56 protein-coding genes, 1 rRNA gene, 2 pseudogenes and 1 other annotated feature (1 of these 60 only partly in view) are annotated in these 57,671 nt (G+C 30.7%); of the genes and pseudogenes, 47 read left to right on the forward strand and 12 right to left on the reverse strand.

Features of this window, described 5'->3' with window-relative positions; translation table 11 throughout:
- From rlmN to ACWJJT_RS01170, 6 genes are all read left to right on the forward strand, one after another.
- A protein-coding gene (gene rlmN / locus ACWJJT_RS01145; RefSeq protein ID WP_462955740.1) for a dual-specificity RNA methyltransferase RlmN crosses the window boundary here: on the forward strand, positions 1-958 show its 3' portion. Its footprint begins 89 nt before the window's first position; only the last 958 of its 1,047 coding nucleotides appear in the window; its start codon lies off the left edge, out of view; it ends in the stop codon at positions 956-958.
- Positions 959-960: 2 nt separating this feature from the next.
- The gene (locus tag ACWJJT_RS01150; RefSeq protein ID WP_462955741.1) at positions 961-1,713 is read left to right on the forward strand and encodes a Stp1/IreP family PP2C-type Ser/Thr phosphatase; all 753 of its coding nucleotides are present in this window, start codon (positions 961-963) and stop codon (positions 1,711-1,713) included.
- Positions 1,688-3,682, forward strand: a complete 1,995-nt coding sequence (gene pknB / locus ACWJJT_RS01155) for a Stk1 family PASTA domain-containing Ser/Thr kinase (protein WP_462955742.1) — start codon at positions 1,688-1,690, stop codon at positions 3,680-3,682. Before ACWJJT_RS01150 ends, pknB begins: the two co-directional genes overlap by 26 nt.
- Before the next feature lie 70 nt (positions 3,683-3,752).
- A complete protein-coding gene (rsgA, locus tag ACWJJT_RS01160) occupies positions 3,753-4,622 on the forward strand; it encodes a ribosome small subunit-dependent GTPase A (protein WP_462955743.1) in 870 nt (289 codons plus the stop codon).
- Positions 4,619-5,269, forward strand: a complete 651-nt coding sequence (gene rpe, locus ACWJJT_RS01165) for a ribulose-phosphate 3-epimerase (RefSeq protein ID WP_462955744.1) — start codon at positions 4,619-4,621, stop codon at positions 5,267-5,269. Before rsgA ends, rpe begins: the two co-directional genes overlap by 4 nt.
- Before the next feature lies 1 nt (position 5,270).
- Complete coding sequence (locus ACWJJT_RS01170) at positions 5,271-5,906, forward strand: thiamine diphosphokinase (protein WP_462955745.1); 636 nt, start codon at positions 5,271-5,273, stop codon at positions 5,904-5,906.
- 731 nt (positions 5,907-6,637) lie between these two features.
- On the opposite strand, the gene rpmB is transcribed toward ACWJJT_RS01170, so the two are convergent.
- Positions 6,638-6,829 (reverse strand): 50S ribosomal protein L28, encoded by a 192-nt coding sequence (gene rpmB, locus ACWJJT_RS01175; RefSeq protein ID WP_165413696.1) that lies wholly within the window; start codon positions 6,827-6,829, stop codon positions 6,638-6,640.
- Positions 6,830-7,023: 194 nt separating this feature from the next.
- Here rpmB and ACWJJT_RS01180 point away from each other — a divergent pair, with 194 nt between their 5' ends.
- The 6 genes from ACWJJT_RS01180 (at position 7,024) to ACWJJT_RS01205 (ending at position 13,089) form a co-directional block, all read left to right on the forward strand.
- Positions 7,024-7,374: an Asp23/Gls24 family envelope stress response protein gene (locus ACWJJT_RS01180; RefSeq protein ID WP_462955746.1), complete on the forward strand. Its 351-nt coding sequence runs from the start codon at positions 7,024-7,026 to the stop codon at positions 7,372-7,374.
- A gap of 10 nt (positions 7,375-7,384) precedes the next feature.
- The gene (locus ACWJJT_RS01185) at positions 7,385-9,028 is read left to right on the forward strand and encodes a DAK2 domain-containing protein (RefSeq protein ID WP_462955747.1); all 1,644 of its coding nucleotides are present in this window, start codon (positions 7,385-7,387) and stop codon (positions 9,026-9,028) included.
- A 286-nt stretch (positions 9,029-9,314) separates the two neighbouring features.
- The gene (recG, locus tag ACWJJT_RS01190; RefSeq protein ID WP_462955748.1) at positions 9,315-11,351 is read left to right on the forward strand and encodes an ATP-dependent DNA helicase RecG; all 2,037 of its coding nucleotides are present in this window, start codon (positions 9,315-9,317) and stop codon (positions 11,349-11,351) included.
- A 75-nt stretch (positions 11,352-11,426) separates the two neighbouring features.
- Entirely contained in the window at positions 11,427-11,978 is a 552-nt protein-coding gene (rsmD, locus tag ACWJJT_RS01195; RefSeq protein WP_462955749.1) for a 16S rRNA (guanine(966)-N(2))-methyltransferase RsmD, read from the forward strand.
- Between the two features lie 94 nt (positions 11,979-12,072).
- Positions 12,073-12,555 carry a pantetheine-phosphate adenylyltransferase gene (coaD, locus tag ACWJJT_RS01200; protein WP_462955750.1) on the forward strand — a complete coding sequence of 161 codons (483 nt, stop codon included), beginning with the start codon at positions 12,073-12,075 and terminating at the stop codon, positions 12,553-12,555.
- Positions 12,556-12,564: 9 nt separating this feature from the next.
- Positions 12,565-13,089 (forward strand): ATPase, encoded by a 525-nt coding sequence (locus ACWJJT_RS01205; protein WP_462955751.1) that lies wholly within the window; start codon positions 12,565-12,567, stop codon positions 13,087-13,089.
- Here the strand turns inward: ACWJJT_RS01205 and ylbJ are convergent.
- Both ylbJ and ACWJJT_RS01215 read right to left on the reverse strand, forming a co-directional pair.
- On the reverse strand, positions 13,072-14,250 hold the full coding sequence (gene ylbJ, locus ACWJJT_RS01210) for a sporulation integral membrane protein YlbJ (RefSeq protein ID WP_462955752.1): 1,179 nt from the start codon (positions 14,248-14,250) through the stop codon (positions 13,072-13,074). The two genes, ACWJJT_RS01205 and ylbJ, sit on opposite strands and share 18 nt — an antisense overlap.
- 125 nt (positions 14,251-14,375) lie before the next feature.
- Complete coding sequence (locus tag ACWJJT_RS01215; RefSeq protein WP_462955753.1) at positions 14,376-15,599, reverse strand: nucleotidyltransferase; 1,224 nt, start codon at positions 15,597-15,599, stop codon at positions 14,376-14,378.
- Positions 15,600-15,900: 301 nt separating this feature from the next.
- Between ACWJJT_RS01215 and pta the strand changes: the two genes are divergently transcribed.
- The 20 genes from pta to ACWJJT_RS01315 all read left to right on the forward strand — a co-directional run bounded on the left by pta (position 15,901) and on the right by ACWJJT_RS01315 (position 33,993).
- Positions 15,901-16,911: a phosphate acetyltransferase gene (gene pta, locus ACWJJT_RS01220; RefSeq protein ID WP_462955754.1), complete on the forward strand. Its 1,011-nt coding sequence runs from the start codon at positions 15,901-15,903 to the stop codon at positions 16,909-16,911.
- A gap of 40 nt (positions 16,912-16,951) precedes the next feature.
- Positions 16,952-18,145, forward strand: a complete 1,194-nt coding sequence (locus ACWJJT_RS01225; RefSeq protein WP_462955755.1) for an acetate/propionate family kinase — start codon at positions 16,952-16,954, stop codon at positions 18,143-18,145.
- Between the two features lie 205 nt (positions 18,146-18,350).
- Positions 18,351-18,851: a YceD family protein gene (locus ACWJJT_RS01230; protein WP_462955756.1), complete on the forward strand. Its 501-nt coding sequence runs from the start codon at positions 18,351-18,353 to the stop codon at positions 18,849-18,851.
- A 12-nt stretch (positions 18,852-18,863) separates the two neighbouring features.
- Positions 18,864-19,049 carry a 50S ribosomal protein L32 gene (gene rpmF / locus ACWJJT_RS01235; protein ID WP_165414022.1) on the forward strand — a complete coding sequence of 62 codons (186 nt, stop codon included), beginning with the start codon at positions 18,864-18,866 and terminating at the stop codon, positions 19,047-19,049.
- Between the two features lie 183 nt (positions 19,050-19,232).
- The gene (gene plsX, locus ACWJJT_RS01240; RefSeq protein WP_462955757.1) at positions 19,233-20,255 is read left to right on the forward strand and encodes a phosphate acyltransferase PlsX; all 1,023 of its coding nucleotides are present in this window, start codon (positions 19,233-19,235) and stop codon (positions 20,253-20,255) included.
- Between the two features lie 39 nt (positions 20,256-20,294).
- Entirely contained in the window at positions 20,295-20,528 is a 234-nt protein-coding gene (acpP, locus tag ACWJJT_RS01245) for an acyl carrier protein (protein ID WP_462956719.1), read from the forward strand.
- 196 nt (positions 20,529-20,724) lie between these two features.
- Positions 20,725-21,426: a ribonuclease III gene (gene rnc, locus ACWJJT_RS01250; protein WP_462955758.1), complete on the forward strand. Its 702-nt coding sequence runs from the start codon at positions 20,725-20,727 to the stop codon at positions 21,424-21,426.
- Positions 21,419-22,510: an elongator complex protein 3 gene (locus ACWJJT_RS01255; RefSeq protein ID WP_462955759.1), complete on the forward strand. Its 1,092-nt coding sequence runs from the start codon at positions 21,419-21,421 to the stop codon at positions 22,508-22,510. Before rnc ends, ACWJJT_RS01255 begins: the two co-directional genes overlap by 8 nt.
- 230 nt (positions 22,511-22,740) lie before the next feature.
- Complete coding sequence (gene smc, locus ACWJJT_RS01260) at positions 22,741-26,295, forward strand: chromosome segregation protein SMC (RefSeq protein ID WP_462955760.1); 3,555 nt, start codon at positions 22,741-22,743, stop codon at positions 26,293-26,295.
- 53 nt (positions 26,296-26,348) lie between these two features.
- Positions 26,349-27,260, forward strand: a complete 912-nt coding sequence (ftsY, locus tag ACWJJT_RS01265; protein ID WP_462955761.1) for a signal recognition particle-docking protein FtsY — start codon at positions 26,349-26,351, stop codon at positions 27,258-27,260.
- Between the two features lie 110 nt (positions 27,261-27,370).
- Positions 27,371-27,718: a putative DNA-binding protein gene (locus tag ACWJJT_RS01270; RefSeq protein ID WP_462955762.1), complete on the forward strand. Its 348-nt coding sequence runs from the start codon at positions 27,371-27,373 to the stop codon at positions 27,716-27,718.
- Between the two features lie 10 nt (positions 27,719-27,728).
- Positions 27,729-29,078: a signal recognition particle protein gene (gene ffh, locus ACWJJT_RS01275; RefSeq protein WP_462955763.1), complete on the forward strand. Its 1,350-nt coding sequence runs from the start codon at positions 27,729-27,731 to the stop codon at positions 29,076-29,078.
- A gap of 50 nt (positions 29,079-29,128) precedes the next feature.
- Positions 29,129-29,371: a 30S ribosomal protein S16 gene (gene rpsP / locus ACWJJT_RS01280; protein WP_165414012.1), complete on the forward strand. Its 243-nt coding sequence runs from the start codon at positions 29,129-29,131 to the stop codon at positions 29,369-29,371.
- Between the two features lie 34 nt (positions 29,372-29,405).
- Positions 29,406-29,633: a KH domain-containing protein gene (locus ACWJJT_RS01285; protein ID WP_462955764.1), complete on the forward strand. Its 228-nt coding sequence runs from the start codon at positions 29,406-29,408 to the stop codon at positions 29,631-29,633.
- An 84-nt stretch (positions 29,634-29,717) separates the two neighbouring features.
- Positions 29,718-30,209 (forward strand): ribosome maturation factor RimM, encoded by a 492-nt coding sequence (gene rimM / locus ACWJJT_RS01290; protein ID WP_165414010.1) that lies wholly within the window; start codon positions 29,718-29,720, stop codon positions 30,207-30,209.
- Positions 30,206-30,931: a tRNA (guanosine(37)-N1)-methyltransferase TrmD gene (gene trmD, locus ACWJJT_RS01295; protein WP_462955765.1), complete on the forward strand. Its 726-nt coding sequence runs from the start codon at positions 30,206-30,208 to the stop codon at positions 30,929-30,931. Before rimM ends, trmD begins: the two co-directional genes overlap by 4 nt.
- Before the next feature lie 224 nt (positions 30,932-31,155).
- Positions 31,156-31,506: a 50S ribosomal protein L19 gene (gene rplS / locus ACWJJT_RS01300; RefSeq protein ID WP_462955766.1), complete on the forward strand. Its 351-nt coding sequence runs from the start codon at positions 31,156-31,158 to the stop codon at positions 31,504-31,506.
- Between the two features lie 132 nt (positions 31,507-31,638).
- Positions 31,639-32,151: a signal peptidase I gene (lepB, locus tag ACWJJT_RS01305; RefSeq protein ID WP_462955767.1), complete on the forward strand. Its 513-nt coding sequence runs from the start codon at positions 31,639-31,641 to the stop codon at positions 32,149-32,151.
- A 7-nt stretch (positions 32,152-32,158) separates the two neighbouring features.
- On the forward strand, positions 32,159-33,010 hold the full coding sequence (gene ylqF, locus ACWJJT_RS01310) for a ribosome biogenesis GTPase YlqF (RefSeq protein ID WP_462956720.1): 852 nt from the start codon (positions 32,159-32,161) through the stop codon (positions 33,008-33,010).
- 152 nt (positions 33,011-33,162) lie between these two features.
- On the forward strand, positions 33,163-33,993 hold the full coding sequence (locus ACWJJT_RS01315; protein WP_462955768.1) for a ribonuclease HII: 831 nt from the start codon (positions 33,163-33,165) through the stop codon (positions 33,991-33,993).
- A gap of 33 nt (positions 33,994-34,026) precedes the next feature.
- Here the strand turns inward: ACWJJT_RS01315 and ACWJJT_RS01320 are convergent, their stop codons facing one another.
- Together ACWJJT_RS01320 and ACWJJT_RS01325 are read right to left on the reverse strand one after the other, a co-directional pair.
- Positions 34,027-34,395: a YraN family protein gene (locus ACWJJT_RS01320; RefSeq protein WP_462955769.1), complete on the reverse strand. Its 369-nt coding sequence runs from the start codon at positions 34,393-34,395 to the stop codon at positions 34,027-34,029.
- 137 nt (positions 34,396-34,532) lie between these two features.
- Positions 34,533-35,594: an IS30 family transposase gene (locus tag ACWJJT_RS01325; protein WP_462954875.1), complete on the reverse strand. Its 1,062-nt coding sequence runs from the start codon at positions 35,592-35,594 to the stop codon at positions 34,533-34,535.
- A gap of 286 nt (positions 35,595-35,880) precedes the next feature.
- Between ACWJJT_RS01325 and ACWJJT_RS01330 the strand changes: the two genes are divergently transcribed.
- Positions 35,881-36,273, forward strand: coding sequence for a DUF1523 family protein (locus ACWJJT_RS01330; protein ID WP_462955770.1), 393 nt, complete (start codon positions 35,881-35,883; stop codon positions 36,271-36,273).
- Here the strand turns inward: ACWJJT_RS01330 and ACWJJT_RS01335 are convergent.
- Positions 36,256-36,489 carry a hypothetical protein gene (locus tag ACWJJT_RS01335; protein ID WP_462955771.1) on the reverse strand — a complete coding sequence of 78 codons (234 nt, stop codon included), beginning with the start codon at positions 36,487-36,489 and terminating at the stop codon, positions 36,256-36,258. The two genes, ACWJJT_RS01330 and ACWJJT_RS01335, sit on opposite strands and share 18 nt — an antisense overlap.
- A gap of 176 nt (positions 36,490-36,665) precedes the next feature.
- On the opposite strand from ACWJJT_RS01335, the gene ACWJJT_RS01340 reads away from it, so the two are divergent.
- From ACWJJT_RS01340 to ACWJJT_RS01365, 6 genes are all read left to right on the forward strand, one after another.
- A complete protein-coding gene (locus tag ACWJJT_RS01340; RefSeq protein ID WP_462955772.1) occupies positions 36,666-37,028 on the forward strand; it encodes a phage holin family protein in 363 nt (120 codons plus the stop codon).
- A 386-nt stretch (positions 37,029-37,414) separates the two neighbouring features.
- Complete coding sequence (locus ACWJJT_RS01345) at positions 37,415-38,965, forward strand: FAD-dependent oxidoreductase (protein WP_462955773.1); 1,551 nt, start codon at positions 37,415-37,417, stop codon at positions 38,963-38,965.
- Positions 38,966-39,213: 248 nt separating this feature from the next.
- Positions 39,214-40,137 carry a DUF2935 domain-containing protein gene (locus ACWJJT_RS01350; protein WP_462955774.1) on the forward strand — a complete coding sequence of 308 codons (924 nt, stop codon included), beginning with the start codon at positions 39,214-39,216 and terminating at the stop codon, positions 40,135-40,137.
- Between the two features lie 274 nt (positions 40,138-40,411).
- Complete coding sequence (locus tag ACWJJT_RS01355; RefSeq protein ID WP_462955775.1) at positions 40,412-40,642, forward strand: glutaredoxin family protein; 231 nt, start codon at positions 40,412-40,414, stop codon at positions 40,640-40,642.
- 418 nt (positions 40,643-41,060) lie between these two features.
- Positions 41,061-42,587, forward strand: a 16S ribosomal RNA gene (locus ACWJJT_RS01360).
- A 661-nt stretch (positions 42,588-43,248) separates the two neighbouring features.
- Entirely contained in the window at positions 43,249-43,389 is a 141-nt protein-coding gene (locus tag ACWJJT_RS01365; RefSeq protein ID WP_216304289.1) for a hypothetical protein, read from the forward strand.
- Between the two features lie 112 nt (positions 43,390-43,501).
- Here the strand turns inward: ACWJJT_RS01365 and ACWJJT_RS01370 are convergent, their stop codons facing one another.
- From ACWJJT_RS01370 to ACWJJT_RS01395, 6 genes are all read right to left on the reverse strand, one after another.
- Positions 43,502-44,014, reverse strand: a complete 513-nt coding sequence (locus ACWJJT_RS01370) for a tryptophan transporter (protein WP_462955776.1) — start codon at positions 44,012-44,014, stop codon at positions 43,502-43,504.
- Between the two features lie 279 nt (positions 44,015-44,293).
- Positions 44,294-44,544, reverse strand: a binding site (T-box leader).
- Positions 44,545-44,706: 162 nt separating this feature from the next.
- Entirely contained in the window at positions 44,707-45,669 is a 963-nt protein-coding gene (uvsE, locus tag ACWJJT_RS01375; protein ID WP_462955777.1) for a UV DNA damage repair endonuclease UvsE, read from the reverse strand.
- A 919-nt stretch (positions 45,670-46,588) separates the two neighbouring features.
- Positions 46,589-48,070, reverse strand: coding sequence for a sensor histidine kinase (locus ACWJJT_RS01380; RefSeq protein WP_462955778.1), 1,482 nt, complete (start codon positions 48,068-48,070; stop codon positions 46,589-46,591).
- Positions 48,063-48,746 carry a response regulator transcription factor gene (locus ACWJJT_RS01385; RefSeq protein ID WP_462955779.1) on the reverse strand — a complete coding sequence of 228 codons (684 nt, stop codon included), beginning with the start codon at positions 48,744-48,746 and terminating at the stop codon, positions 48,063-48,065. Before ACWJJT_RS01385 ends, ACWJJT_RS01380 begins: the two co-directional genes overlap by 8 nt.
- A gap of 239 nt (positions 48,747-48,985) precedes the next feature.
- Positions 48,986-50,446 carry an IS1182 family transposase gene (locus tag ACWJJT_RS01390; protein ID WP_268064022.1) on the reverse strand — a complete coding sequence of 487 codons (1,461 nt, stop codon included), beginning with the start codon at positions 50,444-50,446 and terminating at the stop codon, positions 48,986-48,988.
- Positions 50,447-50,630: 184 nt separating this feature from the next.
- On the reverse strand, positions 50,631-51,092 hold the full coding sequence (locus ACWJJT_RS01395) for a DUF4342 domain-containing protein (protein ID WP_462955780.1): 462 nt from the start codon (positions 51,090-51,092) through the stop codon (positions 50,631-50,633).
- 266 nt (positions 51,093-51,358) lie between these two features.
- On the opposite strand from ACWJJT_RS01395, the pseudogene ACWJJT_RS01400 reads away from it, so the two are divergent.
- From ACWJJT_RS01400 to ACWJJT_RS01435, 8 genes and pseudogenes are all read left to right on the forward strand, one after another.
- Positions 51,359-51,538 (forward strand): annotated as a pseudogene (locus tag ACWJJT_RS01400) (GntP family permease); the annotation flags it as partial.
- Between the two features lie 421 nt (positions 51,539-51,959).
- Entirely contained in the window at positions 51,960-52,331 is a 372-nt protein-coding gene (locus ACWJJT_RS01405; RefSeq protein ID WP_462955781.1) for a hypothetical protein, read from the forward strand.
- 202 nt (positions 52,332-52,533) lie between these two features.
- Positions 52,534-53,595 carry an IS30 family transposase gene (locus ACWJJT_RS01410; protein WP_462954875.1) on the forward strand — a complete coding sequence of 354 codons (1,062 nt, stop codon included), beginning with the start codon at positions 52,534-52,536 and terminating at the stop codon, positions 53,593-53,595.
- 188 nt (positions 53,596-53,783) lie between these two features.
- Positions 53,784-55,229, forward strand: a complete 1,446-nt coding sequence (locus ACWJJT_RS01415) for a DEAD/DEAH box helicase (protein WP_165413493.1) — start codon at positions 53,784-53,786, stop codon at positions 55,227-55,229.
- Between the two features lie 188 nt (positions 55,230-55,417).
- Positions 55,418-55,638: pseudogene (locus ACWJJT_RS01420) on the forward strand (transposase); the annotation flags it as partial.
- 331 nt (positions 55,639-55,969) lie between these two features.
- Positions 55,970-56,296 (forward strand): hypothetical protein, encoded by a 327-nt coding sequence (locus ACWJJT_RS01425; RefSeq protein ID WP_165413495.1) that lies wholly within the window; start codon positions 55,970-55,972, stop codon positions 56,294-56,296.
- A gap of 355 nt (positions 56,297-56,651) precedes the next feature.
- Positions 56,652-57,074, forward strand: coding sequence for a DMT family transporter (locus tag ACWJJT_RS01430; RefSeq protein ID WP_462955782.1), 423 nt, complete (start codon positions 56,652-56,654; stop codon positions 57,072-57,074).
- A gap of 17 nt (positions 57,075-57,091) precedes the next feature.
- Positions 57,092-57,541 carry a DMT family transporter gene (locus ACWJJT_RS01435; protein ID WP_462955783.1) on the forward strand — a complete coding sequence of 150 codons (450 nt, stop codon included), beginning with the start codon at positions 57,092-57,094 and terminating at the stop codon, positions 57,539-57,541.
- Positions 57,542-57,671: the final 130 nt, after the last annotated feature.

The raw sequence follows: 57,671 nt of genomic DNA on the forward strand, positions 1-57,671 counted from the left end.
AGACTGGATTTATAAGGGGATTTGGGAATTCGAAAATATGAATAATATTTCGCTCAGTATAAAAGAAAAGTTGAAAAATAATTTTTACATAGGAATACCTGAGCTCGTAGAGGAATATACTTCAAAACAAAATGATACAAGAAAATATCTTTTCGCTTTAAATGATGGTAATTTAATTGAATGTGTTGTTATGAAATATAAACACGGGAACTCTATATGCATATCGACTCAAGTTGGATGTAGGATGGGATGTAAATTTTGCGCATCTACCATTGGAGGAATGATTAGAAATCTAACTCCAGGGGAAATGCTAGCTCAAATAATGAAATCACAGCATCTAATTAATGAGCGAATTTCTAATGTTGTATTAATGGGAAGTGGGGAGCCATTTGATAATTTTCATAATGTAATAAAATTTCTTGAAATTGTGAATTCAGAAAATGGGTTAAATATTGGTCAAAGACATATAACTATTTCTACCTGTGGTATCGTACCTAAAATTAAAGAGTTTGCTGATATTAACTTGCAAACCACACTGGCTATTTCACTTCACGCATCTACGGATGAGATTAGAATGAAGAGTATGCCAATTGCAAATAAGTATTCTATTGCAGAAGTTATTGATGCATCTAAATACTATATAAATAAAACTAATAGACGCATAACTTTCGAATATGCCCTTGTAAAGGGTCTTAATGATAGTACACAAGATGCAGAGAAATTAAGTGTATTGTTGAAGGATATGTTATGCCATGTTAATTTAATTCCAGTTAATGAAATACAAGAGAACGAATTAAAAAGATCTTCAAATGATGAGGTTGCTGAGTTTAAGAGGGTACTTGAAACTAATAATATCCAGACAACAATAAGGCGCGAAATGGGCCTGGATATTAATGCGGCTTGTGGTCAACTTCGGAGAAGCTATATTAAAAGTGAAAACTTGAATGAGGGGGTGTAAAAATGCTTGGGGTTTTATCTGATGTTGGAAATGTTAGAAAAACAAATGAAGACTCTGTAGGCTATTTTGAAGGTACTGATTTTGGCATTTATGCTATAGCAGATGGTATGGGTGGGCATAATGCAGGAGAAGTTGCAAGTCAGCTAGCTATTAAGGTTATAATAGAATATATAAAGAAGAATCATCATGGTTTAGATATAAAAGAAGTGCTTTCTGAAGGAATAAAATCTGCAAATAAGAAAATTTATGACATGGCAAGTGATAATGATTCGCTTAAAGGGATGGGGACAACTATAACAATCTGCTTTAAAAAACAAAATAAAATGGTTGTTGCAAATGTAGGAGACAGTAGTTGTTATATTATTGATAATAACAAAAAATTATTAAAAATTACAAGAGATCATTCTTTGGTACAACAGCTTTTAGATAATGGTACTATAACTGAAGAAAAAGCTAGAACTCATCCAAATAAAAATATTATTACAAGGGCACTTGGAACAAATGAGTTAGTAGAAGTTGATTTATTTGATGTTAATTTGACGAATATATTCAAATGTATTTTATGCACAGATGGCCTTACTAACGATGTGACTTATTCTGAAATGTATGATATTATTATTAAAAATGAAAATGACAATATTTCTAGCTGTAAAATGTTGGTGGATTTAAGTAAATCTAAAGGTGGACGCGATAACATATCGGTTATCGTATTTGAAGGAGAGTGCAGAGATGATAGGAACCATATTAGGGAGTAGATATGAACTCCTTGAAAAAATTGGAGAGGGTGGAATGGCAATAGTTTATAAAGCTAAATGTCGTTTGCTCAATCGTTATGTTGCTGTAAAAATATTAAAAGAAGAATTTTCAAATAATATAGATTTTATGGATAAATTTAAAAAAGAAGCTTCATCCGTAGCTAGTCTCTCATCAAATAATATAGTTAATATTTATGATGTTGGACAAGAGCGAGATATTAACTACATTGTAATGGAATATATAAAAGGAAAGACTTTAAAGGAAATTATACTTGAAAATGGTAGTATGAATTATGATCAAATAATAGACTATGGAATGCAAATTGCAAAAGCACTTGAGTGTGCCCATAAGAATAACATTATACATAGGGATATAAAACCTCATAATATTTTAGTGACTGAAGATGGAACGGTTAAAGTTACAGATTTCGGTATAGCAAAAGCTGCTAGTTCTGTAACTATAACTAATACCAGCACAGTGATGGGATCAGCTCATTATTTTTCACCAGAACAAGCTAAAGCAAGTTTTGTAGATTGTAGAACAGATATTTATTCTTTTGGAATAGTACTTTATGAGATGTCTACAGGGCAAGTGCCTTATGATGCAGAAAGTCCTGTATCAGTAGCATTAAAACATATACAGGAACAAGTTGTGCCACCTAAGAAAATAAATGGTAATGTCCCTGAAAATTTAAATAAATTAGTATTAAAGGCTATAGAAAAAGAACCTATAAAGAGGTATCAAACTGCGAATGAGATGTTTTTAGATCTGCAGAGAATACAAAAGAATAGTTCATATACTATCGCAACAAATAGCATGGAAAATGAATACACTAGGGTTATGGCAGCTGTAAATGTAGATGACTATGAAAAAGAAGATGATTATGAAGAAGAAAAAGAAGAAGAAGTAGAAAAAGAACAAGTAATCAAAAAACCAAAGTCTAAAAATAATAAAAAAAATAAAACGATAATAATGGCTTTTGTTGCAATAATTTTATTGATTGTTTTAGGTAGTGTTGCGGGAGTCGCATTAAAGAACTATCTTACTGGCAAGCAAGTTAATGTGGCAGATAAGATACTGGTGCCTAAAATTATTGGCTTAGATAAGGTAGAGGCAGAAAAATTAGTTGTAGAAAAAGGATTGAATTTTGTGGTGGCTGGAGAAGAAAATAGCGAAAAACCTGAAGGTGAGGTACTGTTATGTTTTCCTGATGAGGGAACAGAATTAAAAGCTAAGGGTGAAGTAAGAGTTACGGTGAGTAAAGGTCCAGCAAGTTTCAAAATCCCTTCTGTCAAAGGAATTGATAAAGCTTCGGCTACTGCTATTATTGAACAAAATGGATTGGTGCTAGGAAATGTAACATCCGAATTCAATGACTCCATTGCTAGTGGTTTAGTAATAAGCCAAAACCCAGATCCGGATAGTTTAGTTCAAAAAGGCGATAAAGTGGATTTAGTAATAAGTAAGGGTGTAGAGATTAAATTAACAAAGGTTCCAAATTTAAATGATGTGTCTTTAAATGATGCAGAGCGAGTATTGCAAAATGCAAATTTAAAATTAGGTGAGCAAAAACCGGTGGTAACTAATGACAAGTCACTTGATGGTAAAATATTCAATCAAAGTATTGCTGCAAATACGGAAGTTAGAGAAGGTAATTCTGTAGGAGTTAATTATTATAAGTATGAAGAGCCAAAAAAAGAACAATTTGATGTTCCAGACTTTAAAGGGAAAACTGTTAAAGCAGCACGTGAGGCAGCTGCACAAGCGGATATAAACGTAGTAGTTTCTGGTAACGATGAAGATATCATTGAGTCACAAGATAAGGAGCCAGGGACTAAGGCAAATGTTGGGGATACTATAACTTTAACATCTAAGGCTGCGGAAGTTCCAGTAACTCCTGAAACACCTCCAGAAACGTCTCCTGAAACACCCAAGGCAACAACTGAAACACCAGCAACTCCTCAATAAGAATAAATAATTACAAGATATATGAAATATATTCAAAAATATTAAATAGAAGGTAAATGGTGAGGGATATATGCAAGGAGTAATCATAAAAGGTGTAGGCGGGTTGTATTTTGTAAAGGTTCAAGACAAAGTCATAGAGTGTAAGGCAAGAGGGAAGTTCAGGTATACTGGGCTTTCCCCTGTTATTGGTGATAAAGTGGAAATAATGCTTGAGACAGATGGGAGCAAAGGTGTAATTGAAAAGATTTTTACAAGAGAGACTGAGATGATACGTCCAGTGGTTGCAAATGTTACTCAAGCTTTTGTAGTTTTTGCCTTTAAACAACCTGACTTAAATATGGATTTGCTCAATAAATTTCTAGTGCTTTGTGAACATTATAAGTTAAAGATAGTTCTTTGTTTAAATAAGTTGGATTTAGTTGAGCAAGTTGATGAGGACCTTATAAAAGAATTAAAAAGCGTAGGATGTGACATAGTATTTTTAAAAGCAAAAGAGGGTGATGGACTTTCCGAACTCAAGACTAGAATAAAAGATAACATTACTGTTTTTTGTGGACCGTCTGGAGTTGGAAAGTCAACTATACTTAATAGTATACTTGGAAGAGAAGCTATGAAAACCGGAGATATAAGTAAAAAATCGCAAAAGGGTAAACACACTACAAGGCACAGTGAACTTATTGAATACGAAGAAGGATTTTTGTTAGATACTCCAGGATTTTCAGCCTTAAGTTTAGATTTCATTGAGAAAGAACAATTACAAGATTGTTTCCCGGAATTTGAAAAACATAGGTGTGAATGTAGGTTTTCTAATTGCATGCATTTTAAAGAACCTAACTGTAGAGTTAAGAAAGCTGTAGAAGATAATGAAATTTACAGGGATAGATATAAATTTTATATAAAGACATTAGAAGAAATTATTGCTAGGGGGAATAAAAAATGATAAAAATATCACCATCTATACTTTCAGCGGATTTTTCAAGGCTAGGTGAACATATTAAGCAGCTAGAAGCGTGCGGTGCTGATATGATCCATATTGATGTAATGGATGGTATGTTTGTACCTAACATTTCTTTTGGTATGCCAGTTATTAAGAGCATTAGAAAACTAACAAAATTACCATTTGATGTGCATCTTATGATAGAAGAACCGTCTAGATATGTAGAAGACTTTGTAAATTCGGGAGCTGACATTATAACTGTCCATTATGAAACCGATAGGCATATTGATAGAACTATTAATTACATAAAAAGTTTTGGGATTAAAGCGGGTGTTGCATTAAATCCTGCTACACCTGTAGAATGTATTAAACATTTAATGAGTAATCTTGATATGGTACTTATTATGTCAGTAAACCCTGGATTTGGTGGGCAAAAGTATATTGAATACTGCTCGGGTAAAATTAAAGAAGTTAGAGATCTTGCAGATATTTATAATAAAGAAATTATGATTCAAGTAGATGGTGGCATTGATGTAGGTAATATTCAAGAAGTTGTTAATAGTGGTGCTAATGTTGTTGTGGCTGGGTCTGCAGTATTTAAGAATGATGAAATTGAGAAAAACATAAAAGCATTAAGATTAGGTATTTAACATGAAAGTCATAATAATCTCAGGAGGAAATCCACCATCACAACAATTACTCATGAATGAAATTACTGAGGATGCATTTTTAATTGGAGCAGATAGTGGTGCCAATTGCCTATATGACTATAATATAAATCCTCACTTACTTGTAGGAGATTTTGATTCTATTGATAAAGAGGCCTTGGATTATTTTAAAAAAAACAATTCTATAATAGATATTTATCCTACAGAAAAGGATTTTACTGATACTGAAATTGCAGTTAAAAAGGCTTTGAAAATGAAACCAAATGAAATAGTATTATTGGGGTGCACTGGAAGTAGAGTTGATCATCTGCTTGGAAATATTGGAATGCTAAAAAGTTGCTTAGAAAATGGCGTTAGTGCATGCATTAAGGATGAAAACAATAATATTAGGTTGATTGATGCCGGGACCTCATTAAGTGGCACCGTAGGCGATATATTCTCGGTACAATCTTATGGCGATGAAATAATAGGATTAACTATTAAAGGCGCAAAATATCCATTAAATAATTACAATTTGAAAATTGGTCAGAGTATAACTATTTCAAATGAGTTTGCAGGGCCTCAGGTTCAGCTTAAATTTAAATCTGGAACGCTGATGGTTATATTATCATCAGATTAATACTTCAATAAATAAATATTTTCATGCGCGAAAAAAGTATATATTACGTATAATGCAGCGAACTTTAGAACTTCTTATTTTATTTTTAATTAAGACGCGTTAAGGAAAACATATGTTTGAGTAGACAGCAAGTTTATGTTTTTAACAGATTAATTAAAAATAAAATTAGTAGTTATTAGCGAAGTCAATGCATTAATAGTAATATATACTTTTTTATTTTTTATTTTTGGCAATATTATTGAAAGTAATTCATATAATAATATTGGAATACTTTGAGAGGGGATTAACTTACGAAAAGATTTTATAAGTGTTTAGAAAAGCAGCTTGGAGTAATCATTGCATGTTTAGGCATAGGAATCATAACAGTAGTAATAGTCCCATTTTGGTGGTGGATAATTGTTGTAGGAGGAGGAATTGTTTATTATGGCTTTACTATAATGGATCATAACCATCATTGTTAGTGAGGTTCAGATAGATAGGGAAAGTTAAAAGAAATTTTACGGATTTCATGTTTGGGGGGTAAGAGAGATGAAAATTATGGCTATTAAGTTACCGAGATTTATATCTCGAATAATTAGATTTTTTTTAAAAAAATAACATAGAAAAAATCAGTTTTTAGAGCAGGGTTAAAAAAAACAGCTTTTAAAGCTGAATTTAAATAAGCGATGTAGCTTTTAAAGCTGGATTTAAATAAAAAATGCAGCTTTAAAAGCTGCATTTTTATTTTTTAATTATATAGCACGTTGGACTTTACCTGAACGAAGACATCTAGTACATACATGTATAGATTTAGGCGTTCCGCTAACTATAGCTTTAACTTTTTGAATATTTGGAGCCCATTTTCTTTTTGATTCACGGTGTGAGTGACTATATTGGCTACCTGAAATTACACCTTTATTGCATATTTCGCATTTTCTTGACAATGAAAACACCTCCTTGACTACGAAGAAAAAAATCTTCTCAATTGAAACACGCATAATTGTAACATGAATATTACTACTCTTGCAAGTTAAATAAGAAATTATTCGTAACTAAAGCAATTATAAAATTAATTTTGTTGAATAAATTAGTATTATACTATAATATAATCTATATAGCGGTATAAGGAGGAATTAAAATGAAAGGTAACATTGCAGGAGAGAATGGTAATATATATTATTCAGAGGAAGCGTTAGCAAACATAGTTGGTATTTCTACAACAGAGTGTTATGGAGTTGTTGGGATGGCACTCAAAAATGCCAAGGATGGATTTTGGCAATTGATTAAGAGCGACGCTTTAAATAAAGGGGTTAAAATTAATGCTAAGGAAAACCAACTATTTATTGAATTATTTATAATAGTTGAGTATGGCACGAAAATATCTGTAATAGCAAATAATATAATTCAAAAAATAAGATATAATGTTGAAAATTATACAGGACTGAAAGTTGCAGCAATAACCGTAAACGTCCAAGGTGTAAGGGTCTAGGGAGGTAGCAATGGAATATTTAAAAATTAACGGGCAAAATTTTCGTAATATGGTAATAAACGCATCTAATAGGTTAGAAGAAGAAAAAGAATATGTAAATTCGTTAAATGTATTTCCTGTTCCAGATGGAGATACAGGTACTAATATGTCAATGACTTTTAAAGCCGCAGTGCAAGAAATTGAAAGTATGTCAACGAAGTCTATTGCTGAGATATCTCAAAAACTAGCTAGGGGCGCGCTGATGGGTGCAAGGGGTAATTCAGGTGTTATATTATCACAAATATTTAGAGGCATTGCAAAAGGGCTAGAAGGCGTAGACGAAGCTACTTCTGAAGAATTGGCTAAAAGTATTTTAGAAGGTGCCCATTTTGCGTATAAGGCGGTTATGAGACCCACTGAAGGTACTATTTTAACTATTATTAAAGCTGCGGGTGAAAGTGCAGTTAATAGCGGAGCAACTGAAGTAGTTGCTCTTATGCAAGAAGTTTGCAAGCGTAGTGAAATTATGCTAGATAAAACTCCAGATATGCTTCCAGCATTAAAACAAGCAAAAGTAGTTGATGCAGGTGGAATGGGACTTTTAATATTGTTCAAAGGAATGCATGAAGCTCTAAGTAATAATATGGAATCTCTAATTATCAAATCGGAAAATAAAAGTACAAAATCACAAACAATAACACCTGTAGATTTAGATATGCCTGTAGACATAAAGTTTGGATACTGTACTGAATTGTTAGTTATCGCTGAAAATGTTGATGCTAATGAATTAAAGAGATATTTAGAAAAGTTTGGAGACTCAATGGTTGTGGTTTCGCAAGATGAATTTGTTAAAATCCATATACACACAAATGATCCAGGGGCAGTGCTTTCAAAAGCAATAACACTAGGGGAACTGTCTAAGGTGAAAATTGAAAATATGAGAGAACAACATAGAAATTTATTAGGCATTGCGGATGAGAAAGGTAAAGGACCAGTGAAAGAAAATATTATTGAGAATAAAAAATATGGATTTATATCTGTTGCGCTTGGAGAAGGAATTAGGAATATTTTTGAGGATTTAGGTGTGGATGTTGTAATAGAAGGCGGCCAAACCATGAATCCAAGTACACAAGATATATTAGAGAGTATTAATAAAGTTAATGCGGAAAATGTATTTGTATTACCTAATAATAAGAACATACTTATGGCAGCGCTGCAAGCGGTTGAACTGTCAGATAAAAATGTAATTGTTATTCCGTCGAAAACTATCCCACAAGGAATAACTGCTGTAACAATGTTTAATCCAGAAGTTAGTGTAGAAGAAAATGAAAATACATTAAAAGATGCAATAAAAAATGTTGCAACAGCTTCTGTAACATATGCGGTTAAAGACACTGAATCTGATGGTAATATAATAAAAGAAGGAAATATTTTAGGTTTAATTGAGCAAAAAATTAAAGAAGTTGGAACAGATATTTATAAAGTTTGCGAAGATACTATAGACAGTATGGTTACAGAGGATAGTGAGCTTATTACAATTTTCTATGGCGAAGATTGTATAATAAGCGAAGTGGAAGAATTTATTTCTGCCCTAGAACACAAATATCCGAATTTAGATATTCAACATTATAATGGAAAACAACCACTTTATTATTTTATTGCGTCAGTTGAATAAAAGCCTTAGGGCTTTTTTTCTTAGGTGTTTAATCTACCTTAAAGATTAGTAATGAACAAAACTAATATTAAATCATCACCTGCGGAGCTGCAACAGCTTCGTAGAAGATGCATTAGCGACTTCAAAAGGAGATTTACCCCTTTGTAGACCTTTGGAGTAGATAACAATTCTCAATTGTTACATCTCACTGAAGTTTCTATTTGGTAGGGGATGTAACTCCAACTTATAGAAGTGGGGGACTTTCCTTCTGAAATGTCGTTAAAATCTTATTTTTGGAGTGGTATAGGTGGATATTCATAGCGATATAAAATATATAAAGGGTGTTGGACCTAAAATGGCAGAAAATTTGAATAAGTGTGGAATTTTTAACGTATTAGATCTGATATTATATTTTCCACGAGATTATGAGAATGTATCTGCGAATAAAAGCATCCTGGAATGCGCGGAAAGTGAAAAACTCATTGTAGAGTGTACTGTTCTAAATATATTAAAAGATGTTAGGTTAAAAAATAATAAAACCCTTTCTACCATAGTTTTTTGCCAAGGTGACAATAGATTCAAAGGTAAATGGTTTAATCAAACCTATGCAAAAAATAGTTTTAAAATTTCAAATAAATATATTATTACAGGCAAAGTTAATAAATTCAGGGAAGAAATCACAATTATGAATCCTAAAATAGTAAAAAATACGTCAATGGCTACAAATAACATTATTGCTAAGTATCCACTTAAAAATAATGTTACAAATAACTTTTTTAATAAAATTATATCTGATGTATTATGTGATATTGAAATAACGGAGAATTTGCCCAAATGGCTTGTGGAAAAATATGATTTTTGTTCTTTAGATAATGCTGCTCGAAATATACATAGCCCTAAAAGCTTAGAACTCCTTAATAAATCAAAGAGAAGGCTTAAATTTCAAGAATTATTCACTTATTCATTAAAAATATTAATGTTAAAAGAGTTTATAAAATGTCATAATGATGGTATTCAATTTAAAATAGCACCAGAGCTTATAACCTTAAAGGAGCAACTTCCATTTCAGCTTACTAAGGCACAAAGTAAAGTTGTAAGAGAAATTCTAATAGATCAAAAGAAGGATATAGGAATGAATCGAATGGTTCAGGGAGATGTTGGAAGTGGTAAAACTATAGTGGCTATAATTACTATGTTTAATGTTGTGAAAAATGGGTATCAGGTATCTATGATGGCACCAACTGAAATCTTAGCAAAGCAACATTATGAAGAAATTCAAAATGTATTAAAAAATTTTTCATTAAACATACAACTACTAAGCGGAAGTGTTACAGCAAAAAATAAACAATTGATTAAACAAGAGTTAAAAGATGGAATCATTGATATTATTGTTGGAACTCATGCACTTATTGAAGATGATGTAGAGTTTAAAAACTTAGGAATGATTGTTACTGATGAGCAGCATCGTTTTGGAGTATCGCAAAGAAATAGATTTTCTAATAAAGGTAAAAATATAGATATTCTTGTAATGACAGCTACCCCTATTCCGCGGACACTCTCTTTATATTTATATGGTGATTTAGACGTATCTATTATAGATGAATTGCCTCCAGGCAGGCAGAAAATTAATACAAGTTATGAAAGTATGTCCTATAGTAAAAAGGTGTATGAATTTGCTTTAAACGAAATTAATATGGGGAGGCAAGTTTACATTGTCTGTCCATTAGTGGAAGAAAATGAAGAAATGAAGTTAAGTTCAGTCGAGAAGCTTTACGAAAAATTAAAAGAAGAATATTTTGGCTCTATAGAAATAGGGATGATATATGGTAAAATGCCAAGTAAACATAAAAATGAAATCATGGATAAATTTAAACTTGGAGAAATTAAAGCGCTGATTGCAACTACAGTAATTGAGGTTGGAGTAAATGTACCAAATGCTACAGTTATGATAATTGAAAACTCAGAAAGATTTGGGCTTGCGCAACTCCATCAACTTAGGGGAAGAGTAGGGAGAGGAAAGCATAAGTCATATTGTATACTACTTGCGAATATTACAAATAATATAGTGAAAAGAAGATTAGAAATACTTATAAAAAGTAATGACGGTTTTTTTATTGCTGAAGAAGATTTAAAAAATAGGGGCGCAGGAGAATTATTTGGCATCAAGCAGCATGGTGAATCAGGGTTGATTTTATCAGATTTAACTGAAGATATAGAGATTTTAAAACTTGCAAATAGTGAAGCAAAAAAGTTAATGCAAAGTAGTAATGTTGAAGACGTTAAAATAAAGGATGGAATAATAGAAAAAATCGAGCAAAGTTCTAATTACATTTGTTTTAATTAGAAAAAATTTCTTTGTATAAATTATATATATATGTTAAAATATTATCGAAACTGGCTTAAATGGAGGAATAAACATATGAGAATTATTTCAGGAAGTGCAAGAGGAAGAAAATTGTTGTCACCTGTAGGAATGGGAACAAGGCCCACATTAGATAGAATAAAAGAAGCTATATTTAATATAATCCAGGATAGAACACGAAATGCTATAGTCGTGGATATGTTTTCAGGTACTGGTAGCTTAGGTTTAGAGGCCGCAAGTAGGGGAGCTGAGAAATGTTATCTAATTGATATGGGTGATACTACATTTGATATGTTACAAAAGAATGTAGATAATTTAAAGTTTAACGATAAATGCAAGTGCTTAAAAGGTGACACATATAAATACATGCAACAATTTGCAGATGAAAAGATTGTGTTTGATTTGATTTTTATAGATCCACCATATGCTAAAGACATGATTCCACCTGCTATTGAGATTATTGCATCAAATAGCCTTTTAAGGGAAGATGGGTTGATTGTTTGTAAAATAGATTCTTCAGAAGAAATATATGAAGGAAATTCTATTATTCAGCTTTCTGATTTAAGGAAATATGGTAATACTACTGTATTGCTTTACAAATACAAGTAACTAATAGTTAAGAATTATTAGTTACTTAAGAAAATACATGAGGGTAACAATTTATAATTGTTACCTACCTCAGAGGAAAACGTGGAGGAATAAGATGAAAAAAGCAATTTGCCCTGGAAGTTTTGATCCAATAACAAACGGACATTTGGATATTATTAAGAGGGCGTCTAGAGTTTATGATGAATTAATCGTAGGAGTACTAGTTAACCCTGAGAAAAAATGTCTCTTCTCTGTAGATGAGAGAATAGAGCAAATAAAAAATGTAGTTAAAAATTTACCAAATGTACGCGTGAAGAAGTTTAGTGGTTTACTTGTTCAACTAATGAATCAAGAGGGTGCTAGTGTCATTGTGAAGGGACTCAGAAGTGTTATAGATTTTGAATATGAGTTTCAAATGGCATCAATGAATAACAAATTGGATCCAAGTAAGGAAACTGTGTTCATGATGACAAAGACAGAATATAGCTATATAAGTTCCTCTTCAGTTAAACAGGTTGCAATGCTTGGAGGATGTATTGAAGGATTAGTACCTGAGGAAATTATTCCAGATATTATCAGGAAAATTAATTCTAAATAGGGGGGAAATATGGATGTTATAAAAATTTTAGAATACCTTCAGGAAATTGTTGAAAGTTCTTCTAAAATACCAGTTACAGGTAAGGTGGTTGTAAATAAAAGAGAAATATTAGATATAATTGATCAAATTATGAGTCATTTGCCAGATGAGTTTAAAAAGGCTCAGTGGATTTGTGATGAAAAAGAAAGAATTCTTGTTGATGCAAAAAAACAAGCTGAAATTTTTGAAGAAGAGACCATTGATAAAATAAGAAGAAGAGTTGAAAAGCAAGACTTAGTTAAAGAAGCACAAACTCGAGCTGAAGAAATTATAGCGTCAGCTCAGAGAGATGCTAAAATTATGAGGCTTGGGGCTAAAGATTATGCTGATGGAATATTATCCCAATTGGATAAAGAGATTGAATTAAAAGGTCAGAAAATGGTGCATAAGATTAAAGGGGATGTTCAAGATTTTTTAATATCTCTACAAGGAGAAGTTACGGATACCACAACTTCAATAAGAGAGAATGTAAAAGAATTAAGAAGTATGAAATAGTTTAATTATATTTATAAGTAATATCGGGATAAATAAAATGATTAATATTAAAAAATATAAATTACTAACTTTATATATACTAATATTATTAAAAGTAAAAACTGATGTAGTATGTAGAAAAATACAATATAGAATCAGTGTTAAAATTGAGGAAATTATGCCTTGAATAAACTTTCGAGCAATGTATTTTCTTATTGAGACGTCATATTTATAGGTATAGCTATAAACTTGTGAAATTATAGACAAACCACTAAAAGCAATTAAAAAACTCAAAACTGGAAGTTTTACATACAGATTTGAATTACTAGAGGATATTAAATAGCATCCGTTAGTCATCTCTAACATTCCTAATATTAAACCTTCTATAAAATTCCCAGAACAGCCGATAATTAAAGAAAACTTATTAAGGGCAATGTGAAATATTACATTGTCTTTAATTAATCCTGTTATTACGGAGAATATAACAATAAAACCACCGATATTTAAGGCATTCTTCATGGCATCTTCAATACTGTTTTTCAATATCATACCAATATTTGTGGTGGGTGGATGGTTTCTTGAAAAATTATCACCTCTATTTTTAATTTTAAAATAAGAATCTTTTGAGGGAATAATAAATCCCATGAACATGCAAGAGAGAATATTAGATAGTATTAATATATAACCAATTTTAGCATTTGACATCATAGAAGTGCCCACTGCGCCTATAATAAAAAGTGGGCTTGCATTAGAAGCTATATTTAGCAATCGTTCACAGGTATTTAAATCGATTATATTTTTTTCGTATAAATCGCAAGTGTATCTTGCGCCAAGGGGATAACCACATAGTAAACTAACTAAAAGAGCAAAGTTACATTCTTTCGGTAGTTTTAAGGGTTTGCAAATTACATTGCCTAACAATTTAGAATAAATATGAATGCCATCGTAGCTTATTATAATATTTATTACAACTAAAAATGGAAAAAGAGAAGGAAAAATTGAATTGAAAAACAATTTTGCACCAGAGATAGTGTACTGGATACAAATATTGGGAGCTATTATTATTTGTAGAATAAAAAGAGAACAAATTAATGTTATTGATAGATTTATCTTCAAAGTTTTAAATAGTTCAAATAATAATACTATTATGAAAATTAATAATATAATTAATAGTAATTTCAATGTTAGACCCCTTTTTAAGTATTACTGTATTAAATATATTTGAATTTTTATAAATTTATGTGTTTGAAACACTAATTTTAAATATAATAAATGCTACTATCTATTTATGATAGCAGCATTTATTTTTACTTTATAATTATAGGCGATATCAAATAATCGCTATTATGACCTATACTACTATTTATAATGCTATAAGCCCTTGTAGACTGAATATCTAGTTGCATGGTGTCATTGCACTTTTTAGGAATTTTAGTATAAAGCGGAATGCTACTGTTTGATTTTATAGATTTTAGAATTGACTTTCCATTTGAGTTAAATCCTAAAACTCGAGCATAAGGACAAGGCATTGATCTTAGTTTTTTAGTATCAAAGATATCAAATCCTATGAAATATTGACATAATATTCTACTAATCCGAGTGTAAGTGTAGCGTTTGCTTTTTATATTGGACAGTGCGCTAGAGTAACTTAAACTATTTTGTAAGGAGCTAATAATCCTATTATCAAGGCCCTCAGATACATCTGGTAAATTTATTAAAGAATTTTTTGATGTAGCAGATTTATGTTTAATATACGGAAACATGGAATCTTCAAATGTAAATTCATAATTTTCCGAGTATAAGTTTTGAAGTACAGTTAATACTGAACTTGGGATATGGCCTGCAAGTTTTGATAAAGAACCATTTTCTTTCAAAAATTTTCTTATAGCTGTAGCACTTGAAAATTCATTATGTAAAAGATCACTGTTATAAGATGCACCTTCTCTTTTTAATGTGTAAGGTGTAATAGAACTTTTTAACTTGAGTAAGCTTTTACAATACTCTATACCTAGTATATTATTAGGTGAATTTAAACAGTTATCTAATAATAAGTTTGATATGTCCAACTTTGAATTCGTTAAATAATCATAAAGTGCATTAGATCTTGCTAAAGGGTAAGTTATGCCTTTTGATAAATAAGTTTTTAATAGTGATTTAAATTCAAAAGGTTCTTGAAGTAATATATTGGAAATAGTATATATGTCATTAATATTTCCATGTTCACTACCAAAGCAAATATTATCCACTATTCCTAAGCTGTTTAGAAGACTTACAGCGCCAAAGGAAAAAAAATCTGCTGATGATACGCTGTAGATAGTTGGTAGCTCTATTACTAAATCTACTCCGTTACTTAATGCCATTTTAGTTTTTGTCCATTTGTCTATACAGGATGGAATACCACGTTGAGTAAAGTTCCCACTCATAACACAAATTAAGGCATCACAGTTTGTGAGCTCCTTGGTTTTATTAATATGATATACGTGACCGTTATGTAATGGATTATATTCAACAATTATACCTGAAATATTCATTAAATCACCTCATGAAAGCTCATATAAATATAAGCTAATAATTTATGTCTAAAGAGAAGGCACTAAAAATAATGCAATAATTATATTCTGAAAAGTAGTTAAAACTTATATATATTATATAATATAAAATGAATTAATAAAAGTACATATATTTCAAAAAAGACAAAAAGGATGAAGATTAAGAATATTTGAAATATAATATATGTAAATGATTTTGTAGTTTTATGTTGAAATGTATAGGACAAAGGGTGTATATTATTAGTGTATATTAAGTTGATAATAAACGAGAGGGGCAATAAGAATGGCATTTATAGCTAGAATGTGTAAATTGGCACAGGCAGATAAAAAAAGAATAGTACTTCCAGAGGGAGAAGAAGAGAGGACTATAAAAGCAAGTGAAATCATCAAAAATAATTCACTAGCCGAGGTAATATTAATAGGAGATAAAAGTGTAATACAAGCAAAAGCAGCTAAGTTATCAGTTAACATTTGCGGTATAGAAATTGTAGATCCAAAAACTTCTGAAAAAACTGATTTTTATGCAAAGGAATTTTATGAGATAAGAAAAAATAAAGGAATGACCCTAGAAAAGGCGTCTGAGACAATGCAAGATTGTGTGTATTTTGGAACTATGATGCTTAAGATGGGAGAAGTTGATGGAATGGTTTCCGGAGCTGTACATTATACAGGAGATTTACTTAGGCCTGGAATGCAAATCATTAAAACTGCACCAGGAATTAAGATTATTTCAAGTTTCTTTATAATGGAATTGCCTCACGATGAATATGGAGAAGATGGACTGCTTTTATTTGCAGATTCCGCTGTTAATATAAACCCTAATGCAGAGGACCTAGCAGCTATAGCTATTAGCACTGCAGATAATGCAAGATTGTTATGCGATTTTGAACCTAAGGTTGCAATGTTGTCTTTTTCAACTAGAGGGAGTGCAAAGCATGAACTAGTTGATAAAGTAGTAAATGCTACTGAAATTGCAAAGAAGGCTAGACCTGATTTACAAATTGACGGAGAACTTCAGTTAGATGCAGCGATTGTTGCGAGTGTAGCAAAACAAAAAGCACCAAACAGTTCGGTAGCTGGAAACGCAAATGTTTTAATATTTCCAGATATACAATCTGGAAACATTGGATATAAATTAGTGCAAAGATTTGCTAAAGCAAAAGCTATCGGACCGGTTTGTCAAGGATTTGCAAAGCCTATAAATGATTTATCAAGAGGATGCAGTGTGGATGACATAGTTAATGTTGTTGCAGTTACTGCGGTTCAAGCTCAAATTCAAAATAAACTTATATAAAACATATAATTTAAATATATATTATTAGGAGGAAAATTTAATGAAAGTATTAGTCATAAACTGTGGAAGTTCATCGCTTAAGTATCAATTAATAAACATGGAAAATGAAGAATGTTTAGCACTCGGATTGATAGAAAGAATAGGAATGGAAGGTTCAAAATTAACGCAAAAGGTTAATGGGGAAAAATATATTATTGAAGAGACAATGAAAGATCATACAGATGCTATTAGATTAGTAATTGGCGCACTTGTAGATTGTGATCATGGTGTTATTAAAGATTTATCAGAAATAGATGCAGTGGGACATAGAATTGTTCATGGTGGAGAAAAATATGCAGAATCAGTTATAATTAATGATGAAGTGATGAAGAACTTAGAAGAATGTGCAAAACTTGCACCACTTCATAATCCGGCTAATATAATCGGGATTAATGCTTGTAAAGCATTAATGTCTAGTACGCCTATGGTAGCTACATTTGATACTGCGTTTCATCAGACAATGCCAGAAGTTGCATATATATACCCACTTCCGTATGATCTTTATACTAAACATGGTATTAGAAAATATGGATTCCACGGAACATCTCACAAATATGTTTCAGATAAAGCTGCAAAAATGATGGGCAAAGACATAAAAAATCTAAAATTAATTACTTGTCACTTAGGAAATGGAGCAAGTATTTCTGCAGTGCAAAATGGTAAATCAGTAGAAACAAGTATGGGATTTACTCCACTTGAAGGAATAGCTATGGGAACTAGATGCGGAAATATAGACCCAGCTATAATAATATATATAATGCAAGAATTAAAATTAACAATTGATGAAGCTAATGATTTAATGAATAAAAAATCGGGCGTTTTAGGAATATCAGGGGTAAGCAGTGACTTTAGAGATATAGAAGATGCTGCATGGAAAGATGGAAATCATAGAGCACAGTTAGCGCTTGATATATTTGTCTATAAAGTTAAGAAATTTATAGGATCTTATGCTGCAGTAATGGGCGGAGTAGATGCAATTATATTCACTGCCGGACTTGGTGAAAACTCTCCAGAAACAAGAGAAGATATATGCAAGGGACTAGAGTTCTTGGGAGCAGTCTTAGATAAGGCAAAGAATAAGATTCGCGGAAAAGAGGCAGAAATAAGTACAGAAGATTCTAAAACTAAAATACTTGTTATACCTACAAATGAAGAATTAGTAATAGCAAGAGACACGAAGGCTTTAATAAAATAAAATTATTGCTAATGTCTATAATAAATAATTCTTGACTTTTTACTGTATTGTTTATATAATTAACTGTGTTTGATGTAAGTAAAAAACTATTTAGTTAGGAGGGACGCGGAAGCTTTGCTCGAGCTGTATATTTTTTATACAAGGTATAAAGATTTTCTTTATATGAGAAGAGCTAAATAGTATTTAGTTTTTCAGAGTGGATAATATGGTAATAGACGTTTCGGAATTATTTAGTAATAAAAACAAAAGAAAAGAACTTCATTTAGATTTGGAAAAAGATAAGTTTTTCTATGATAATGAATTTGTGCAATTTTCTAAACCAGTTAAAACGCATTTAATTTTAAAATCTATCGATGATGAAATAGATTTAACTGGAAGTATGGAGACAGAACTATTACTTGCTTGTTCTAGGTGTCTTGAGACTTTCTCTTATTCAATACATATTGAATTAAATGAAAGATTGTCAAAAACTCTAAAGAGTGAAGATGAGGATGTTATTTTTATTGAAAATGATAGATTAGATTTAAATGAAATTATGGAAAATAATATCATTTCTATGCTGCCTATAAAAAAACTTTGTAATAAAGATTGCAAAGGGTTATGCCATCATTGTGGAATCAATCTAAATCATAGTGCATGTAAATGTGAAATTGACGATGTTGATCCAAGGTTGGCAAAACTAAAAGAACTGTTTTTAACTGATTAAGGAGGTGTTACAATGGGAAATCCTGCTAGAAAATTTTCTAAAGGTAGAAGAGATTCTCGAAGAGCGCAAACATTTAAACTTGGTTTACCAGGAATAGTTGAGTGTCCTCAGTGCCACGATATGAAGCTTTCGCACAGAGTATGTAAAAACTGTGGATATTACAAAAATAGAGAAGTTGTTTCAATGGAGCAAAAATAAAAAGGAAAGTCGAAAGACTTTCTTTTTATTTTTTAAATACAATTATATTTGTATTCTGGTATTATTAACACTAGAATTATTTGCGCACTATGGTATATAATATAAACAAACAAATAAATATAAATAAATATTTATTTGTATTTATTTGTTTGTTATAATGCACATTTAAAGTGAGGGTTTAAAATGGTAGTTGTTGTAGATGGAATGGGTGGAGATTTTTCTCCAAATGCTGTGGTTGAGGGTTGCATCGCAGCTATAAAAGAATATGATATAGATATAGTAATAACTGGTCCTGAACAATTAATTCGCGAGGAACTAAAGAAGTATACTTATGATTGTAACAAAATAAAAATTGTTGATGCTATAGAAGTTATTAGTACAAATGAACATCCTGTAATGGCGGTTAAACGCAAAAAGAATTCAAGCCTCGTAAAAGCATTGAATCTTGTGAAAAATGGAGAGGCAGATGCTATTATTTCAGCTGGAAGTACAGGTGCTTTTTTAGCTGGATGTACACTTATAGTAGGAAGAATAAAAGGTATAGATAGACCGGCTCTAGCACCAATAGTGCCAGGTAAAAAAGGCCCCTTTATGATAATTGACTGTGGAGCAAATGCAGAATGTAAACCTCATTATTTAGTGCAATTTGGACTTATGGGGAAAACATATTTTAAAAACATTTTAAAAATAGCTAATCCATCAGTAGGTCTTGTGAATATAGGAATTGAAGAAGAAAAGGGTAATGAACTTTCAAAATCAGCTCATAAACTATTAAAAGAAGCAGATTTAAATTTTGTAGGCAATGTGGAAGCTAGAGAAATTCCAACTGGAGATGTCAATGTTATAGTTTGCGATGGGTTTACAGGAAATGTAATCCTGAAGTTGTATGAAGGTGTTGTTGCTAGTGTATTTGATTTATTAAAAACAAGGATAATGGGATCCGTCAGAACTAAATTTGGAGGAATGCTATTAAAACCAATTTTTAAAAGCTTTAAAAAGGATTTCGACTATAAAGAATATGGCGGAGCTGCATTTCTCGGGGTAAATGGGATTTGCATAAAAGCTCATGGAAGTTCAGATTGTAGAGCTTTTAAAAATGCAATTAGACAATCTACAATATTTTATGAAAATAATGTTGTAGATAAATTAAAAATAGAAATTGAAAAATTATCTCAGCAGGAAAAGAACATAAATGACAATTTGTAATAATTGTTATGTATAATAGAAAGGTAAGGAGGTGAATATATTATGTTTGAAAAAATTAGAGCTTGTATAGCATCACAATTAAGCATAGATGAAGAAGAAATAAAAATGGAATCATCTTTTATGAATAATTTAGGAGCTGATTCTCTTGATATTGTAGAATTAATTATGGCACTCGAAGAAGAGTACGATATAGAAATTCCGGATGAAGATGTTGAGAAAATTGAGACTGTTGGCGATATAGTGGAATATATTAAAATTCACTCAGCAGAATAACATAAGGTCCCGCAGTATTGCGGGCCTTTAGCTTTTTCAAACTTATTTTTGAATTTACTATAAAAGGTAGCTTTTTAAGATAACCAGTAAATGTATTATTTTATTCGGCAGACTAAGTAAATTGAATAATAAACTTGAAGAATCTTGCGAATGAAGAAAATTTATTTAAATAAACTTCCGAAAAGGAGGAATGATTATGAAATACGATATAAAGTTACAGGAACTTGAGAAGGAACTGAAATTGAATTTTAGTGATAAAGAGTTATTGAAAACTGCAATAACCCACAGTTCCTATGCAAATCAGAAAAAAAAGGTTGGATTTAATGAAAGACTGGAGTTCTTGGGCGATTCTGTATTACAACTTGTAATATCCGAATACTTATACAGTCGCTTTACGGAAAAATCCGAAGGATACTTAACTAAAATTAGGTCCCTAATTGTTTGTGAAAATTCGCTGTGCGATATTGCAAACGGATGGGAACTTGGAAAGTACATGAACATGAGCAAAGGTGAAGAAATTACTGGTGGCAGAAATAGAGTTTCAATATTGGCTGATTGTGTTGAAGCAATAATAGCTGCTGTATATTTGGATAAAGGAATAGAATATTCTAATTCATTTATACTTAATAACTTTAAAGAGATCATTGAGAAAGCAATTAGCAACGAGATAGTTTTGGATTATAAGACAAAGCTTCAGGAAATATTTCAGCAAAATGGGGAAGTAAATATTTGCTATGAACTTGTGAAATTTGAAGGACCACCACACAAGAGGGAATTTTTTGTAAACTTATTAATAAATGATTATGTAAAAGGCTCAGGGCAAGGTTACAGTAAAAAAGAAGCAGAGCAAAATGCAGCCAAACAGGTTATGATGAATCAGGAGGATGTGCATGAGTAATTTGCATTACATTATTCCTATTTTCGTTCCGCATGAAGGTTGCCCACATAGTTGTGTGTTTTGTAATCAAAATAGCATAACAGGAACAACAACGAAAGTTGATGCAATGTATGTTGAGCAAACGGTAAATGAATATTTGAAAACAATAAATAACGATGATGCTATTATTGAGGTATCATTTTTTGGAGGTACTTTCACAGCTATAAAAATGGAAAAGCAAATAGAACTTTTAACTGTTGCTAAGAAATTTAAAGACGATAATAAAATAAAATTCATTAGATTATCTACAAGGCCAGATTATATTGATGATAAAATATTGAGCAATCTAAAAAAATACTCTGTAGATATTATAGAACTCGGAGTACAATCCCTTGATGAAGAAGTCTTATTAAAGTCTGGAAGAGGTCATACTGCAAGTGATGTAGTGAATGCTTCAAAACTTATAAATCAGTATGGTTTTGTTTTAGGACACCAAATAATGATAGGCCTTCCAGGAGATAATATAAATAAAGATATAGAGACAGCTAAAAGAGCGATTGATCTTAAACCGAATATTTGTCGAATATATCCGGCACTTGTGATTAAAGATACACCTATGGAGAACATGTATATAAAAAAAGAATTCAAACCTTATTCATTAAGTGAAGCAGTAAACATATGTAAGATTATTTACATTATGATGGTAGCAAACCAAATAAATGTGATCAGGATAGGATTACAGCCAACTGTTGAAATCTCAGAAGGCAATGATTTAGTTGCAGGACCATTTCATCCTGCATTTAGAGAATTAGTCGAAGGCAGTATATATAATGATTTATTATATGATGTTATAGTGAATAATTTTAAAAGTGACACGGGCGTTAATAAAGTTTTAGTGAAAATAAATCCAAAAGACATTTCAAAACTTTACGCTAATGGCAAAAGTTTTTTTAATGGCATAAAAAAACAAATAAAAACAGTTTCAATAGAAATATTCCAAGATATTACCATTAGCCGTGGAAGTATTAGTATATCTAAAGAAGAAAAATGCATTATTATGACCATACATGAGTATGTGTCCTCAAAGTATAAAGAAGGATTTTAATTTTGTATAGAATATAGTGTCTATCCTTGCACGTTAATAAAGTATATATTACGTTAAATCATTTGTAGTAATATATACTTTATTTATATTAAATAAAAAAATATGAGGTGAATTATGAAAAAGAAGACAAGAGATAAATATACAAAGGTATTGATTTATAGTATAGTTGTAATTTTTATTATAGGATTTATATCGCCAATGCTATTTAAGTAAAATAGGAGAGTGTTTTAATGTTCTTAAAATCTATTGAAATAAGAGGATTTAAATCCTTTGCAGATAAAACAGAGTTAACATTCACGAAGGGAATCACAGCAGTAGTTGGACCAAATGGAAGTGGTAAAAGCAATATATCTGATGCTGTTAGGTGGGTCCTCGGAGAACAAAGTGCACGAAACTTAAGAGGAGACAAAATGGAGGATATTATATTCGCTGGTACACAGTTTAGGAAACCAGTTGGCCTGGCGCAAGTTTCCTTGATTTTGGATAATAGCGATTCTGGACTGGACATTGATTATTCTAATGTTACAATCTCGAGAAGATTATATCGTTCAGGAGAAAGCGAATATTTAATAAACAATACATCTTGTAGACTAAAAGATGTTCAACAGCTTTTTATGGATACTGGTATAGGAAAAGAAGGATACTCAATTATTGGTCAAGGTAAAATTGATGCTATTTTAAGTGGTAAAACTGAGGAAAGACGAAAATTGTTTGAAGAGGCTGCAGGAATTGTTAAGTTTAAAACAAGAAAAGAAGAAGCAGAAAAGAGATTAGATAGTACAGATCAAAATTTGATTAGAATAGAAGATATTTTAAGTACTTATGAAGAAAGACTAGAACCATTAATGAATGAAAGCGAGAAGGCAAAGAAATTTTTAAAACTTTTTGAAGAATTAAAAAGCAAAGAGGTTAGCATAATTATTGACTCCATTAATAAGGTTGAAGAAAAAATTAAAAGATTACACGATGAGAGTACTGAATTAGATGGCGAAGTAATACAAAGCACAGAAGGGAAAACCCAATTTAAGAAAGATGTTGAATACTGGAACAGTGAATTTGAAACATTTGAAAATAAAAACCAAGAAGAAAAACAAATATATTACAACAATAAGTTGATTTACCAAAATAATGTCTCTGAAATAAAGATTCTAAATGAAAGAATAAATAATTTAGCAAAAGCAATTGATAAAACATCAAATGAGAGCGATATTATTCGTAAAAATTTATTAGAATTTAAACGAAATAAGGATGTATCAGAAGATTCTTTGAATATTGTAAAAAATACTCAAATAGAAATAGTAGAAAAAATTCAATATGAAGAAATAAAAATTAAGGGTATTGAGGGAAATATAGCGATTGAAAGTGATGAAGCTAAAACTCTTAAGGAAAAAGAGAAAAGAAGCATTGACAAAACTATTGAATTTACCAATAATCTATTGGTATTAAATAATAACATGGATATCTCTAAAAAAAGAATTGATACTTTGAAAGATGACATTGAAAATTTCGACAATTCAATAAAAATCAATGCTAATACAAAAACAGTATCTGAAAGTAAAATGGAAGAATTTAAAGATAAGATAGTTCGCTATGAAAATAAGATTAGGGATAATAAAAAAGAAAGTGATAAATTACAAAACATTCTAACGTTTAATGAAAGAACTATGAAAAATTGTAATTTTAAAATTAATAAAACAGAAGCTAATTTTAATGTACTTACAACTTTGGAAAAAAAGCATGAAGGTTATAATAAATCGGTAAAAAATTTAATGCAAAACGTGAATGAAGGCAAAGTAGGAAATATTCATGAATGTTTTGTACTTGGAGAAATTATAAAGGTGGAAAAGAATTTAGAGGTAGCTATAGAAATTGCTTTGGGAGGATCTATATCACATATAATAACTAAAGATGAAACCGTGGCAAAATTATTAATAGATTTTTTGAAGGCAAACAATCTCGGAAGAGCAACATTTTTACCTTTAAACATTATTAAGGGTAAAAAACTTGCAATTGATAATGAAACTATAAATAATCCTGGATTTGTTGGAATGGCAAATGAATTAATAAGTTATGATAAGAAATTTAGTGAAGCTATTGCATTTATTTTAGGCAGGACAATTATATGTAAAGATATGAATTCGGCCCTCCAAATATCTAAAAAAAATAATTTTAGATATAAAATCGTTACATTATCAGGAGAAATTATAAACGTTGGCGGTTCGTTAACTGGTGGAAGCGTATATTCAAAGACTTCAAGCATAATTGGTAGAAAAAGGGAAATAAAAGAACTGGCTAAGGATTTAGATGCGTTAAAAAATGAGTCACTTATTTACTTTGAAAAAATAAAACAAAGTAAATCTGAAATTTTAAGATTAAACGAAGAAAACTTAAATTTAAAGGATAAGGTTCACTTTGAAAATATTGAAGTAACGAAGATGGAAGCTAAAGTAAATTCAATAATAGATGAGACAAATAGATTTAAAAACAATATAATGGCTCTAGACACTGAGAAGTCATTAGAAGAGGATAAACTTAAAAAGGGAAATGAAGAAATTGATGAAAAAAATAAATCTGTCGCTAAATTTATACATGCGAAGGATGAAATACAACAAAGTCTTAACAAGGTTGATTTTAAATTAAAAGATAAATTGCAAGAAATTGAAAATATAAAAGAATCAATTATTGATGCTAAGATAAAAAAAGCTCAAATTGATGAAATAATACATAATAAGCGCTCTGAAATTCAAAGATTAAATGATGAAATATCGGTATATAATGAAAAATTAATTGCATTTTCTAGAGAAATAGAAGAATCCATGAAAAATAAAAACAAAAATTTATTTTCAATTCAAAATGCAGAAGTAAAAGTAAAAGAAATAATGAGTTTATTAGAAAAAACGGAAAAGAAATTTGAAGACAATGAAATTAGTAGAATTAAAATTAAAGAGCATATAAAAATAAGTGTGGAGCATCTAGAAAATGTTTCACAAGTGCTAGAAAAAATCGAAAAAGAAATGCACAAATGTGAATTAGCCCTTACGAAAGTTAAAATGGAAAAGGATACTTACTACCAGAAATTGAATGATGACTTTGAATTAACATATGCAGAAGCATTGCAATTTAAAAATGAAATTGAAGACATCGATAAGATTAAAAAGGAAATAGTAGCACTAAAAGCGGCAATATCAATGCTTGGGAAAATTAATGTAAGCGCTATTGAAGAATATAAAGAAGTCAAAGATAAATTTGCTTTTATGAATGGTCAAAAAGAAGATTTGGTTTTAGCGAAAAATGAATTATTAACTGTAATATGTGAAATGACTGAAAAGATGAAGCAAATATTTGCAGAAAATTTTATTATATTAAGACAAAATTTTAATCAAACCTTTATGGAATTATTTAAGGGTGGAAGTGCAGATTTAATACTTGCAGAAGGTGATGAACTTACTGCTAAAATAGATATTAATGTTCAACCACCAGGGAAAAAACTTCAAAACATAAGTTTAATGTCCGGTGGAGAAAAAGTTTTATCCGCAATTGCATTATTATTTGCAATATTAAAGATGAAGCCAACACCTTTTTGCATTTTAGATGAAATTGAAGCAGCACTTGATGATGCAAATGTAGTTAGGTACGCTGAATTTTTAAAGAGATTTTCCGATAATGTTCAGTTTATTATAATAACTCACAGGAAGGGAACTATGGAAGCTGGAGATGTATTATATGGGGTTACCATGGAGGAAAAGGGAGTGTCAAAAATAGTATCTGTAGATTTGAAAAAGTAAAAATTTTATGATAATTACTCTGCGACACAAAAGACAAATAAGGAGGAGTAGGAATGTTTGGAAAATTTTTTGGAAAATTAAAAGACGGACTAGCAAAAACAAGAAGTAGCATCACAGAAAAAGTCAGTGAAGTATTAAACTTAGCCATTACAATTGATGATGAACTATACGAGGAACTAGAAGAAATATTAATTACAGCTGATATAGGGGTAGAGACTTCTATTCATGTCATTGAAAAGCTTAAAAAAAAGGTGAAGGAAGATAAAATAAAGGAACCAGAAGAAATCTGGCCATGTTTAAAAGAAGTTTTGATTGACATATTAGGTGAAGATGAAAACCCAGTACAACATGCAAATCTACCGGAGGTACTTTTGATAATTGGGGTTAATGGTGTTGGTAAAACCACTTCCATAGGTAAAATCGCTGCATCGCTAAAAGCCGATAAGTATAAAGTCCTCATTGCTGCAGCGGATACGTTCAGAGCGGCCGCAATTGATCAGTTAGAGGTTTGGAGCAGTAGAGCAGGTGTGGAATTAATAAAACATCAAGAGGGATCTGATCCTGCAGCTGTAGTTTTTGATGCTGTTCAAGCAGCCAAAGCAAGAAAAGTTGATGTGCTAATTTGTGATACGGCAGGTAGACTACATAATAAAAAGAATCTTATGGATGAATTAGCAAAAATAAATAGGGTGATTAAGCGGGAGTATAGTGAGGCCCATATGGAAACTTTACTAGTAATTGATGGTACAACAGGACAAAATGGAGTTGAGCAAGCTAAGCAATTTATGAAGATATGTCCTATAGATGGGATAATACTAACTAAATTAGATGGCACGGCTAAAGGTGGCGTTGTAATATCAATAAAAAATCAACTTGATATACCGGTTAAATATATTGGCGTAGGTGAAGGTGTAGATGATTTACAAGTGTTTAATTCAAAAGATTTCGTAGAGGCTTTATTTTAAAATGTAGGTCTAAGACACTAGTTCATATAAAAATATTGACCTGTTAAGTAAAACTACTTGACAGTGCATTTAAAATCTGATAATATATGACTTGTGAGCAAGGTGATGAAATGGAAAAAAGATTTGAAATTTCTCTATTATTAGATTTTTATGGTGAATTGCTTACTGAAAAGCAGAGAAACATAATGGATATGTATTTTAATAATGACCTCTCTTTATCAGAAATAGCAGAGATAAATAATACTAGCAGGCAAGCTATTCATGATACAATTAAAAGATCCGATAATGCGCTTTTAGTATATGAAGAAAAATTAAAATTATTAAATAAAAATCATGAATTAGAAGAAACTTTAAAAAACATTATATCAAAATTAGATAACTTACAAATTAATATAAAAGATGAAAATATAAATAAGATTATATGTGATATAAAAGCCCAGATTATTGAAAATATTTAGGAGGTTTATTATGGCTTTTGAAGGGTTATCTTCTAAGTTACAGGATACCATAAAAAAATTAAAAGGTAAGGGTAAGCTTTCCGAAAAAGATATTAAAAATGCAATGAGAGAAGTAAAATTAGCATTGCTTGAAGCAGATGTTAACTATAAAGTGGTTAAAGATTTTGTGAGAAATGTTAGCGAAAAGTGTTTAGGTAATGGAGTATTAGAAAGCTTAACACCAGGGCAACAGGTCATTAAAATCGTTAATGATGAGTTAACTGATTTAATGGGTAATTCAGAAAGTAAGTTAGAGTTTTCTATAAATGGGATAACAGTTATAATGCTTGTTGGTCTTCAAGGTGCCGGTAAAACCACAATGGGTGGGAAGCTTGCTCTTTCACTGAAAAGAAAAAACAAAAAACCACTATTAGTTGCTTGTGATGTATATAGGCCAGCTGCAATTAAACAATTGCAGGTAGTAGGAAAACAAATTGATGTTCCTGTTTTTACTATGGGAGAGAATATGAGCCCTGTAGATATAGCAAAAGCATCATTAGACTTTGCTAAAGATAATGGTAATAATGTAGTTATAATAGATACTGCGGGAAGACTTCATATAGATGAAACTTTAATGGAAGAACTTCAAAATATAAAATCAAGTGTTAATCCAAGCGAAATAATGCTTGTTGTTGATTCTATGACTGGTCAGGATGCAGTTAATGTAGCAGATAGTTTTAATTCACAGCTAGATATAACTGGAATAATTTTGACTAAGTTAGATGGTGATACAAGAGGTGGTGCAGCTTTATCAATTAAAGCAATAACTGGTAAATCTATAAAATTTGTTGGTGTTGGCGAAAAAATGAATGATTTAGAAGTTTTCTATCCAGATAGAATGGCATCAAGAATACTTGGTATGGGGGATGTGCTTTCATTAATAGAAAAAGCACAGGAAGCTATAAATGAGGATGAAGCAAAAGAACTTGGAAGCAGAATGCTATCTCAAGAATTCAATCTAAATGATTTTTTAGCAATGATGCAACAGATGAAAAAGCTGGGACCATTGAATAAATTGGTTGAAATGATGCCAGGTGTAAATAAAAAAGAATTACAGGGCGTAGATTTGTCTCAAAGCGAAAAAGAAATGAGAAAAGTTGAAGCTATCATAAAATCTATGACTATATCAGAAAGAACACATCCTAGTTTGATCAGTGGTTCTTCTTCTAGAAAAAAGAGAATTGCTAATGGGTCAGGCACATTGGTACAGCAAGTAAATAAGCTGTTAAAAGATTTTGAAATGGCAAAGAAATTTATGAAGCAAGCAAAAGGATTCCAAAAACCTGGTAAAAAAGGTCTGTTTGGTAAAATGCCTTTTTAATAAAACTACTTGGGCAATGATTAAATTTAGATTTAAGGAGGTGATTATACATGGCAGTTAAAATAAGATTAAAAAGAATGGGTGCTAAACATGCTCCATTTTATAGAGTAGTAGTTGCAGATTCAAGAGCTCCTAGAGATGGAAGATTTATAGAAGAAATAGGATACTATAACCCAACAACAGAGCCAACTACTATTAAAATTGATGTTGAAAAAGCAACTAAGTGGATGAAAAATGGTGCACAACCATCTGATACAGTTAAAAGGTTACTTAGCAAAATAGCAGTCAACTAGAAAAGTTTGTAAGTAATGAATGGAGGAGTTTTCCATGAAACAGTTACTTGAAGTATTGGCAAAGTATTTAGTTGATAAACCAGAAATGGTAGTAGTAAACGAAGTAGCACATGAGCATGCAGTACTTCTTGAATTATCTGTAGCTCATGAGGATATGGGAAAAGTTATAGGTAAACAAGGTAGAATAGCTAAAGCTATTAGAACGGTTGTTAAGGCAGCTGCTGTTAAAGAAAATAAAAAAGTAATTGTTGAAATAAAGTAAGAGTTAGGTTCTGCCTAACTCTTATTTTAATTAAATTTTGAGTTTTAGTTATTTATATAAGTGATTTTGAAAGGAGGATTTTAAATGGAAGATTTTATGAGCGTAGGTAAGATAGGCAAGACACATGGCTTAAAGGGTGAAGTTAAAGTCTTTTCGCTAACTGATAGTCTTGAAAGATTTAAAAAATTAAAAAGTGTGTATATTGATGGTGAAATTAGAAAAATTGAAGGTTGCAAACTTCAAGCAGCTAACGCAATACTTAAAATTGAAGGTATAGACAGCATAGAGCAAGCAGAATTGTATAGAAATAAGTACTTGATGGTTAAAAGAGAAGATGCAGTTGAACTGACTGAGGATAGTTACTATGTGGCTGATTTATTAAATTGCAATGTTTTCGAGCAGGGTGGGGAAGAACTTGGAAAAGTATATGATGTTCTTCATACTCCGGGTAATGATGTATATTGGGTTAAGGGAAATAAAGAAGTGCTAATTCCGGTGCTTAAGGATATTATAGTTAGTATAGACATTAATAAACGCGAAATAATAATTAAGCCAATAAAAGAATGGCAAGAATGAAAATAGACATTTTAACTCTATTCCCTGAAATGTTTGATATTTTTAATTATAGTATCATTGGAAGAGCCATAGAGAAAAATATACTGGAGATTTCTCCTTGTAATATTCGCGACTATGCAAAAAACAAACATAAAAAAGTAGATGATACTCCTTATGGTGGAGGAGCAGGTATGGTAATGCAAACTCAACCACTAGTTCACTGTATTAATGATGTTAAATTGCATAATGGTGGAAAGGTAATATTTTTGGGGCCACGGGGTATTACTTTTACCCAAGATATTGCAAAAAAGCTCAGCGCGGAAAAAGAATTAATATTTGTATGTGGACATTACGAAGGTATTGATGAGAGAACCTATGACTATATAGATATGGAGATTTCTTTAGGTGATTATGTTTTGACAGGTGGAGAAATGGCATGTATTCCTATAGTCGATAGTATTTGTAGATTAATTCCAGGGGTATTATCTTGTCCGGAGAGTTTCACAGAAGAATCTTTTTATGATGGAGTACTAGAATATCCTCAGTATACAAGACCAGAATGCTTTGAGGGTAAAAAGGTTCCAGAGGTATTGACATCAGGACATCATGAAAACATACGAAAATGGAGAAGAGTGCAGTCGCTCTTAATAACTAAAGAAAAAAGACCAGATTTATTTCTAAAACTTAATCTTACGAAGGAAGATAAAAAACTATTAAGTAAGGCTTTTGAAAGAAAGAAATAAGTATAAATGCACTAGTATACTGACTAGTTATTTTTGAAGGTGGTTAATTAATTTCCGGAGAGTTATTTAAAATTGAAAATATCTTATATATAAGCATAAATAGTGTTTTTATGTTGATATATATATATATTTATGATAAGATATAGTTTGTGCTAGTACGGACGGTCCTCTGTTGTATTATAATAAGCATGAACGTCACAATAAAATTTTAGGAGGGAATGCACATGTTAGAAATTATAAGAGCAATAGAATCAGAACAAATCAGAACTGACTTACCAGAATTTAGTGTAGGTGATACTGTTAAGGTTCACATCAAAATTAGTGAAGGTAACAAGGAGAGAGTCCAAGTATTCGAAGGAACCGTTCTTAAAAGACAACACGGCGGGTTAAGAGAAACTTTCACAGTAAGAAGAGTAGCATCTGGTGTTGGTGTTGAAAAAACATTCCCAGTAAACGCTCCAGTAATCGAGAAAATTGAAATTGTAAGATTAGGTAAAGTTAGAAGAGCTAAACTATTCTACTTAAGAGATAGAGTTGGTAAGGCTGCAAAAGTTAAAGAAAGAATGAGAAAATAAAATTGGGGCTGAAAAGTCCCTTTTTACTTTTAAAGATAATTAAACTTAGGTGTAAATATTCTTAATAAGTTTTCAATTAAGTAATTTAAGTAGATTAAACTACTTTAGTAGTTTATTAAGTAGGTGAATATATTGACAAAAGAAGTTATTACAGTAGTAAAATCTATAGCAATTTCACTTTTAATCGCTGTATTTATTATAAATTTCGTATTCCAAATAGTAACAGTGAATGGTGAATCTATGGTTCCTACGGTGCAAAATAATGATAAATTAATAATTGAAAAAGTATCATATAGAATAACATCTGCTAAGAGAAATGATATTGTAGTAATAAAGTACCCTGCTGATATAAGTCAAAGAATAATAAAGAGGGTTATAGCGGTTGCTGGAGATAAAGTTAAAATTAACAATAATATATTGTACATAAATGGTAAAATTGTCAATGAGTACTATAAAAATGAAAATTTTATGGAAGACTATGATGAAGCTTTGGTGCCACAAGATTCAATTTTTGTCCTCGGAGATAATAGAAATTTCAGTAAAGATAGTCGCAGTAGTGATGTTGGGTTTGTAAAACTCAATCTGTTGGAAGGAAAAGTGGTTATAAGGCTTTATCCATTCAATAAAATGGGAGGGATTAAATAGTATGGCAATGACAATAAATTGGTTTCCAGGTCATATGGCTAAGACAAGAAGACAAATTGGAGAGAGTTTAAAACTTGTTGATGCTGTAATAGAAATTAGAGATGCAAGAATAGTTAAATCAAGCGCCAATCCACAAATTGATGAGATATGTAAAGATAAGCCTAGAGTCATTTTACTAAACAAAAGTGATCTAGCTGAAGACAAAGTAACCAAAGACTGGATAAAAAAGCTTACAACTGATACTATAAAGCCATTGGCTGTAAATTGTATTACAGGTCAAGGTCTAAAAAGTATAAAGATTACGCTTGATGAGTTATTAAAAGAAAAACATGATAGACAAAGAAAAAAAGGATTAGTTAACATAGTTACGAGGGTTATGGTAGTTGGTATACCTAATGTTGGTAAATCTTCTTTTATAAATAAATTAGGAAAAAATAATATTGCTAAAACTGGTGATAGACCGGGAGTTACTAAAAGTAAGCAATGGATAAAAACTAGTTTAGGTATAGAATTAATGGATACTCCAGGTGTATTATGGCCTAGATTTGAAGACGAGACAGTTGGACTTAATTTGGCATTTACAGGTGCTGTAAAAGATGAAGTCATAGATATAGAAGAATTAGCACTTAGATTAGTAGAAAGACTCCAAGTTAATAATGGACAAAGGCTAATGGAAAGATATAAACTTGATGAGATTATGGAGAATCCTTTAGACAATCTAGATAATATTGCTAAAAAAAGGGGAGCAGTAATTTCTAGGGGTAACATAGATTATAATAGAGTCGCAGTGATGCTTTTAGATGAATTTAGAGGTGGAAAATTAGGACCAATATCATTAGAAAGACTAGATGAAGTATAAATTTTTATAAAAAAAAATCATATGCAATTCCTATTTGAAAACAGGCAGGCATTTTAAAAAATAAATAGAGCATCTTAAAAAAACGTTAGTGCTATACTTGTTTTTTAAGATGCCTAAATAACACTATTAGGAGATAGTAAGGAGACAATACCATGGAATTTAATATTAAATTTTCAAACATGAGTTACAAGGAAATCTCTACATATATATTGAGTTTAGAGAGTGCTGAAAACGTTTTCTATGATGGCGATAAGCAAATCATATCTAATATGCTATTACAAGACAACAGGAAAACCGTTCAAAAATTAGGTATTAAAATGTCTAGAATGATTGAGTCAAAAGAAAAGGAAATTCAGAGAGTAAAAAAAATGTACGAATTTGATAGAAGTTTTGGGGACTATAAATATGTTGCTGGAGTAGATGAAGTTGGAAGAGGTCCTTTAGCTGGACCTATAGTTGCAGCGGCAGTAGTATTAGATTTAAAATTAAACGAGGATAGAGATTTAATCCTAAGAGCTAACGATTCTAAAAAATTATCAATATCTAGCAGAAAAGAGCTAGCTCATATTATTAAAGAAAAAGCCTTAGCTTATAAAATTATTGCTATTGGCAATAAAGAGATTGATGAAAAAGGTATTGGTTGGTGCAATAATCAAGTATTCATAGAATGCTGCGAGGGGCTAACTATTAAACCAGAATTAGTATTATCAGACGGTTATAAAATAAAAAACTTTTCAAATTTAAATGAGTTTGTAATAAAGGGAGATACATTAAGTATAAGCATAGCGTGCGCTTCTATAATTGCAAAAGTATATAGAGATGAACTGATGGTACAGTATCATAATGAATTCCCAAAGTATGGATTTGATAGGAATGTTGGGTACGGCACAGAAGAACATGTGCTTGCAATAAAAAAATACGGAACTATTCCAATACATAGAAAAAGTTTTTTGAGAAATATTTTAGACGAAAATAAAAATTAAAATATATTTTAATTTTTATTTTTATATCTAAAATTATAATTGAAAAGCGTCCTCAATATGATTGATTAAAAAATTATTATTATCATTATTCAACATAACTTCTACAACATCAAATCTGAAATTGTAGTCAATAATATTTTTTCTAGAAATATATACTTGAGCTGTTTTATAAATCTTCTTCTGTTTAGAAGAAGTAACCGATTCAGCGGGTGTTCCATAATTCATTCCATATCTAGTTTTCACCTCTACAAAGCAAATATAGCCTTTATTTAGTGCTATTAGGTCAATTTCACCACATTTGCATCTGAAATTTTTATCTAATATTTTGTATCCTAAATTTTCTAAATAATTTTCTGATATATCTTCACCAAGTGCTCCGATATCTTTATTGAAAGTTTTCATTCTAAACATCCTTCCATAAATTTCTATATATACAAATAATAAATTAAAATAGATTAAAAATCAATATAATGTTTATAAATTCAAAAAGTTGTAGATTGCAATATAAAATGTCCGAAATTTTCACGAAAAATATAATGTTAAGTTGTAATGGTTTTCTGTTCCATCATATTGGCAGATAAACCGTTGAAAATCCTTCTTGGATAATTGTTGATCCAGTGCTGTATTTGCATAATTTGTTTTTTAGAGAATGCTGAAATATCCACACCTTTTGGGATAAATCGTCGTATCATTTTATTGATATTTTCGTTTGTGCCTCGCTCCCATGAACTATATGGGTGAGCATAATACACTTTAGTTCTCTTTCGTTTATTTCTTACTGAGTTCTCAATACCCTCGAAATCAAGGTTCTCACAGCCGTTATCACAGGTGATTGTTTTAAATGTTTTTGAGAATAACATTCCCATTTTACGCTCCAATTTGTCCAATTCTTTCACGACAGCCGCCTGTGATTTAGATGGTATTTTAAAGACTAACTCCTTACGAGTTACTCTTTCACTTAACACCATTAAGACAGTTTTTGTACCCTGTTTGCCAACTACAGTGTCCATTTCCCAATGGCCTATCTCATCACGTGCAGCTACCGCTGCAGGTCTCTCCGATATGCTAGTTCCTTTGGTATTGTTATACGCTGATCTTATTTTTTTATAGTTTCTCTTTTTAGCATTCTTTTTAACAGGCAGATCTTTGTTACTTATATTTAAAAACAAATTATTATCCAAATAGTTATACACAGTTTTGAAGCAAATAGTTGTTTCAAATTGTAGATTTTTATTTGTGATATTTTGAATAGCTGCATACGGAGATTCGCCATCTATACCAATAGCTTTTTCTAAGTACCTCACCAATTTGTGATCTTTTCCTATTTTTAATGCAGGACCTTTAGCGGCACCTTGTTTGTCATGCTCTGACTGCCCAATTTCTGCGCTATATTCCATTCGAGTGGTTAAGTCACTATTCAATAGTTCTACAATTCCTTTAGCAATTTCACGCCTTATTGTACGTTCTGAGCGCCCACCTATTTGCTCCGCAATACGAGTTGAATTAAGTCCCATTTTGTGTAAAGCTTCTAACTTTATGCGTTCCTCGTATGTTATGTGTTTACCTTTTCTGCTCTGTGTGATAAAATCTAATTGACTCATTTGAAATCCTCCCGTATATGTTGGTTTAGTCACTTAACATTATACAAGAGTATTTCTCTTGAGTCTTTATTTTTTTGTTACTCTTCGGTCATTTCATTATACAACTTACCATAAATTCAAAAAGTCTGTAGATTGAATAATGTTCTAGTTAGTACCTCAAACCATTTATTTATGCATGTATTAAAACAAAATTAGTTTAGAAAATATTTCTATGTATTATGTTCTAATATAAAGAAAAAGGAGTAACAATTAAAGTAAATGAATTTATTAAAATAAAGGAGATTTTATGATAAAAAACATTTCTTATAAATTTAGGAATAGATTTTTTACGAAATTTAAGATTGGAAAAATAGTAATTAGCATTATTGTAATGGCAGGTGTAGTTATATTCTTTCCGCATTTTATTAGAAATACTTATACAGTAACCATTGCAAATAAACGAATAATAACACGTAATAATATTGATACGTATTTAGTTTATGCACAAATGGAGAATGGCGATATAAAGGTATTTGAGGATACTAATAGTTTATTAGAATTTAAAATTCATTCTGAAGATGTGTACTGGGGATTGACAATTAGTAGAAAATACGAAATTAAAGCATATGGCTTGAGTATACCTTTATTATCATATTATCAAAATATCACAAAAATTAAAGGGTTAGATAGGGAAAAATGAAGTTATATATTGATTCATTGTTACGATATCAACTTCCGCACCAAATGTTTCTTCAGCAGGGGTTCCATATACTTCTATTTTCCCACCAACTTGGTCTATTACTTTGCTTAAAGCAACGGCCGCTCCAGCACTAATTTTTCCCATAGCTCTAGTAAAAAAAAGAAGACCAAAATACGTAATAATTGATCTAAATATTAGTATTAAATGGTCATTCACGGTAACACTTCCTTATTAATTACTACTTATATTATTAACAACTTTTATTAATTTATAATTTTTATTTTGATGATAATAGTTGGTAAAATAATGTTTGTTTATTTTTCATAATAAAAGTTCAACTTTTTGGTAAACATATAAGTATAAAAAAATTTAAATAAGGAGGTAATTTAATTATGAAAAATAAGGAAAAAAAAGGTGCTTTTAATAGCTTAACAGGTATGATAATAAGATTTGTAGTAACTTCAATTATATTAGCTATAACGTCATTTTTAACTCCAGGTTTTGTACTTGTGGGTCTACGGTCAATTATATTAGCGGCTGTAGTTATATCTTTAATAGATTATTTAGTGGAAAAACTTATGCGCGTTGATGCATCACCTTTTGGAAAGGGAATAAAAGGATTTGTAATAGCGGCTATAATATTATATATAGCGCAATTCCTAGTTCCTGGGATGAGAGTATCTATGATAGGTGCAATATTTGCTTCGATAGTCATTGGAATACTAGATGCTATACTACCAGGAAGAGCTATATAATCACTGGAGTGAGGGCATTATAAATTGAAATTTATGGTTAGTCATTTTTGTAATAAATAGAAAATAATAAATTATAGTTAAAAATTTAAAAGTTTTAAATTAAAGGGGGCGCTTATGCTCCTCCTAACCATTTTCATCACATTAAATCAATACAGATACAATATTATCCACCCTTAATGCACAAACTACTTCTATATTTTTATCAATCTTATTTAAAAATTTAATTGAATTCATTTCTCAGCGTAGTCCCCCAAAAGTAAAAAAGTTATAGGTAGCAAAACTCATACCCTTAATATTAGATCAACATAATTTTAATGTACATATTTTTAGTTGTATAAACACAAAATAATATTGTTATTTTATTCTTAAAAGGAGGAAGTGATTTTATGGATGAAAAAAATGATGTATGTATTGATAATCAATTAAAATCAAAATCTTATTGGATTGATTCAACTAATGAAACAAACTATAAAGCTTTAGAAAAAGACATTAAAGTTGATATAGTGATAATAGGGGGAGGTATTACAGGCATAACAACTGCTCTCCTTTTAAAAAATGAAGGGTTCAAAGTTGCGTTAATTGAAGCAGATAAAATAGTCAAGGGGGCTACAGGGAATACTACAGCTTATATTACTTCACAACATGATATAATATATAGTAATTTAATTAGAAGTGTGGGAATTGAAAAAGCTAAGCAGTATGCAGATGCTAACGAAGGGGCAATAGATTTTATAGAAGGTATGGTGAAAAAATATAATATTGATTGCGATTTTTGTAGGCTACCAGCATACATCTATACAACAGATGAAAACTATATAGAGACTATTAAGGAAGAAGTAGAAGCTGCTAAAATGCTTGGTATAAAAGCAAAATATGTTGAAAAGCTGGATTTGCCATTTTCAATAAAGGGTGCATTATGTTTTGAAAATCAAGCTCAATTTCACCCTAGAAAATACCTCCTTGAAATTGCTAAAAACATTTCTAGCAATGATTGTAACATATATGAAAATACCAGAGCTGTAGATATTGAACATAATGATTTATACACTGTAATAACGGACACAGGCTTTAAAGTAATAGCTCCAATAGTTGTTTTAGCTTCACATTTCCCTTTTTATGATGGGTTAGGGCTGTATTTTGCAAGGCTTCGACCACAAAGGTCATATGTAATAACTGCAAAAATAAAGAATGAATTGCCAATAGGTACATTTGTAGATGCAGGGGAGAAAGGTTGGTATTTTCGTTCGCAAAAGTATAATGATGGTCAGATGATAATTATCGGAGGCCAAGATCATAAAACTGCTCATGGTGGTGATATGATAAAACATTATGCTAATTTAGAAAAGTATGCTGAAAAAACCTTTAGTATTGAAAAGTTTTTGTATAGATGGTCGACTCAAGATTATATAACAATAGATGGTGTGCCATATGTAGGTAATCTTACTGCTTCATCAGAAAATATTTATGTTGCTACAGGTTATGGTGAATGGGGAATGACAAATGGAACAGCGGCTGCGAATATACTAAGGGATATTATAGTTAATAAGGTAAGTCCTTATCAAGACGTATATAATCCATCGCGTAATATTTCATCTGATGGGATTAAGAATTTTGCTAAGGAGAATTTTGATGTTGCAAAGCAGTTAATAAAGGGAAAACTTCAAGTTGGACAATATAATATTGAATTAAAAAATGATGAGGGAAAGATGGTAGAGATTGATGGAGAAAGGTATGGAGCATATAGGGACAAAAATGGAAAACTACATATAGTTGATATAACATGTACGCACATAGGTTGTGAACTGAAATGGAATAGTGCGGAAAAATCCTGGGATTGTCCTTGTCATGGATCAAGATTTACTTTTGAAGGCGATATTATAGAAGGCCCAGCCGTTAACAGGTTAAATCACTACAAAGAAAGTGATAATATGGAGTGAAAGATCCAAGCCAAAATTCAATAAGCTTCATCTATAAAATTAGTATACTCCATACAATAATAGTATGGGGTTATTTTACGGTGAAATCCTTCGGTGATTTATTGTCCATCAGACCTTTGGATGTCACAGTTTCATCAAAAGTATTATGATTGAAATAAAAGTTGTTGTAAAATATTATTTTTATAATCATTTAATACATTTATTCTGAATATATTATTAATGATGAAATAATAATTTAGGAGTATGTTATGATATCAAATCAAAAATTTATAAATCAATCTTTAGAGTTAAATCTATTCTTTCTAAGAATTATGAAGGAGCACTCCATATTTTTGGAGGCAGCATTTGTTATAAAGGATAGAAATTTAATCAATCAAGCGGATGCCTTTAAAAATGAATTTACTAGATTGCTTTCACATGCAATATCCTTGTCTGACGGAGTAATTCCTGTTAGAGTGTTAAAGGCAGATGAAATTTCGACTAAATATACAATGGATGCTGAGAGAGCAACTCAATTTGCTACTGGAATTTTTATAGACTCAAGCGTAACCGCTATGGAGAACTCATTAGTACCTGGAATGAATAATATGAACCTATCCATGTTAACTGAACATGTTTATGCGCTGAATTACAATTCTATAGCAGCGACTAATATGATTGCTAAATTCAAAGCCAAACTTAAAAGCGATGTTTTATCCTGCAAGGTATTTACTACCGCTTATCCATTGTTAATAGATCATATACTTAGGGAAGCTATATTCTTTGCAACGTTATTAACAAGATTACAAAATGGTATTGAACTTGATGTGCAAAGAGATATAGTTGAACAGGAAACCTTTTGGAACAGAATAATGTCAGAGCATTCTTACTTTATTAGAGGGTTATTAGATCCTACTGAAGTGGAACTATTCGATATATCAAATAATTTTGGGAAAGAATTTGAAATACTAAGAAAAGAAGCATCTGCTGTGAATAAGTCTTCACTATACTTATCTGGCCTTACGGATAACACTTTAAAACAAACTATTAAGATTAGAGACTTTAAGACTCAAGCTACTGAAGGACTCTTAAATTGTAAAATTAAGTCGATAATTGTTCCGCTTTTGGCAGATCATGTCCTTAGAGAAGCCAATCACTATATAAACCTTTTAGAGTCATTCAGTGACAAGTAGGACATTTAATATGTTAAAGTAAAGAAGGATTACATGGGAAATAAAGTTTTTCTATGAGTATAAAAATAATGGATAAACAAATTAAATTTTGATAGTGAAAATGATTAAATAGGACATAAAAAATAAGAATCATATTATACAAGTAAATTTTTAGTTATTATTGTAAGGTGTGTAATTAATATTATTGACTTAAGAAAAGAAAGGTGCTACTATGAAAATAAGTTTAATTGTATGAGATTTAAGTTGAAAAACAAGAATAAAGGAGATGTTATTTATGAATAAAGTTGAGATTTATACAAGCAATTCTTGTGGATTTTGTCATATGGCTAAGGAGTTTTTCGAAGAAAATAATATTGTATATATAGAGCATAATATTTCTGAAAATTTAGAGGCAAAAAAAGTACTTATAAAAAAAGGATATAGATCAGTACCGGTAATAAATATAAATGGAGAAGAAATGGTTGGGTTTGATAAGGAAAAAGTAGTTGCTAAATTAGGTCTATAAAAGTAATAAAATATATATGTTACAAAAGAAGCTTGATAAGCTTCTTTTTCTTTTTGGTAACAATCATATCTAGGGATAATTGCAATTATAAATTCTCATTATATCACTTATAAAAGTAGGGGCTTTGTTTATAAAATGTTGTTAAACATCTAAAAACAAATAAAAGTGTTGACATGTACAATTTTAACTGATAGAATAGTAAAAGTAGTCACTTGTTGACGAATGTATAACGTAAATTGGTCTTTGAAAATTAAACAGAGAAATAGGTAAAAATAGCAAAATAATATTTTGTTAAACCAGTTAATTACTTTAGTATAAAGTAAAATTTAGTTGTAAGACTAAAAGTATGTAATGAGCTTGCGAATCAACTTAACAGTTGTCGCAGATTAATCATTTCAACTAAAAAAGTGTAAACTTTTAAATTGAGAGTTTGATCCTGGCTCAGGACGAACGCTGGCGGCGTGCCTAACACATGCAAGTCGAGCGATGATTCGTCTCCTTCGGGAGACGTTGATTAGCGGCGGACGGGTGAGTAACACGTGGGTAACCTGCCTCAAAGAGGGGAATAGCCTCCCGAAAGGGAGATTAATACCGCATAATATGTTTTGGTCGCATGATCGAAACATCAAAGGATTTTTCTTTTAGAAAATTCCACTTTGAGATGGACCCGCGGCGCATTAGCTAGTTGGTGAGGTAACGGCTCACCAAGGCGACGATGCGTAGCCGACCTGAGAGGGTGATCGGCCACATTGGAACTGAGACACGGTCCAGACTCCTACGGGAGGCAGCAGTGGGGAATATTGCGCAATGGGGGAAACCCTGACGCAGCAACGCCGCGTGAATGATGAAGGCCTTCGGGTTGTAAAGTTCTGTCTTCTGGGACGATAATGACGGTACCAGAGGAGGAAGCCACGGCTAACTACGTGCCAGCAGCCGCGGTAATACGTAGGTGGCAAGCGTTGTCCGGATTTACTGGGCGTAAAGGATGCGTAGGCGGACATTTAAGTCAGATGTGAAATACCCGAGCTTAACTTGGGTGCTGCATTTGAAACTGGGTGTCTAGAGTGCAGGAGAGGTAAGTGGAATTCCTAGTGTAGCGGTGAAATGCGTAGAGATTAGGAAGAACACCAGTGGCGAAGGCGACTTACTGGACTGTAACTGACGCTGAGGCATGAAAGCGTGGGGAGCAAACAGGATTAGATACCCTGGTAGTCCACGCCGTAAACGATGAATACTAGGTGTCGGGGGTCGAACCTCGGTGCCGCCGTTAACACATTAAGTATTCCGCCTGGGGAGTACGATCGCAAGATTAAAACTCAAAGGAATTGACGGGGGCCCGCACAAGCAGCGGAGCATGTGGTTTAATTCGAAGCAACGCGAAGAACCTTACCTAGACTTGACATCCCCTGCATAACCCAGAGATGGGCGAAGTCCTTCGGGACAGGGTGACAGGTGGTGCATGGTTGTCGTCAGCTCGTGTCGTGAGATGTTGGGTTAAGTCCCGCAACGAGCGCAACCCTTATCATTAGTTGCTACCATTAAGTTGAGCACTCTAGTGAGACTGCCCGGGTTAACCGGGAGGAAGGTGGGGATGACGTCAAATCATCATGCCCCTTATGTCTAGGGCTACACACGTGCTACAATGGTGAGTACAAAGAGATGCAAGACCGCAAGGTGGAGCCAAACTCAAAAACTCATCCCAGTTCGGATTGTAGGCTGCAACTCGCCTACATGAAGCCGGAGTTGCTAGTAATCGCGAATCAGCATGTCGCGGTGAATACGTTCCCGGGCCTTGTACACACCGCCCGTCACACCATGAGAGTTGGTAACACCCGAAGTCCGTGAGGTAACCGTAAGGAGCCAGCGGCCGAAGGTGGGATTGATGATTGGGGTGAAGTCGTAACAAGGTAGCCGTAGGAGAACCTGCGGCTGGATCACCTCCTTTCTAGGGAGTAGATGTATTGACTTCGGTCGATGCAATAGAAGAATATTAATTTGTTCTTCAAAAATATCTATTGTAATTAATCGTACCTAATTCTCTGTTTAATTTTGAGAGACTAATAGTCTAAAAATGTAATGAACAATTATAAAAGCGCTATTTGGTGTTTATAGTTGCTTATTACATTTTTTTTGATTAGGTTAATAATATTTATATGGAATATATATAAATAAAATATGTAAAGAATATGTGAATTATAACTTTAACACTTATATAAAAAAATATTAAACATAAAAAAACAAACTTTCACAAGATAGTGGAAGTTTGTTTTTTTTATGTTTAATAAATACTCAAAATAGATTCATTAGCAATCAAGGTGATGCTGCTGCGAACTTTGAACCCTATTTACGGCTACAGCTGGTGTGCTCTTCGTAATGTTTTGTACAGTGCCTTGTGGTGCCGACTTGTCCACTTGATGGGATGCTTGAAATTGTAAGTGCGTCCCATAGTAAATAGTATCGTTCCATTTATCATTTGCACTAATACTAATTTAAAAAAATTTACTTAAAAACATATAATTAATGTATTTTTGTAAATACTATATGTAGAATAGTTAGAAAATACAATAAATGTTTAGATATCAAAATAAGCAAAAGGAGATGTTATTTTGGGTAACGATAAGAATAGAGAAGTGAGAAAAGAAAAGCAAAGTGAGGATAAAAAAACTTTTACGAGTGAAGTTCAAGAATTCCATAAACCAGAGGATTATGAAGATGCTTTTAAAGGATACTATCCAAAACAAAAATAAGTCAAGTATCTTTATAGTTTCAATAAAATAGAAAATAAGTTTTTAAGGTGAAATAAAACAATATATATTAAAAATTAAAGAATCAAGATCTTAGATCTTGATTCTTTAATTTTTAATAGTTTATAAATAAATTCTTAATTGCTGGGTTACTTATAATAAGTTTATGTAGGGAAAACCCAATAAAAGAATTAATCACTGAAGTAGGAAGCACTATGGATACGAAGAGGATTAAAAAAGGTGCAGGTAACGCAAATAGAGTAAGAGCTGAACAAAGAAAAATACTTCCACTTATTATAGTTCCAAGAAAATAAATGCACCCTAATTTAAGAGGAGAGTTAGGATTGAGATACTTATATAATCCGTATATAAGTATTGAAGTTATAACCTTATCTATAATGTTAGGAAGTTGGCCACCTGGAAAAGTCGTAGTTAAGGCACCTAAAATACCTGCTACTATTCCTGTAATAATGGTTATCTTAAGATCTTTAGTTAATGTTAGGGACAAAATCATAAATACTAATAAAAAATCTGGTTTCATTCCTAAAAAGATACCTGGAACAATTTGATGCAATATAAGACCGATTGCAAGTAATAGAGAAGTTATTATTAGTTTATTTGTTTTCATAAAAAACAGCTCCTTTTCAAAATAATTTAGAGTTAAATCATCACCTACGGTGTTGCACAGCTTCGAAGAAGATGAATTGAAGACTTCAGATCGAGATTTATACTCCCCCTAAAGTTCTATTTTTGTTATAGTATAGAACGCCCACTCATAGGAGTGGGATACTTCCTTCTGAAATGTCGTTAAATGGTTTATTATTATTTCAAAAGAAAATATCTTTCAGAACATCAAATTAACCACCACCTTTACTTTATTATTTAAAATAAAAAAACCTTCGCCCTGTATTAGGGCGAAGGATATTCGCTGTACCACCTAAATTATGCTGCAAAAAAACTAAACATATCTTATAATTCAAGCACTGAAATGCTCTAGCCCTTTTAACAGTGGGCATCCGGTAACTACTACTCTCAAAATTTGATTTCGGGTTACTTCTAGCAGGTCCATTCACTAAAGTTATCAATACTGAGATTACACTATCCTCAGCTCTCTGAATTTGCATGACTTTAACTACTATTCCTGTTCAACGAATTTATTATTATAATAATAGCATTAAAATTATTTAATGTAAACAATTTTTTTCATTAAGAATTATTTGCATTTGATAAAAAACGACTAAGATATGTAAATAATTTTACATAAAGAGAAGACTTCAACAATAGAAATATTGTTGAAGTCTTCTCTTTTATAAATTTGTTTTATTGAAATTCTAAAGTACTATTATCAAGCCAAGTCCACTCAGGTTTAAAAACTCTTACATCCTCTAAAAGTTGATTGAAAGCCAAATCTGCTTGTTTTGCCTCTAATAGTATATCTAAGTCTATTCCTAAAGGAATACATTTTTCAATAAACTCGATAAATGATGCTGCATCAATGTTATCAGCATGCTTTTTATCTTTTTCACTAGTTTTTGGGCTTGAAAAATGTACTTTTGGTGCTAAAGGCTCACCTTCCCAAGTAGAAAATATATCTTTCAACATAGGTTCTAGTTCATCGCCACCGTTGTTGCAGTTATGATGATGTACATCTAGTACCATAGGCACATTTATTTCTTTGCATATGTTTAATACTTCTTTAGTAGTAAAGCTTTTATCATCATTTTCAAATACTAATAACTCAGTTATTTCCTTTGGTAAGTTATTGAAATTCTTAAAGAATCTTTCTGTAGCAGCGAGCTTTCCGCCTTCTTTACCACCAATGTGCAATACCATTTTTCCTAAGGGATAGTTAATATCCTTAAAAAGATTAGCGTGGAACTGTAGATTTTTTGCAGTAGCTTTTATTACTTCTTCCTTAGAACTATTTATGACATTAGATTCATCAGGATGAGTATCTACTCTTAAATTGTTGTTGTTAATATAATTTCCAAGCCATTCAAAATCCATTTTTAAAATTCTTCTAAATTCCCAATCTGTAACTTCAGGATGAGTTGCTAAAGGGATTAAAGCAGAAGTTATTCTATAAAAATGGACATTGTTTTTTACAACGTATTCTAGAATTTTATGCAAATCATTAACGTTTGATACAGCTACCTTTTGTAGCTTTTCAAGCTTATCTCTAGCCGTCGATTGTTTGGTATATGTAGAAAAAGTTACTGTGCTAGCAGAAGTTATCTTTGCTGACTTTAAGGCAGTAGCCACGTAGCCTAATCTTATTTGCATAATATCACTCCTCATATAATATAGTTATAAATTTGAATATAAATTAAAACATCTCTACTAACCGATATTTTTTAATATATTTTAATAAGCATAATTTTATAGCAATAAAAGTACAATAGCGAAGATAAATTACTATTGTAAAAACGTATTAAGTAAAGGTTTAAAAATTTGCAAATGAGATAAATCCCATATTTCAAAAGTTATAAACAATATTTAAACGTTCCTTAAAAACATCTTATTAAATAAATATAATATCTGAATAGATTTAATAATAAACTCAAATTTAATCATATCACATAATCATAGTGTATGTAAAACAATATAAACTATGATTGAATAAATATTTGTATATTTTAGAGGATTTCATTATAAAAAAGATAAAAACACAAATATAAGAGAATTTATTTTAAGGAACTTTAAAATTATGGGTTTTTATAAAAAGCATATAATACACTAAGCTAAATGAAAAAAGAGAACACTTTGTTTAAAAGATAACATACTTTCATTTTGCCATAAATTAATAATGATGAAAAAAATTTGATGTTAATAAGAATAAAACCTACGTATATAATCGTTTTCAGAAAATTTTAAAGTATTGTAAGAGACTAATTGATACGAAAGCATAATAGAATGGTAAAAAAATTATAAAAACTATTTACAACTATCATAAAATTGTGATATAATTAACATACAAACAAGAATGCAAACATTTATAAGTAAAATCTGAAGATTTAGTGATAAATTGAAGTGTTAACTCATTTAAAAAATTAATTAATTAATTAATCAGATAAACTTTAAAAGCCAATCTTGAGAAGTTTATTACAACTAATATACAAAAAAAGCAGCAGTACATGAAAGTGAACTGCTGCTTTTGAATTATATAATAATTAATTGTAGTAATTATCATCTCTTTTTTATGTTACAATTTATTCTTTATTGGAAGTCCAATCCTTATAGTTGTCCCCATTTTAGGTTTGCTTTCTACTACAATGGAGCCGTTATGTTCACCAATAATCCATTTCGCAATAGATAAACCAAGGCCTGTTCCGCCACTTTCCTTTGCTCTTGATTTATCACATCTATAAAATCTATTGAAAATATAGGGGAGATCTTCTTTAAAAATACCTATTCCCGTATCTATAATTTCAATTACTAAATTATTTTTTCTAATATAGCTATTTAACTTAATACTTCCACCACTTTGGGTATACTTTATGCTATTATCAATGAAAATTCGTAATGCTTGTTTTAATAATTTTTTATCCGCATAAATAATTACAGTTTCATTAATATCAGTTGAAATTTCATGATGGCCATCAATTAGTTTTGTTTCTTTTACGATTTCATATACTAATTGATTGATATAAAATTCTTGTTTGGAAAGTCTTTGAGTATTTTTGTCACTTCTTGCAAGGAAGAGAAGTTTTTCTACTAATTGCTGCATATTTTCAGACTCGCCTTTAATAGCGATTATAGATTCGTCGAGTACCGCTTTGTCATCTTTTCCCCAACGGGACAACATATTTGCATAGCCTTTTATAACGGCTATGGGAGTTCTTAGTTCATGGGAGGCGTCTGATACAAATTGATTTTGCATTTCATAGGAAATTTGAATGCGATCCAGCATTTCATTAAAGTTTTCGGCTAGCTGTTTTAACTCATCGTGAGAATTGCTAACGTTTAGCCTCTTTTCCAAGGCATTAATTGAAATAGATTTTGTGGTTTCTGTCATATTTTTTATAGGCAGAAGCATTTTTTTACTTGCTTTAGAGCCAATACCTAATGTAATAATTAAAGAAAATATATTTATTATTAAAATAATAAATGCAAAAACACCCCAATATCTATTTTCATTTTCTAGATTTTTAGAAAGTTGAAGGAAAAATATTTTATTGTTCTGGTCTAACTTAGTAGTAACAAAAACAAGTTGTTGATTTGTTTCATTTGTAGCTGGGTTAGGTGAGCTATCTTTATTAAAATATACATTTTTTTTATCCTTTTCAGTAGTTAAAAGAAGACTTTCTTTTTCATCAAAAATACTGAAGGTTACATATTTTATATTAGAAAAAATATCGACATTAATGTCCTGAGGGTCTTTGTCTAATTTAGCATATTTAATAGCTACTGCACTATATTTAGTAAGTTCACACTTAGCTTCATTCAATAGATAGAATCTAAAGCTTATAATTAAACCAACACTTAAAAGTAACAGTGTAATAGAAAAAATGAGAGTATAGACTGCAGTCATCTTAAAACTAATTGAAAATCTTAGCAGTTTATGTATTATGCGAGATAATTTTTTCAATAATGTTGGCATAAACAAAAGGATTATTCTAATTAACTTAAAAATTAACCGTAATGATTGTAATAATAGCTTAAGGATAGATTTTAAATTATTCATCTTTTAAAACATATCCCACCCCTCGCACCGTATGAATAAACTTCAAGTTAAATTTATCATCTATTTTACTTCTTAAATATCTAATATATACATCTACTACATTAGTATCACCCATATATTCATATCCCCATACAATATCTATGATTTTATTTCTTGTAAGAACAATATTTTTATTATCCATTAGGTACTTAAGTAAATCAAATTCTGTCTTAGTTAGTTCTATAGAGTTATCCTTAAATGTAACCACATGTTGATCTAAGTCTATGGTCAATTCTCCAACTGACAATATATTTCTGCTTTCATTGAATACAAGTGCTTTTTTTAATGCTGTTCTTATTCTTGCAAGTAATTCTTCAATAGCGAAAGGCTTAGTCATATAGTCATCGGCACCTATGTCAAGGCCCATAACTTTATCCATTATTTCATCTTTCGCAGTAAGCATTATAATAGGAACTGATGACACTTGCCTAAGTCTTCTTAATACCTCAAGGCCATTTAAGGAAGGCAACATAACATCAAGGATTACGAGATCAAAAAAATCATTAGTGGCTTTATCTAAACCCTCACGTCCATCATGACATTGCTCAACAATATAACCCTCATACTTTAATTCTAACTCAAGAAACCGTGCTATTTTTATTTCATCCTCAATTATTAAAATCTTTTGCCCACTCATATATAGACTGTACCTCCGAAATATATTATATTAATAGCTTTATTATATATTATTTCATATATAATTACAGACAATTAACTACATATTTTAAATTTTAAAAAAAACCTACATTGATAAGGAGGCCGCTGAAAAAAGCACTCTTTATTTAGTAGAGTTTTCAAGCTTGAATAGAAAAAGCATGAGATATTCATATTTTGGATATCTCATGCTTTTTATTTTATAATTAAGTTTTAAAAGCCCTATTTCATGCTTTTCAACTTAATTATTCTCTTTAGATTCACAGTGAAGATTGATAATGCACCTTGCATTTGCATACTAATTAAGCCTGACGATATTGCTACATCATAGCTATGTTGGTGCTTAAGTTCACTGTTTTTAGCCTCTATCATATAACGTTCCCTAGCTCGTTTTTTAAAATATTCACTTTTTTCGAACTCTATTTGATCTTTGTGAGTATTTGACTTTATTGAAACTGAATAAGTTTTAGATTTAGCGCCTTCTTTATAACACCCATCTTTATGAACACAATTTTTACACTTTTCTACATTAAAATAGTAGGTTAGCACTTGATTTTTACCAACATTCTTCTTTCCCTGTTTTGCTTTTTTAATAGCCATATGACCTGCCGGACATACAAATAAACCAGCATCTTTATTAAACTCAAATTCATCTTCTTTTTTTCGCATTCCTTGTGAAATTACAGGATTTAGTCTTGAAATTAATGCAATTTTATTTTCTTTTGTATATTCTAGGTTTTTCTTTTCAGAATAAGCTGTATCTCCAATTACTTCATTTACATCTATACCAGCCTCACGGCTTTTTTCTATTAAGGTTATGAGCTCCTTTCCATCACTTTTTTCGCCAGTTGTAATAACAGCTGCTGTAATTAAACGTTCTTCACTCATAGCAAGGTGTGATTTATATCCAAAAAAAGAACTATCCTCAGTTTTATGCCCCACTTTTGCATCCTCATCTTTTGATATTTTTAGATTTTCTAAGTCATCATTAATAGCTTCAATTAAGTAGTTTAATTTAGTTTTCACAGCTGGATTTGCTGCAGTTTCTGGCTTCTCGTTTATGGTATCAATTAATAATTTGCAGTACTCAAGAATATCTTCAAGTACTCCAGTTGTAACTTTATTAGGTAACTCTTCTTTAATACCAGGATGTACTCCGTACAATGTTTTTCTTAAGTTTTTTGCACGTTTCAATAATTCCTCGCTTGCTGACTTTTGGTTATAACGTGACTTGGTATGCGTAGCATCAACTATTATTGCTTTACTTTTTAAAACTCCCTCTTTTATAGCAAGTTCTACAGTCTTGTTTATTAATAAATCCAATAAATTCATGTCTTTAAGGCGAAGCTTTCTAAATTTAGTTAGTGTACTTGAGTTTATTAAATTTGTTTCTTCTGGGGCTAAATTTAGAAAATATTTAAAGGACATGTCATAAAGAGTTCTTTCAACAACATCTTCATCAGACAATTCATATATTACTTTCAAAAGTAAATATTTAAATAGCATTATGGGGTTAATAGCACCTCTACCCATAGATGAACTATAGTTAATCATCAATTCGTCATAAACAAATGAAAAGTCAACAAGGTCATTAATTTGCTTTAAAATGTTATCTTTCGGAATAATTAACGAATATAAGCTATGGTATGTATTTATTTTTATTTCCAATTGTCCTTTTAGCATAATAGTTTAGCCCCTTTTATTTTATTCTACTATACTAATTCGACATATCTTTTAAAATTCCTTTTTGTTTTTTAGTCTTTTATATAAAAAAATCGCCATCTTTAATTAGATGACGATTTTTCATATAGTTTTTCAGTGGCCTCTTGATAAGGTGTAGGTTTTTAGTATTTTATTTTCGTGTGTCTTATTCAGTTTTCATTTCTTCGGTAATTTTTGTAGTCACCTTATTAACAGCAACAGACATCTTATCAAAAATCTTGTTTGCTTCTGAATCTTCATTATTTTTCTTTTGAATTCTTATTTTATGATTAGTTGCTAAGGCTAATATTAATGCTCCAACTACTAGGGGGAAAGCTGCTATAGTTATTATAATGGCTAGTGTTACACAGATGTTTAACACTACAGCATCATCTTTTTTAACTATTAGTTTTGTTTCATTGGCTTTTTTAATAAGTTTTTTTACCTCTTTAAAAAAGATGCTTTCACTGCAAGGATTCTCCTCCGCTTTAATTTTGTTTTGTTTTTCAAGATATACTAAAGCTTCGATAAGGTCTCCGGCACTTTGCTCTAAGGCATTTTTAGCATCCTCATAACTTACATTAGCTCTTTTTCTTAATTCATCAATTTGTTCTAAAGTTATTGACATTTTAATTCCCCCTCATTTTTATTTGTTTTCTATGTTTTCATTATAAGATTGGAGGATTAAAGATTTATTAGTAGAACATTAAAATTACATTAGAAATTTAAAATTTAGGTATTGATTTTCAAATAACATTGAAAATTGGCGTAAAATATTAATATCCGTATATATTTTAAGAATGGGGTGATAAACATATGATTACGCTGACAGAGCAACAAGCACAAAGCATAGTGGATAAAATGATGAATGTAATGCTAATAATGAATTATAGGGGAATACTAATGTCTACGGCTACAGCATCAACTCCATTTGGTACTGAAGTAGCAAGTACAGTATTCGGTGGAACTATAGTTATGGATATGAAGGAAAGATTAAAACATACAACATATGAATCATTAGTAAGTTTAACTATGACTTTAGTGTCAACTATAATATTTGGAATAATGAAATAGTAATCTAAGTAATTGAGCGTAACAATTAATAATAAATCATATCTCACAGGCTTAAATTAGTAATTACTTTGGAAAGGGTAGATATTTATGAAATTTGTGTTGGTACCAGTATTTTTTAAGAAAAATTTTCTTAAAAATTGTAATTTTTATTAACCAATATCTGCACCAGTGAATATAGTATAGTATAATAAAAAATATGAATTATATAGTATATTTAGCTCATTAGTAAAACAAATTGTAAATTTATAAAAGACCAAATTCAACTATGAATCCGATTTATTAGTACATATATCAACGCATAAAAATTATGTCCACAATATATTTTAGTGATATATGTATCTATAAAAGTATGAATAACTTATAAACCGGTATCTGTGTGTATCGTCTTATTCTAAATTTATACAAAAAGGAGTTTTATAAAATGAGCAGAGATGAAAATAATTGTAAACCAGGTTGTTCAAATAATAATAATAACTGTGAATGTGAATTATGTCATTCTATTAATGCAGAACCAGTAAGTATAGAAAAACATGGTGCAAAATTATTAACTGTAAGAATACAAGTAAATAACGTATGCTTTGGCAAAACAGTAGCTGTTGCATGTATTATATATGATAATGCTGGTAGAATAATCACTTTTAGAGGGTTTACTACAATACTATGTAAAGAGGATGAATGCAATCAATGTGGTACGATTAGACGTAAACTTGTGTTTGTACTTCCAGATGATATTGAAGAGCCAGAAGAAGTAGACGTACGTATTGCAGCTAATTATTTATTTCCATGTGAGTAAAATAACTATGTAGCTATAAAAAGAGATAATGAAGATTTAATCTTCAATATCTCTTTTTTATTAAAACTAGTCGCATGCAAATAAATAAATTTGGTAAGTTGTATAATGAAATGACCGAAGAGTAACAAAAAAATAAAGACTCAAGAGAAATACTCTTGTATAATGTTAAGTGACTAAACCAACATATACGGGAGGATTTCAAATGAGTCAATTAGATTTTATCACACAGAGCAGAAAAGGTAAACACATAACATACGAGGAACGCATAAAGTTAGAAGCTTTACACAAAATGGGACTTAATTCAACTCGTATTGCGGAGCAAATAGGTGGGCGCTCAGAACGTACAATAAGGCGTGAAATTGCTAAAGGAATTGTAGAACTATTGAATAGTGACTTAACCACTCGAATGGAATATAGCGCAGAAATTGGGCAGTCAGAGCATGACAAACAAGGTGCCGCTAAAGGTCCTGCATTAAAAATAGGAAAAGATCACAAATTGGTGAGGTACTTAGAAAAAGCTATTGGTATAGATGGCGAATCTCCGTATGCAGCTATTCAAAATATCACAAATAAAAATCTACAATTTGAAACAACTATTTGCTTCAAAACTGTGTATAACTATTTGGATAATAATTTGTTTTTAAATATAAGTAACAAAGATCTGCCTGTTAAAAAGAATGCTAAAAAGAGAAACTATAAAAAAATAAGATCAGCGTATAACAATACCAAAGGAACTAGCATATCGGAGAGACCTGCAGCGGTAGCTGCACGTGATGAGATAGGCCATTGGGAAATGGACACTGTAGTTGGCAAACAGGGTACAAAAACTGTCTTAATGGTGTTAAGTGAAAGAGTAACTCGTAAGGAGTTAGTCTTTAAAATACCATCTAAATCACAGGCGGCTGTCGTGAAAGAATTGGACAAATTGGAGCGTAAAATGGGAATGTTATTCTCAAAAACATTTAAAACAATCACCTGTGATAACGGCTGTGAGAACCTTGATTTCGAGGGTATTGAGAACTCAGTAAGAAATAAACGAAAGAGAACTAAAGTGTATTATGCTCACCCATATAGTTCATGGGAGCGAGGCACAAACGAAAATATCAATAAAATGATACGACGATTTATCCCAAAAGGTGTGGATATTTCAGCATTCTCTAAAAAACAAATTATGCAAATACAGCACTGGATCAACAATTATCCAAGAAGGATTTTCAACGGTTTATCTGCCAATATGATGGAACAGAAAACCATTACAACTTAACATTATATTTTTCGTGAAAATTTCGGACATTTTATATTGCAATCTACACAAATAAATAAATTTGTCGAATATTAAAACTTATAATAGAAATTATAAGCTTAAACATGGTATAATATAAACTTATGAGCTGAAAATATATTTAAGTTATACTTAAAAATTATATATGGAACAAAAGAAAGGAAGTTAAAATGAGTAACATAAAATTTGAGGAATTTAATATTAGTGAAGAAATATTAAAAGCAATTAATAATTTAGGATATAAAAATCCTTCAGAGGTTCAGGCTGCGGTAATACCTATAGCCCTAAAAGGTAATGATATCATAGTAAAATCACAAACAGGTAGTGGGAAAACAGCTGCTTTTGCTATTCCACTTTGTGAAAGTGCAGATATAGAGGAAACAGAGCCTCAAGCATTAGTATTAACACCTACTAGAGAACTAGCTCTTCAATTGAGCCAGGATATAACGCAAATAGGTAGATATAAGAAAATTAGAGCCGTAGCTGTTTTTGGTAAACAACCTATAGAAATGCAAAAGAAACAGTTAAAGCAAAGAGTGCACGTAGTAGTAGGTACGCCAGGTAGAACCTTAGATCATATTGAAAGAGGAACTATTAATTTAGATAAGATAAAATATTTAATATTAGACGAAGCAGATGAAATGCTTAGCATGGGATTTATAGAACAAGTAGAAGAAGTTATCAAAGCTGTTCCTAAAAATAGGGTTACTATGTTATTTTCAGCTACAATACCAGAATCTATTGAAGCTATTTGCATGAAATACATGGTAAATCCTGTTAAAATAGAAATAAACCCTGAAAAATTAACCGTTGAAAAAATTGATCAAGTTTGCTATGAAGTAGAGGAAGATAAGAAGCTCAGTTTGCTTAAGAGAACGCTTTATGTTGAAAATCCAGATTCATGTATAGTATTTTGTAGAACAAAAGAAAATGTTGATGCAATAACAAATCAAATGAAAAATCGCCATTATTCATGTATTAAGATACATGGAGGGTTACTTCAAAATGATAGATTAGATGCTATGGAAAGATTTAAAAAAGGTGAATTTAGATTTTTAGTGGCTACGGATGTTGCTGCTAGAGGTATTGATGTAGAAGATATAACTCATATTATAAATTATGATTTACCCTTAGAAAAAGAAAATTACGTGCATAGAATAGGAAGAACAGGACGTGCAGGCAAAAAGGGAAAAGCTATAACTTTTACAACGCGTCATGAGAAAAGATTTTTACAAAACATAGAAAACTATATTGGTATGGAGATACCTAAAAAACCAATTCCATCAAAGGAAGAGTCTGAGCCATATAGGGAAGCATTTTATGAAAAAAATGATGCCAAGCCTATTATTAAAAAGACTAAAGCATCTAATTTTAGTAGCGATATAATGAAAATATATATCAGTGCAGGTAAAAGGAAAAAAATAAGAAATGTAGATATTGTAGGAACTATTTGCAATATTGAGGGCGTTAGTGTTGAGGATATAGGTATTATAGATATTCAAGATAGTTTCTCTCATGTAGATATCATGGCTGGAAAAGGCAAGTTAGTATTAGAAGCCCTTAAAAACGGGACAATAAAGGGAAAAACAATTAGGGTAGAAAAAGCAAACAAATAGTACTTAATACTATAGAATGCAAAATGAGGTAGATAATCTAATTATCCACCTCATTTTTATATTAAATCATCTCCTGCGGAGCTGAAGTATTAACGACTTCAGAAGGATATTTATACTCACACTGAAGTTTTCTGTTTGATAGGGTATAAAATGGCTGAGGATAATGGAGTTGCTGTAGTTTAGTTTTAATGAGTGGTGACTTAGACCATATTCATTTATTAATAGAATGCACTACTCAACAATATATTCCTGATATAATGAAAGCATTAAAAGGAGTATCGGCTAGATATTAATTAAAGAATATGGAATAATACTAAAGAAGAAATTATGTGGAGGCCATTTATGGAGACCTTCATATTTCGCTACAACAGTAAGTGAAATATGGAAGAAGTTTGCTAATATAATATAAATAAAGTAGGGTAGGAAGTATCCGAAATTTAACACCCATGGAGTTAGTAGGTAACGAGAACAATGATGTGGGAAAATCTAAGAGTAATCTTAGAAGCATGTGACTTCAGTCATGTGAGCTTCACGCGATAATATATATCTTAATGTTCTAGATTAAACATAGAGTTATAAAATTGTTTTTAAATACAATTTAAATACTCTTTAATATGTGTTAAAATATAAAAGTTGTGGGAAAGATTTCGTCAAGGTAACTTAAAAAAAACAAACAACTAGGTAATATTAAGTATTATATAAATTATCAATAATATTACTTGTTAAAAAGGAGAGCTATAATGAAAACATTTCAAGATTTAGTAAATGAGACTTTAGATGTTCAAGATTTAGAGGAATTAGAGTCAGCAGCAGATTTATTTCAGTTTGGTATTGAAAAAGGATATTATAATAAACGCCAAGCAGATCAATTTAACATTACCTATTGGAAAATGAAAAATAAGTGCTTAGCTTATGAAGTTGCCAAAGAAATAAAAGGTAATAAATTGGATATAATTACCATGGTTACTAGTGCCCCAACTGAAATAAAAGACAATATGCGTGAGCTTATTAATTATGTAAATGGGAGAGTTAAGGCACTAAAGGGTAAAATGAATGGGAATAGATAGCATTGCTATTTTATAAATAATAATGAACTAATTGAAGTTAATAATCATCTGTGCAGCTCCATTCGGGAATAAAAGGTATATAATATTATAAGTGAATAAGCTTACAGGAATATATGCAAGAAGGTATATATTCCTGTAAGTAAATAAGCTTATAGGAATATATGCAAGAAGGGTATATATTTATATATAAATATATACCCTTCTTGCATATATTTATATACCCTTTATTTGTATAAATCCCCTGCAAGTTTTTCTAATGCACTTGTATTTAGAGTGGAAATGGTGTTTTTTTTAAATTTCTATGGTAACCTTATAAAAGGGACATATAAACAAATTAAAGAGTGGAGGAAATTAAATGTATAAAGCATCTGCGGTATTTATAGGTATATTAATTGCTATAATGGTGACTTTTAATGGGATTTTGGCAAATTATACAGACCAGTATGTATCAATATTAATAATTCACATAGTTGGACTTATTGCCGTTATTACTGTTTTAATATTTAAAAAAGAAAAGGTTAAGATACACAAAAATATTCCATTATACTTGTTTAGTGGTGGATTCATAGGGGTGTTTATGGTATTTCTATGTAATTTATGCTTCAATTTACTTGGTGCGTCTTTAACCTTATCATTAGGTATCTTTGGACAATTAGTATTAGCCTGCTTTATAGACCATTATGGCCTATTTGGTTTAAATATTTATAAGTTTAAAAAGAAAAAAGTTGTCGGATTTTTTATAATATTTTTAGGGCTAGTCACAATGATAATATATTAAATGGGAGGTGGGGGAATATGTTGTATATAATTTTAGCAATTTTATGTGGCTGTATTACTATAATATCCATGATTGTAAATTCACATCTAGCTAAAGAAATAGGGGTTTTTCAAGGAACCCTTATAAACTATATTGTAGGATTATTAAGTACAATATTACTTATCGTAATAGTGCAAACCTCTGTAAATACATCATTTAGTAGTTATACTACAATACCAGCATGGGCTTTTTTAGGTGGGTTACTAGGAGTAATAGTTGTTGCAAGTTCTAACATTGTAATTCCTAAAATTCCTACTATTTATACTACTTTGCTGATATTTATGGGTCAGCTTTTTACAGGTATACTTATTGATTATTTCAGAATGGGTTTTATTTCAAAAGGGAAGATTATTGGTGGGTTATTAATTTTATTAGGACTAATATATAATTCTAATGTTGACAGGAAAGAATTGATTGGAAAATGTTAACGATATTTTAATTCAGATTATAAGTATGAGCAACTCCACAGGAAATGCTTTAATATTGTAGCTGCAAAAGTGATGATTTAATAAACTAAGTGATTATGGAAGATAAATTCATAATCACTTAGTTTTTTTA

The sequence above is a fragment of the Clostridium sp. CM041 genome (assembly GCF_055081035.1).

Bases quoted from the DNA above. Each gene is read 5' to 3' on its own strand.
- ACWJJT_RS01150 (WP_462955741.1), top strand. From the start codon at position 961: ATGCTTGGGGTTTTATCTGATGTTGGAAATGTTAGAAAAACAAATGAA.
- pknB (WP_462955742.1), top strand. From the start codon at position 1,688: ATGATAGGAACCATATTAGGGAGTAGATATGAACTCCTTGAAAAAATT.
- rsgA (WP_462955743.1), top strand. From the start codon at position 3,753: ATGCAAGGAGTAATCATAAAAGGTGTAGGCGGGTTGTATTTTGTAAAG.
- rpe (WP_462955744.1), top strand. From the start codon at position 4,619: ATGATAAAAATATCACCATCTATACTTTCAGCGGATTTTTCAAGGCTA.
- ACWJJT_RS01170 (WP_462955745.1), top strand. From the start codon at position 5,271: ATGAAAGTCATAATAATCTCAGGAGGAAATCCACCATCACAACAATTA.
- ACWJJT_RS01180 (WP_462955746.1), top strand. From the start codon at position 7,024: ATGAAAGGTAACATTGCAGGAGAGAATGGTAATATATATTATTCAGAG.
- ACWJJT_RS01185 (WP_462955747.1), top strand. From the start codon at position 7,385: ATGGAATATTTAAAAATTAACGGGCAAAATTTTCGTAATATGGTAATA.
- rsmD (WP_462955749.1), top strand. From the start codon at position 11,427: ATGAGAATTATTTCAGGAAGTGCAAGAGGAAGAAAATTGTTGTCACCT.
- coaD (WP_462955750.1), top strand. From the start codon at position 12,073: ATGAAAAAAGCAATTTGCCCTGGAAGTTTTGATCCAATAACAAACGGA.
- ACWJJT_RS01205 (WP_462955751.1), top strand. From the start codon at position 12,565: ATGGATGTTATAAAAATTTTAGAATACCTTCAGGAAATTGTTGAAAGT.
- ACWJJT_RS01215 (WP_462955753.1), bottom strand. From the start codon at position 15,599: ATGAATATTTCAGGTATAATTGTTGAATATAATCCATTACATAACGGT.
- pta (WP_462955754.1), top strand. From the start codon at position 15,901: ATGGCATTTATAGCTAGAATGTGTAAATTGGCACAGGCAGATAAAAAA.
- ACWJJT_RS01225 (WP_462955755.1), top strand. From the start codon at position 16,952: ATGAAAGTATTAGTCATAAACTGTGGAAGTTCATCGCTTAAGTATCAA.
- ACWJJT_RS01230 (WP_462955756.1), top strand. From the start codon at position 18,351: ATGGTAATAGACGTTTCGGAATTATTTAGTAATAAAAACAAAAGAAAA.
- rpmF (WP_165414022.1), top strand. From the start codon at position 18,864: ATGGGAAATCCTGCTAGAAAATTTTCTAAAGGTAGAAGAGATTCTCGA.
- plsX (WP_462955757.1), top strand. From the start codon at position 19,233: ATGGTAGTTGTTGTAGATGGAATGGGTGGAGATTTTTCTCCAAATGCT.
- rnc (WP_462955758.1), top strand. From the start codon at position 20,725: ATGAAATACGATATAAAGTTACAGGAACTTGAGAAGGAACTGAAATTG.
- ACWJJT_RS01255 (WP_462955759.1), top strand. From the start codon at position 21,419: ATGAGTAATTTGCATTACATTATTCCTATTTTCGTTCCGCATGAAGGT.
- smc (WP_462955760.1), top strand. From the start codon at position 22,741: ATGTTCTTAAAATCTATTGAAATAAGAGGATTTAAATCCTTTGCAGAT.
- ftsY (WP_462955761.1), top strand. From the start codon at position 26,349: ATGTTTGGAAAATTTTTTGGAAAATTAAAAGACGGACTAGCAAAAACA.
- ACWJJT_RS01270 (WP_462955762.1), top strand. From the start codon at position 27,371: ATGGAAAAAAGATTTGAAATTTCTCTATTATTAGATTTTTATGGTGAA.
- ffh (WP_462955763.1), top strand. From the start codon at position 27,729: ATGGCTTTTGAAGGGTTATCTTCTAAGTTACAGGATACCATAAAAAAA.
- rpsP (WP_165414012.1), top strand. From the start codon at position 29,129: ATGGCAGTTAAAATAAGATTAAAAAGAATGGGTGCTAAACATGCTCCA.
- ACWJJT_RS01285 (WP_462955764.1), top strand. From the start codon at position 29,406: ATGAAACAGTTACTTGAAGTATTGGCAAAGTATTTAGTTGATAAACCA.
- rimM (WP_165414010.1), top strand. From the start codon at position 29,718: ATGGAAGATTTTATGAGCGTAGGTAAGATAGGCAAGACACATGGCTTA.
- trmD (WP_462955765.1), top strand. From the start codon at position 30,206: ATGAAAATAGACATTTTAACTCTATTCCCTGAAATGTTTGATATTTTT.
- rplS (WP_462955766.1), top strand. From the start codon at position 31,156: ATGTTAGAAATTATAAGAGCAATAGAATCAGAACAAATCAGAACTGAC.
- ylqF (WP_462956720.1), top strand. From the start codon at position 32,159: ATGACAATAAATTGGTTTCCAGGTCATATGGCTAAGACAAGAAGACAA.
- ACWJJT_RS01315 (WP_462955768.1), top strand. From the start codon at position 33,163: ATGGAATTTAATATTAAATTTTCAAACATGAGTTACAAGGAAATCTCT.
- ACWJJT_RS01320 (WP_462955769.1), bottom strand. From the start codon at position 34,395: ATGAAAACTTTCAATAAAGATATCGGAGCACTTGGTGAAGATATATCA.
- ACWJJT_RS01325 (WP_462954875.1), bottom strand. From the start codon at position 35,594: ATGAGTCAATTAGATTTTATCACACAGAGCAGAAAAGGTAAACACATA.
- ACWJJT_RS01330 (WP_462955770.1), top strand. From the start codon at position 35,881: ATGATAAAAAACATTTCTTATAAATTTAGGAATAGATTTTTTACGAAA.
- ACWJJT_RS01340 (WP_462955772.1), top strand. From the start codon at position 36,666: ATGAAAAATAAGGAAAAAAAAGGTGCTTTTAATAGCTTAACAGGTATG.
- ACWJJT_RS01345 (WP_462955773.1), top strand. From the start codon at position 37,415: ATGGATGAAAAAAATGATGTATGTATTGATAATCAATTAAAATCAAAA.
- ACWJJT_RS01350 (WP_462955774.1), top strand. From the start codon at position 39,214: ATGATATCAAATCAAAAATTTATAAATCAATCTTTAGAGTTAAATCTA.
- ACWJJT_RS01355 (WP_462955775.1), top strand. From the start codon at position 40,412: ATGAATAAAGTTGAGATTTATACAAGCAATTCTTGTGGATTTTGTCAT.
- ACWJJT_RS01370 (WP_462955776.1), bottom strand. From the start codon at position 44,014: ATGAAAACAAATAAACTAATAATAACTTCTCTATTACTTGCAATCGGT.
- uvsE (WP_462955777.1), bottom strand. From the start codon at position 45,669: ATGCAAATAAGATTAGGCTACGTGGCTACTGCCTTAAAGTCAGCAAAG.
- ACWJJT_RS01380 (WP_462955778.1), bottom strand. From the start codon at position 48,070: ATGAATAATTTAAAATCTATCCTTAAGCTATTATTACAATCATTACGG.
- ACWJJT_RS01385 (WP_462955779.1), bottom strand. From the start codon at position 48,746: ATGAGTGGGCAAAAGATTTTAATAATTGAGGATGAAATAAAAATAGCA.
- ACWJJT_RS01390 (WP_268064022.1), bottom strand. From the start codon at position 50,446: ATGCTAAAAGGACAATTGGAAATAAAAATAAATACATACCATAGCTTA.
- ACWJJT_RS01395 (WP_462955780.1), bottom strand. From the start codon at position 51,092: ATGTCAATAACTTTAGAACAAATTGATGAATTAAGAAAAAGAGCTAAT.
- ACWJJT_RS01405 (WP_462955781.1), top strand. From the start codon at position 51,960: ATGAGCAGAGATGAAAATAATTGTAAACCAGGTTGTTCAAATAATAAT.
- ACWJJT_RS01410 (WP_462954875.1), top strand. From the start codon at position 52,534: ATGAGTCAATTAGATTTTATCACACAGAGCAGAAAAGGTAAACACATA.
- ACWJJT_RS01415 (WP_165413493.1), top strand. From the start codon at position 53,784: ATGAGTAACATAAAATTTGAGGAATTTAATATTAGTGAAGAAATATTA.
- ACWJJT_RS01425 (WP_165413495.1), top strand. From the start codon at position 55,970: ATGAAAACATTTCAAGATTTAGTAAATGAGACTTTAGATGTTCAAGAT.
- ACWJJT_RS01430 (WP_462955782.1), top strand. From the start codon at position 56,652: ATGTATAAAGCATCTGCGGTATTTATAGGTATATTAATTGCTATAATG.
- ACWJJT_RS01435 (WP_462955783.1), top strand. From the start codon at position 57,092: ATGTTGTATATAATTTTAGCAATTTTATGTGGCTGTATTACTATAATA.